Below are 56,310 nucleotides of genomic sequence, written 5' to 3'. Positions count from 1 at the left end.
GCGGCCAGGATCGTCGCGGTCGCCGACGTGTTCGACGCGCTGGCAACCGCCCGCCCATATAAAGAGGCGATGCCGCTGCCGGTGGCGCGGCAGCACCTCGAAAACGGCCGCGGCCAGCACTTCGACCCGGCCTGCGTCGACGTCTTCCTGACGCGCTGGGACGAGGTGGTGGCAATCGCAACTAAGCGGCTGAAGCTCCATCCAAGAGACGGCGCTTCGCTGCAGCCGTCACTCACCCCCGACGCGCAGGAGCCGACCATCACATTGCCGACGCCGGAAGTGACCTACACCGTAGCAACCTGACTGTTGTCCGGCGCCGTGACGTCGGACACATCTCTCTTTTTATAGGCAGGGCGTCGCCACAAGAATCACGACCCCAGTCCAGACCGTTGCGCCGATGGCCGCCGCGGCCGATCCGATCGCGGCCTGCCGCAAGAATCTGGACGTCCGAGCGTTCGCGTCCGATCGCAGTCGCACGCAATAGATCAGCAGCCCGGCCAGTGCCGCCAGATGGACGAGCCAGATCGCGAGCAGCGTCAGCCGCAACGGCGTGACGCCGCCGATCGCATCGCTTTGCCAGCCGAACGCACAGCCAAGCGCCAGCGCCGCATACAGCAGCGTGAAGGCCGACGCCCAGATCACGAAGCCGGCGGGGATCAGCAGCAGCGCAAGCCGCGGCTTCATGAACTTGTCCGCATCAGCAGCGGCAAGCCGAACACCGTCAGCACCACCGTGACGGCAATGGCGGCGGTGAAGCCAGCCCAGATCGCACCGAGCCTGAGATCGAGGCTGCGAGCCGGCGATATGAAACCGGCACGGCTCCGCCACAGACCGAAGCCTGAAAACACCAGCCCGACCGCCGCGTGCAGGCCGGCATACAGCAGCATCACCAGGGTGACGGCCGCATAGGCGTGCCGCGTCGGATCCGGCGCGGCGGATATAATGACAGCACAGCCGACCAATCCGCCGATCTGCCCGAGGCCGGCGAACACAAGCGCGGCCTCGCGTCGGTTGGCGCGCGCAAGGATCCGCCGCGTCGTCGCCAAATAGCTGGCGACCAGTGCGACCGCGAGCCCGGCGATGACCAGCGCCGTACCCCATTGTGACCAGGGCAATAGCTCCGGCGGCGGCCAGTTGGGGGCGACCACCCACAAGAACAGCAACCCGAACCCGAGGGACGCAAAAGCCGTGGCGTCCGCGGCGAGCGCCAACCAAAGCGCCCACAGCGCGGGTGGCGAGGCCGCTTCGCTATGCAGCACCGCAGTCTCGCCATTGCCGACCGGCAGCGGCCCGCGGTCGCAACGCCCACCGGACGAGGGCGCCCAAAGCAGCAGCGTCGCAATCACTCCAACCAGCGCACCGACCGCCACCAGATAGAGTTTGAACAGAACTGCCAGGAAGAAGACACCGGTCGCGACCGCGCTGACGAACGGGAGAAAGCTGCGGTTCGGCAGGCGGACAATCTGCTCGATGCGACCCGAGATCGCGTCGACCCCGAGCGTCTCCAGCGCCTGGTCACGCACGAAGCCGAGATAACCAGCACCAGCCGCCAACCTGGCGCCAAGATCAGGCTGCTCAGCAAGCGGAAGGCGCGACGCCACCAGCGGAAGAGACGCAAAATTGTAGCTTGGCGGCGGAGTCGCGGTCGCCCATTCCAGTGTGCCGGCGCCCCACGGGTTACGATTGCAGCGTTTGCCATGCCGCCAATGCATCAGCACGTCGACCGTGAACAGCGCAAAGCCGATCGCCATGATGAAGCCGCCGATCGACGACAGCAGGTTCGGCCACTCCCATCCGGTCTCCGCACCATAGCTGGTGATCCGGCGTGGCATGCCGAGCAGGCCAGTCCAGTGCATCACCAGAAAGGTCAGGTTGAAACCGATCAGGATCAGCCAGAACGCAGGCGTGCCGAGGCTATGGCGCGGCACTCGCCCGGTGAGGTGCGGCAGCCAATAATAGGTCGCCGCCAGGATCGGAAACACGAAGCCGCCGACCAGCACGTAGTGCAGATGCGCGACCACGAAATGGGTGTCGTGCGCCTGCCAGTTGAACGGCACGATCGCCAGCATCACGCCGGTGAGGCCGCCGATCACGAATACCGAAAAGAAGCCGAGCAGATACAGCATCGGCAGTTTGAGCTGCGGCCGCCCGGCTGCCAGCGTGCCGAGCCAGGCGAAGATCTGCACCGCGGTCGGCACCGCCACCGCGGTGCTGGCCGAGGAGAAGAACGCCAGCGCGAGATGCGGAATCCCGACCGTGAACATGTGGTGGACCCACAGCCCGAAGCTGAGGAACGCCAGCGCCACCACGCTGACCACGATCCAGCCGTAGCCGATGATTTCCCGTCGGGCAAAGGTCGGCAGCATGGTCGACACCATGCCGGCGGCCGGCAGAAAGATGATGTAGACCTCGGGATGGCCGAACAGCCAGAACAGGTGCTGCCAGAGCAGCGCATCGCCGCCGCGGGTCGGATCGAAAAACGGCAGACCGAATGCGCGCTCCAGCTCCAGCAGCACGGAGCCAAGGATCAGCGGCGGAAACCCGACCAGCATCATGAAGGCGGTGACCAGCAGATACCAGGCAAGCAGCGGCATCTTGTCGATCGACATGCCGGGCGCGCGCAGCTTCAGTATCGTGGCGATGATCTCGATCGCCGCCGAGATTGCCGAGATCTCCACGAAGGTGACACCGATCAGCCAGATGTCGGCGTTGATGCCCGGGCTATAGGTCTTCGATGTCAGCGGCGTGTACATGAACCAGCCGCCATCCGGCGCCAGTCCGATCGCGAGTGCGATCACCAGGATCGAGCCGCCAAACAGGTAGCACCAATAGCCGTAGGCGCCGAGCCGGGGGAACGCCATGTCGCGGGCGCCGAGCAGCTTCGGCAGCAGGTAGATCGCAAACCCTTCGAACATCGGGATCGCGAATAGAAACATCATCACCGTGCCGTGCATGGTGAAGATCTGGTTGTAGACGTCCGGGCCGAGAAACGCGCTGCGCGGCGTCGCCAGCTGCGCCCGGATCAGCATCGCCAGCACGCCGCCGATGCCGAAGAACACGAAGGCCGTCATGATGAAGCGCCGGCCGACGATGTTGTGGTTCACTGCCGACAGGCGAGCCCAACCGGGTGGCGTGCCCCACAACGCTTCGAGCTGCTTGTGCAGCCGGATCGCAGCGATCGGAGGCCGGGGCCGATGATCGATGCCGTCCGTCATCGGCGATCCCGCGGCAGTTCGGCCAGGCGGCCTTCGTAACTGTCGTCGGCATGCGCCGTGACGCGGAAATCCATCGCGGTGTGGCCGCCGCCACAGAACTCGGCGCAGACACCGCGATAGCTGCCGGGCTGATCGGCGCTGAGCCGGATGACATTGATGTGGCCGGGGATCGCGTCGATCTTGCCGCCGAGCCGCGGGATCCAGAAGCCGTGGATCACGTCCGGGCTGGTGACGTGCAGATCGACCGGACGCCCGACCGGCAGATGCAGTTCGTTGACGGACACGCGCGCTCCTCCGGCTGTCGCCGGATAGCGGAAGGTCCACTGCCACTGCCGCGCCTCGACCTCGATCCGCGTCACCTCGGCGGCACGCGGATGCGCCAGCAGCCGTTCGCCGGTCAGCAATCCGAAGCCGAGCAACGGCATCAACACCATGACCGGCAGCACCAAGCCGCCACCCGCGAGCCACAGCTTCGGCCTGTCCGGCGCAGCGCTGCGCCGAACGAACGCCCACAGCAGCAGCACGATCACCAAGCCGAACAGCACCACCGCGCCGGCGAGCATCAGCCACCACAACTGCGCGATCGCCGCCGCCGATGGACCGGCGGGGTCCAGCGTCGACAGCGGACCGCCGCATCCGGCCAGCGGCATCGTGGCGGCGGCAACGATGCAACCGGCGGGTCCTCGCTGCATTACCGAACGAAGAGGTGAGCGATGCCCAAATCCGTCGTCGAGGAGATCAGCGAATACGACACCAGTTCGGTGGTGGCGTTCGCCGGCCATCCGGTCCACGCGATGCTGGTGGCATTTCCGATCGCGCTGGTGATCTCCACCTTGGGCTGCGACGTCTTCTATTGGTGGAGCGCCGATCCGTTCTGGGCCCGAGCCGGACTGTGGGCGAGCGGCTTCGCTTTCTGGCTCGGCGTCGCGGCCAGCATCGCCGGCACCGCCGAGCTGTTGCTGGTCAAGGGCATCCGCCAGCGAACCACGAGCTGGACCCATGCAGTCGCAGGCGTCACGCTGGTGTCGATCGCCGGGGCGAATTGGGGATGGCGGTTGATGAACGAGGACCCGGTGCTGCCGGTCGGGTTGATGATCTCGGCGCTCGGCACCGTCTTCGTCGGCCTCGCTGGATGGCACGGCGGCAAATTGGTTTTCGATCACGGCGTCGGCCTGATGGTCTCGACCAACGACTGAAGTCCGCCGGGCTGCGTCAGCCAGGTTGGCAGGCCGTTCGGCGACAACTCGGGCTTGGCAAGGACCAGCGTCAGGATGCCGGTGATCGTAGCCAGCGTCGCGGTCGTCATGATCCAGCGCCGCCAGACCGCGTAGTGCCCATGTGCGCCGAATAGATTGAGGATCAGGTAGCCGCTGCGAATGTGGATCACCACCAGCAGCCCGACCACGACCAGCTTCAGCATCATCCAGGCGGTGAACGCCTCGCGGAGGAACAGGAGCCAAGTGCCCGCCACCACGGCGACGAACGCCGCCGGCGATGTGATCTTGATGAACAGCGTTCGGGTCAGCCGATGCAGTTCGGCCGCCGCGATGTCGGAAAGCCGACTGCGGTGCACGAACAGACCGGGGAGCGCCAGCAGCCCGGCGCACCACACCATCAGCGCCAGGACATGAACGACTTTCAGCCACGCGATCATCGGGCCGGTTCATGGGCGATCATCGGGCGGTCGAGCCGACGCGCCAGCAGAACCAGCGCGACCGCAAGATAGGGCAGCGACGCCGGCACCCACATGATCAGACCGGCGAGCTGCTGATCCTGCAGCGCCGACAGCCCCCACGCCGTGGTGACGCCGAGATGCGCGTCGTATAGCGGCGTCCGCGCGAACGTGATGACCGCGCCCAGCATCCCCATCTGCACGACCGATCCTAACAGCAGCCCGAGTGTTCGTCCGATCGGCGCGACCGGCGACAGAATCACCAGCCACAGCGCCATGGCGCTGCCGAGCAGGCTCAGCTCCATCACCCAGAACACTACCGGGTCAGCTAACGCGGCCGCGTAGGGCGCCGGTGCATGCCATAGCCACAGCAACACCGTATGGAGGATGAAGACAGCAGCCGCCCGCCGCGCCAGCAGGTGCGCCAGCTTGCTCCGCCTCCACGGCAGCGCCAGCAGCGGGGCCGCCACGGCGACCAGGACAACGTGATGAGTGACGCGCGCCGAGAACAGCGCCGAAGTCAGCGCGCATAGTGGCGAGACAAAGAGCACAGCCAGGAGCGCCCATCCAAGCAGGGGCGCCACGCACGCCTTACGACCCGTAGCCTGCGACGATCGAGTCACCATCCCGAGATGAGCCGAGCTTCCGACCACCAGGGCAGCGATCAGCGCCGGATCAAGATTCCATCGGGCGATCAGCTCCGCAGGCAGCGGCGCCAATCCGCAATACGGCTCGATCATCGCGTCTTCCCCAGGATCGCGAGCACTGTCTTGCGAGCGGCGCCGACAGAATCGGCCAACGCGATCGATGGCATGCGCCGCTCGGCGGATTCGCGGGAGGCAACGTGCAGGTGCGAGCAGGGATGCTAACGGAAGCCGGCGGCAAATCGCCACGCGCCGGGCCTACCGTCACGACGCCCGGCACAGCCGGGAACGTGACGGCCTTGCTCCGATAAAGGGAAAGTGGCGCTCATCGCGCGTGAATGCGCAAGCGCCAGGGGTCGAGCGAAGCAGTTTGGGCCGCCAATGAACTCACAAGGGCAGCAGAACTGGCCGAGCGCGTTCGTCGCGTGATCCGACGATCACTCGCTCACGCTGGGCGAGCTCGCAATTCGCAGACGTCGATCTTGGGGGAGCTCAGAACAGCCGCCTCGCTGACGCATCAACGAGGCGGACCAAGTGGGAGCGTCAGGCCGCGAGGTCGGCCCGCAGCTGCGGCAACAATTTGGATTCCTCGACGAAATCCAGCGCACCGTTGATCTCGACCGCACACATCCGGGCGGCATCCCGATTCACAAAGATCGCGCGCACGACGCCGCGCCGTCCGTTATCCTTGCAGACTTCGTCACCAAGCTTGAATTGGTTCATTCACACACTCTCCGAAAAGAGCCGGTGTTACGCATCCAGCCCGATCTCCTTCCTGGCGCGGAAAAGGTTAACGACTCGTTAACCATAAAGACAGGGGCGTGAGACCAGGCTCGCGTCTGAATCCGGGGGCTGCGCGACGGACATGGCTATTCGGCTGCTGGCCCGGAGCCGCCGGACGTCGACGTTAGGCCCGCGCCTTATTGGACTGCGATGATGACGTGATCGGCTTCGAAGGTCACCGCGGCCTCGGCGTTCTCCGCGATTCCGAGATCTTCGGCATCTTGGCGCGGGACCACCGCAACGATGGTCTTGCCGCCTCCGATGTCGAGATTCACTTCCGAATGCACCTCGGCGTCGACCCTGCGCTTGACCACACCGCGAAACACGTTGCGGCGCAGCTTCGACGCCTCGTCGGGCGTGACAAGGCGCACGAACGGCGCCTTGATCAAAGCAAGCGCTTTGCGCCCAGGCGCAAGATCGAGCTGTTCGGCAGCGGCGTTGGTGATCGTCGCGTGGATGGTAAGGTCGTCCGACACTTTGAGTTCGACCTCGACGTCGACCGGCCAACGTCGGATGTTGATGACCTCAACGATGAACTTGTTGCGCGCAGAGACCTTGAAGCCGCTCGCCCACAGCAGCGCGTCGCCGATTTCCTCAAGCCCTTCCTCCGCGATCAGCGTCGAGATCTTCGTCAGATGCTCCTCGAGTCGGTGAAACACGGTGATCAATCGCCGCCCTTCCGGGGTAATGTCCGCGGCACCACCGACGCGGCCGCTGGTCCGGGTCAGGAACGCCGGCGTCGGCAGCAGATTGTTGATGGCGTCGACGGCTTCCCAGGCGGTCTTGTAACTCAGACCCATCGCCTTCGCGGCCTTGCTGATGCTGCCGTGTTCGGCGACGGCCTCGAGCAGGTGAATCCGGTCCCGACCCGCCAGAAGGCGTCCACCGCTGCGCAACACCAGATATGCGTCGATCTTATGGTCTGCCATCGCTCGTGCCGCGGGTCGCTTGCCAGCGGCTAACCTAGGCGATCTGGTGCGGACGCGAAAGCGAACGCCGGCAGAGGCGCGCGTGCGGGCAGCGCTCGCACCGTGGCTTCGCGATCAGGTGTCCGCGGATTGGCGCTCGGCCGCAAGCGCGGTGAACCAGGCGACGACGGCGTCGGCATCGGCCGGTAGCATCGTCCAGCCTTCGGCGGCGAACGCGATCCAGCCCGGCAGCATCGCCTGCTCCACGGCGACCAGCGCCGGAACGTCCTGCACGAGAGCCAGCCCGATCTCTTCGCGAATGCCGCGTCCAGCGATCTCTTCCTTGGCAAATCGGCCAAAGAACACGAGGTCGGGTCGGCCGGCAATCGCTTCGGCCAGTCGCATCCGCGCGGTCGCGAGGCCATCGGCGTTCAGAATGCACGAGGTCGAGCCCGGTCCGAGATCCAGCGACAACGCGATCGAATCGCCGCGAACGATATCATCGAGCCAAAATGAGGCCCGGCCGTTGGAATGGCGCGGTCCGAGCCCGGCGATACGAACTCTTGGAAGCCCGACAAGGCGGTCGCGTGCGGCGGCCAGGATCTCCTCCAGTGCGTCCCCGGGCTCGTAGACCATGACGGCGAGAGGAAGCGGGGCCATCGGGCGGATCTCCTGGAGCTGAGTTAGCGGGCCGGCGTCGCCGGCAGGTCGCAGCGTGTGACGACACGCCGTCCCATCGGGGTGGTCTCGATCGCGAGGTCGAGACCGTAAAGCGCGCGCAACCGTTCGGCAGTGAGTATCCGATCGACCGGCCCGACTGCGACCGGATGGCCGCGCCCCAGGATCACGACGTGATCGGCGATCGCAAACGCGTGCTCGGGTTCGTGGGTCGACACCAGCAGCGACAGGCCGCGCGCCGACAGCGCGCGGATCTGGTCGAGCAGGCCGAAGCGGTTGCCGAGATCCAGACTGGCGGTGGGCTCGTCCATGATGATCAGTTCGGTATCCTGCGTCAGGGCGCGTGCGATCAGCATCAATTGCCGCTGACCGCCGGAGATGCGGTCGGCGGATCGGTCGGCGATGTCAGCGATACCAAGCGCCTCCAGCGCTCGCCAGGCCGCCGCATAATCGTCGCGGCCGGGCGACGCGAACAGACCGAGCCGCGCGGTTCGGCCCATCACCACGATATCAAGCACGGTATGGGTCGGATCGCCCTGGTAGGCTTGCGGAACATGCGCGATGCGGCGCGCGATCTCCTCCGGGCGAAGTGTCGAAATATCGTGACCGCCGATTACGATCCGGCCGCGCAGCGGTGGCAGAATCCCCAGCACGGTCTTGAACAGCGTGGTCTTGCCGACACCGTTTGGTCCCATCAGGCAAGTCGTGCTGCTGCCCGACAGCACAAGGTCAATTCCCTCGGCGAGCGGCTGCCCGTCATACCCGATCGCAACGTGGTCGAGGACGAGGCGCCTAGTCACTCCCGCCTCCAGATCGAACGAGATCCCCGCCGCGTCATCAGCCAGACGAACAGACCGCCACCCACCAGGGCGGTCAGCACGCCGATCGGAATTTCGATCGTTGCGGCGGTGCGGGCGATGGTGTCGACCACGACCATGAAGGCCGCGCCGATCAGAATCGACACCGGCAGCAGCCGGTCGAAGCGCGGCCCGACCAGGAGCCGGGCGAGATGCGGCACCATCAGGCCGACCCAGCCGATGATGCCGGAGATCGCGACCACGCTGGCGGTGATCAACGTCGCCGCGACGATGACGATCTGCCGGGTGCGGCGGACATCGACGCCGAGCGCACGCGCGTCGTCGTCGCCGCAGGACAGCACGCTGATGCGCCAGCGCAGCAGGAAAAGCGGGATCATGCCGACCGCGACCGTCGGCGCGACGACTGCGATGTCGTCGGGCCGGATGCTGGCCAGGCTGCCGAGCAGCCAATAGGTGATCATCGGCAGTTGCGCGTAAGGGTCGGCGACGATCTTCACCAGCGAAATCGCCGCTGCCGCGAGCGCGCCGACGACGATACCGGACAGCACCAGCATCAGGATATCGCCGCGCTGGCGCAGCGACCACGCCAGCGTCACGACCAGGATCACCGTCAGCGATCCGCTCACGAAGCCGAGCGCTTCGATCATCACGACCGGCAGCCCGAACAGAATGCCGATGACGGCGCCGAAGCCCGCGCCTTGCGAAACGCCGAGGATGTCCGGAGACACCAGCGGATTACGAAACAGGCTTTGATAAGCCGCGCCGGCGGCCGACAACGCTGCGCCGACGCAGATCGCCGCGGCGATGCGCGGCAGCCGCACCTGAAAAAGCACCGCCGCGATCTGCTGGTCGATGTGGCCACCCCCGATCCACGCCATGATCGCCGCAACAACGTCGCCCGGCGCAATGCGATATGGTCCGATCCCGGCGGCGACCACCGCGACGATCAGCAACAACACTGCAAAGCCGGCGACGACCGGCGTGATGCGCAGGATAGGCACCTCAGCGACGAAGCCCTTCGAGGAGCCTGTCGAGATCGGCGTCCTGCACATTGACCTGATAGAACAGGCGATAGAAGTCGCGCAGTTCGGTCTTCAGATCGGACGTTGCCTGCGCCGGATAGAGCGCGTGCAGCAGCAGCGGCAGACCGATCAGCCGGTTGAGCGAAGGCGGCAGGTCGATCGTGCCGAACGGCTGGTTCGGCAACAGAAGCACCCGCTTGTTCTGCACCGCCGGGACCGGCTGCCACTCGGGACGGCTCATGATCAGATCCCGCACGGCGGGATCGATGGTGATGATCGTATCCGGTGCCCAGCCGATCACATGCTCGGGCGACACGCGCGCGAGCCCGCCAGCCTCGCGGATGCCTTCGACGACATTGACGGCGCCGACCCGCTCGATGATCTCGGTATTGATCGAGCCACGCGATCCCGTTTCGAAGCCGTCATTGCCGCGCGCGAGATAAATGCGCGGACGCGACGCTTCGGGCACGGTCGCAACCACACGGTCGACTTCGGCGAAGATCGCCTCGCTGGCTTTGGCTAACTCCTCACCGCGCGCGCTCACCCCGAGGATCTGCGCGAGCAGCCGGATCGCAGCGGGCGTGTTTTCGAAGCGACCGTCGATCAGGACGTAGGGAATCCCGGTCTGCGCCTGAATGCGGTCGGCAATCGAGCGATAGGTCTCGTTGACCGACCCGAGATCGATGATGAGATCCGGCTTCGCTGCCATCAATCGCTCGGCGCTGATGGTATCGCCGCGCCCGGTCAGCCGGCCGAGTTCGGGAAGATCGCGGACCATCGGCAGCAGGAACGGCTTGTCGATGTCGCGTGGCGCGCGGCCCCAGCCGATCATCTTTTCCGGTGCGACCACATAGAGAAAGATCCCGGCTGGCGGCCCCGCCGCGAACACGCGCGTAATGGTGTCGGGAACCTCGACGCGGCGGCCCACGGAGTCCGTCACGGTGCGCGCATACGCGTCAGGCGTGCATGCGGCAAAGATCAACATCGTCAGCGCAAGCAGGACCACCAGACGCCGGGCTGGTCCGATCATCGCCGCGGCTCGCCGACCTGGAAGTCGCCCGGCTTCGGCGGCGCGAGCGGCATGAATTCGGCGCGGTCCGGCTTCAGATCGACCAGCGGCGTGCCGTCCAGACAATCGAGTCCGCGCACGAACAGATTGGCACCGTCGCGGCGGTCGACACGGGCGATCGAGGTGCCGATCGGATTCGGCCGCAGCGGCGAGCGGATCGAAAACGTGCCGCGCGCGTCACCGTCGTTGCGCGGACATTGCAGCAGCAGATCGCGCCGCGACCGATGCAGCCAATAGAACACTTCGAGCAATGTGCCGTCGTCGATGCCGGCGAGAGCCGGCAGCCAGGTCTCGAACACCTCGATTCGGCAAACCGGACCATCGGCACGGCCGTGGCGGGGGCAATCCTCCAGCCTGTTCCACGGCGTGTGAATGCGGCCGATGAAGACCACGCCGGCGTCGGGGCTTCCCGACCAATCTGAGGCGAGTTCGCCAGCTCGGATGTCGTCGGTCGCGCCCATGTTTCGGCTCACATGCCCTTTGCTGCCCATCGAGAGGTCTCGACGCAGGTAAGGGCATAGTCAGATATATGTACATAAAAGAAACAAGCTCGACCTTCGACTACCGGGGCGGCCGAAGTTTGCACGCCCAGCCTTCGCTAGCGATGCGAGGTCGCGATCAAGGATCGCTTCCTACAGAGTTGCATAGATGCAACGCATGGTACCGAAAATACCCACCTCTGGCTGACTTAGCATATTCAGATACCGAATTGCTCAACGTTGAGGCACTTACGCTCGAAGTGACCGATTTTGCCCATTGTGGTCCGTAAAGCGGACAGTGCAGATATTATATGTAATTGGATTATACGATTGTGACGTCGTGATGGCTTTCCCAGAATTTCTGCCGGCCAAGGGAGCGACCTGTCGCTCGGCGTGCGGGGACCCGGCGACGCTACAGATCGGTATCTCCGTCCGGACAACCCAGCACGACGACGCGCTTACCGCAGGACCGTCGCGTCTCGGTCGCGTGACGCTCGATCGGATCGGCGGGAGCACCGACCTCACGACACCATTATCGCCGGCGGCCGACCGAGGCCCGCGGCGCTTCTCGTTTTCCGACGCAAAGGGGCGTCGTTCACAGGGGGCAAAAATGAAACGAGTGAGCCAGTTGAGCATCCTGCTCGCGAGCGCAGCGACCATGACTTCAGTCGACGCTGCACGAGCGGGCAACGAAGGCGTCTATGAATTGGGGACGATTCATGTGACCGCGGCAGGCGCCAACTCATCGGAGTTCAACAACTTCGGCGGCAGCACGATCTCCAACCAGCAGACCGAGCGCTTCGATAAGCACACGCTCGACAGGGCGATCGACCTCGTGCCGGGCGTGGCCGCCGGGACCACCGGCAGCCAGCGCAACGAGACCAACATCTATGTTCACGGTTTCGACCGGCTGCAAGTGCCGTTGTCGATCGACGGCGTGCGCATCTATCTTCCCGCCGACAACCGGATCGACTTCTCCCGCTTCCTCACCGACGACATCTCCGAGATTCAGATCGCCAAGGGTTACGTCTCCGTGCTCGACGGTCCAGGGGGCCTCGGCGGCGCCATCAACCTCGTGACGAAAAAGCCGGTACGGCCGATCGAAGGCGAGTGGCGCTCGCAGGCCGAGTTCGGCAACGGCGGCCGGTTCGACGGATTCCGCAATTACGGGCGGGTCGGCGGCAAGCAGAACGACTATTACTTCCAAGCAAGCGCGAGCTGGCAGAAGATCGACGGTTGGGAGCTGCCGTCGAGCTTTACGCCGACCTCGATCGAGAACGGCGGACGCCGCGACTTCTCGTCGTCGAACGATTGGAGCGTCAACCTGAAAGCCGGATGGACGCCGAATCCGGAGGACGAGTACTCGATCAACTTCATCCGCCAGAACGGCCAGAAGGGTGCGCCCTACAATGTCGAGCCGACGGCGTCGCAGAAATACTGGTCGTGGCCGTATTGGAACGTGCAGATCCTGTCGGCGGCGACCAAAACCGCGATCGGCGATGACGCCTACGTCAAGACGCGAACCTTCTGGGAAACGTTCGACAACGCGATAGACATGTGGGACGACGCAGCGCAGACGCTGCGCTATTCGAGCAGCGCGTCGCGCTCGATCTATCAGGATTGGGCAATCGGCAATTCGATCGAGGTCGGCAAGGATTTCGGCCGATTCGATACGCTGAAATTCGCCACTCACGTGCGGCGCGACAACCACTCCGAGTGGAACGAGCTTTACACCGACCGCTACGGCCTGAACGGCACGACAACGCCGAAGAGCAAGACCTGCGCCACCACCAAGACGGCCAACATCAATTGCTTCGATGAACCGGCCCAGACCTCGACTGAAGACACCTATTCGGTCGCGACCGAGAACACCGTGCATTTCGGTCCAGATATCGACTGGGTGCAGGGCGTCAGCTACGACTGGCGCCACCTCGGCAAGGCCGAGGAATACGTGCTGGGACAGGTCAACAAGTCGGTCTATTATGAACCGTACTGGATCAACTACAGGCTGACCGATTCTTCGGCGCTGAACTGGCAAACCGCGGCGGTCTGGCGCTATTCAGAAACCGCCAAGCTGTTTGCGAACATCTCTGACCGCACTCGCTTCCCGACGTTGTTCGAGCGGTTCAGCTCACGGTTCGGCACCGGCGCCTCCAATCCCGATCTGGCGCCGGAGCGTGCCATCAATTACCAGATCGGCTGGACCAACGCGTTCGCCCCGAAAAGCCAGGTCTCGATCCTCGGCTACTACGCCACGGTCGAGAACATGATGCAGTCGGTCGCGACCGGCAAAAGCTACACCGACCCGATCACCGGCAAGGTCTCCGCGATCACGCAATATCAGAATGTCGGTGACGGCCACCGCTACGGCGTCGATTTCGCGATCGACTATGCTTTCACTCCGACGCTGATCGCGGGCGGCAACATCTCCTACATCCACAATCTGCTCACCAATCCGATCGACCCGACGATCGAACAGACCGGCATTCCGACCGTGAAGGGCATGGTCTACGCGACCTACAGTCCGATCGAGGGGCTGACGCTGACGCCGAACGTGACCTACGCAGACGAACGATGGTCGCAGAAGACGGAGGTGATCAACAACAAGACGGTCTCCAGCTACGTGAAGACTGGCGCCTATGTGCTGGCCAACTTCGCGACGGAGTACAAGGTGCGTGAGAATTTCACCGTGTCTGGCGGCGTGAAGAACATCTTCGACAGAAACTACCAGCTTGCTTGGGGCTATCCGGAGCCCGGCCGCACGTTTTACGTCGGCTTCAAGGGCACCTTCTGACCGAATGGCGGACGGAAGCAGGCCCCGTCGAGACGGGGCCTGCGACGGAGAATTCGATGCACGACATCTCGCTCACCCCCGCCGCCGTGTTCGCCCAGGCCGGGCCGGTCGTCAAAACCGTGCTGGTCCTGTTGCTCGCGGCATCGATCCTGAGCTGGGTCTGGATCGCGGAAGCGGTGGTGGCATTCATGCGGCTGTCGGCAGCGCTCCGCCGCAGCCGCGACGGCGACGAAGCAACGATCCTCGCCACGGTCTCCGCCGCGGGCGCAGCAGCGCGCGATGCATCGCCGCGAGGCACCAGCGAAGCCGATCGTCGGGCGAAGGTCGTCGATGCCATGACGCGGGCCGCGCGCGACCTGATCCTTAAGGCCGAAGCGGGGCTACCCAATCTGGCCATCGTGTCCTCGGTGGCGCCTTTCGTCGGCCTGTTTGGGACGGTGTGGGGAATCATGACCAGCTTTGCCGGCATCGCCGAAGCGCGCGACACCAGCCTTGCCGTGGTCGCACCAGGCATCGCCGAGGCACTTGCGGCCACCGCCTGGGGGCTCGCGGCCGCGATCCCGGCGTCGATCGGTTACAACCGCATCGGCGCATTGTTCAACAGGACGGCGATCGCGCTCGACGATTTCGTGCAGGCAGAGGCCGAGCGCCTGATCGGCGCGGACCTCGAGCGCGCCACCGCGAGATCGCGATAGGAGTGCCGCGCCATGAGCGTTCTTGAAGCGATACGCTCGCGGGGCAATGAACTCCGCCCGCAGGCGGAGATCAACGTCACGCCGCTCGTCGACGTGATGCTCGTCCTCCTCATCGTCTTCATGGTGACCGCGCCGATGCTCACCGCCGGCCTGCCGGTCGATCTGCCGAAAGCGACGACCGCGCAACCGGTCGAGCAATCCGAGCCGATCGTCGTCACGCTCGATCGCGACGGCAACGCCCAACTCGGCGACAAGGGCGTCGCGGTGGACGGGCTCGGCGATGCCATCCTGACGCTGGCCGCCGGCGACAGAACGCGTGCCATCCATGTCCGCGCCGATCGCGAATGCCGGCACGGGGCGTTGGTGACCGTGCTCGACCAACTCGGTGCCCACGGCCTGTCCCGCATCGCGATCTTGACCGAGCGCGACCCTCGTGGCCGCGCACCGCGCCCGGACTACAAACCACGCGATCAGAGATGAAGAGGCCGACTCTGGCACTTTCGCCGGGCGGTCGACTTCTGCTGGTCGGCGCGGTCGCCGCTTGTCACGCGATGGTCTTCCTGCACTGGACAGAGAGGTCGTCGCCGCTGGCAATCGACACGCCGATGGAAGTGACGATCATCGCGGCCGGCGAGGCAGCCATCGATATCCCCGAAGCCGTCGCGGCGCCGGCGGAGCGTTCGGAACCTGAACCGCCCGAGAGCTCGCCAGCGGCCAACGAACCGGCGCACGCCAACGATCAGCCACCCTCCCCCGAACCTTCCCCGGAAGTTGTCGAGACGCCAAAATCCCCAATCCGCGTCGAGACCTCAGCGAAGCCGAACCGGCCGCAGCTATCGCGATCGGACAAGCGTCACAGCAAGAGAGACCACAAGCACCCCGCCGCACCGGCCCGCCCCTCGCGCCACGCAGCCGCGACCTCCGACGACGCCGGGGATTCCGAGATATCACGCGTCCGGGCACGCATGGGTGCGGACACAGGACAGCAGACATCGACCGCCACGTCCCGGGCGAGCTACGCAGCGCTGGTGGTCGCCGAATTCAATCGCCGCAAGGTGTATCCGGATTCCGCGCGCCAGACCCGCCAGGAGGGGACGGCTTCACTGTCGTTCGCGATCGGCGCATCCGGTCAAGTGATCAACTACAGAATCACCCGTTCGACCGGCAGCGATGCACTGGACCGCGCGATCGATTCGATGATGAGAACCGCCCGACCGCCGCCCCCGCCCGACGGCCTATTCCGCGGTCATTTCGTCGTGCGCTTTTCAATGGACGATTGAGCTGGGCTAGAGTCGCCGACGTCATCCGGCGTGGCCGCAGCTTGCTCACCTGCGACGCGAAAGGCGCAGCGGAGCTCAGAGGCACTCGAACAGAACACCAGTTTGCAGGCTAATGGCGGAGAGGGAGGGATTCGAACCCCCGATAGGCTTGCACCTATGCCGCATTTCGAGTGCGGTGCATTCAACCACTCTGCCACCTCTCCTTGGTGCCAAAGCGGGCGATTCACGCCCGGTGGTCGGGGCGTGTTCTAGGCGAGGAGCGACAGATAGACAAGGCGGGGTGCGGCGGATTTTCTCGCCCGAATTGATCCGAAGGCCCCAGATCGCCGGCCGCGCAGGGCCGGCAGCCAAAGCGGCTCAGGCCTTCTCCTTGCTATCCTTGTCTTTTTTGCCCTTCTCCTTGTCCTTCTCTTTGTCTTTTTCCTTGTCCTTCTCGCGATCCTTCTTGGCCTTGTCCTTGTCGCGGCGGTTGGTGAAGCGGGCGTTGCCGAGGCCGGTACCGATCGTCAGCACGCCCCAGCGCTCGAATTCCTGCATAAAGGGCACTTCGCTGAGGCCCTGGGCGACGCCGTCATTGTGCATCAGGATCGCGGTGTCGTGGCTGCCGATCATAGGGATGCCTTCGAGCAGGCTGCGCGGCAGATGGAACTTGCTGCTCTCCCAGTTGCCCGGCAGGTTCTGGGCGCCCTTCTCGATCGAGCCATCGGGGTTGATCACGCCGGGACACGAGATCCCGATGAACGGAGCCAGCTTGAAGCCCTCGTCCTCGGCCTCCGAGATCAGGTCCTTCAGCATGCGGGTCAGCCGCTTCACGGCGCCCTCGCGGGTCGGCTCGTCGTCGGCGTGACGCCACAGATCGGACTTCCACACCGAGGCTTTGGACAGGTCGGGCGCCTTTTTCCAGGCGGTCTCGACCACGCCGCAGCGGATGTTGGAGCCGCCGATATCGACCGCCAGGATGCTGTCGTGGCCTTCGAAGATCCAGGACGGTGCCAGATGCAGGCACCCGAGCAGCCCCGCCTCGTCGGGGTGAAACCGGATCGGCACCAGATCGACCGCGTGGCCTTCCGCCTTGAGCAGAATGTCGGTGCGGGCGATCGCGAGCTCGCCGACTCGGCTCTGGCGAAAGCCGCCGCCGACCACGATGCACTCGGTTTCGGCCCAGGCCTTGGTGCGCAGGAAACGCTTGGTGACGTGAGCGAGCTCCTGGGCGAAATCCTCGATCGCGCTGTGAACCACCGCGGCGGCGGCGACGTCGTCGCCGGCCAGCGCTTCGTCGAGCGCGCTTTTGGCGATCTTCTTGGTGTCGCGCCGCCCGAACGGATCGTCGCCGGTCTCGCGCAGCGCCTTGCGCCAATCGTCAAGCAGGCGCTGAAACGCCCCCTTGGAGGCGCGGTCGCCGAGAAAGCCGTCCTCATCCTTGATTTCGATATTGTAGCTGTCGATCTCGACTGAAGGCAGCCGGGTGGCGCCGTGCGCGGCGATGCCGGCGTTGGTGGTGGTCAGACTGTCCTCAGCCATCGAGAGTACCCCCGTTCAAAACCGAACGACAACGATCCGGGAACCGGTTGGTTGCATCGCGTTCGCAACGGCTGGTTTAGCGGCCGGCCCCGCACGCGGCCGCATTTTGCCGGCTTCCGCCTTGACGGACGCGGCGCGGCGGGTATAAGTTACGCACCGGCGCGGGCAGGTCTCGCGCCGATTTGTTTTGTGCGGCCAGAGGCGAGGCTTTCGCCCGGCTCAAGTCCATCCGCACCAAAGCCGCGGCGCTTCGTCGTCGCACCCCGTCATCGACTGACCAAAAAGCCGGCCCGGGTTAACCGAGGCCGGGATCGAACACGAAGGAAGAAAAAGATGTTCGCAGTCATCAAAACCGGCGGCCGGCAATACCGCGTCGTTCCGGAAGATGTGCTCGAAGTAGGCAAGCTCGACGGCGACGTCGGCAGCATTATCCAGCTCGGCGAAGTGCTCGTGCTGGGCGGCGACACCCCGGTTCTCGGCGCGCCCACCGTGGCCGGCGCTACCGTGGCGGCCGAAGTGCTGGACCACAAGCGCGGCCCGAAGGTGATCGCGTTCAAGAAGCGTCGTCGCAAGCACTCCAAGCGCAAGCGCGGCTACCGCGATGAAATCACCGTGCTGCGGATCACCGAGATCCTCGCCGACGGCAAGAAGCCTTCGGTCGGCCCCCGCGCCAAGCGCGCAAAGGCTGCCCCGGCTGCGGAAGCCGCCGAATAAGGCGCCGCGCGCAGCAGACGTGACAAAAAAGCGGGATGATTCCGTAACGGGATTCATCTAAAAGGTATTTCGGATTTTGGAGACGAGCCATGGCTCATAAAAAGGCGGGCGGTTCCTCGCGCAACGGACGTGATTCCGCAGGCAAGCGCCTCGGCGTGAAGGCGTTTGGCGGCGAGCACGTGATTCCCGGCAACATCATTGCGCGTCAGCGCGGCACTCAGTGGCATCCCGGCCTCAACGTCGGCATGGGCACTGATCACACCTTGTTCGCCAAGGTGGAAGGCCGTGTCGAATTCCGCGCCAAAGCCAACGGCCGCACCTACGTATCGGTACTCCCGATTGCGATGCAGGCGGCCGAATAGACGGTGGACAAAAATATGTGTCCGCCGGGTCCTGTCAAACCGGCGGAGCACAACTAAGGGCTCCAGGGGAGGCGGGAAAACCGGCCTCCCCTTTTTCTTTGCGTACCTTTCACGGCGCACCTTCAGGAGCCCGCCATGTTGCAGGAGATCCCGACCACCACGCCCTCGTTGCGCGAGGCGAGACCTTGCGTCCTCGAGACCGAGCGGCTGACGCTGCGTAAACCGGTTCTCGCGGACATCCAGGCCATCGCTTCGCTCGCCAACGATCGCCGCGTCGTCGAGATGACCCGGCGGATGCCGTTTCCCTACACGCGCGACGACGCCGCGCGCTTCGTGACCGCGCTCCCCAAGAGCAGCGACAGCGTGTTTCTGATCGAAGCCGAGGATCTCGAGCCGATCGGACTGGTCGGCGTCGACTGGAGCGACCGCGACGCCCCGGAGCTCGGTTACTGGCTCGGCGTGCAGCATTGGGGCAACGGCTACGCCACCGAAGCCGCGCGGGCGGTGATCGACTTCGCCTTCGAGGTGCACGGCGCCAAGCAGATGATCTCGGCCGCCCGTGTGATCAATCCGGCGTCGCGCAACGTGCTGGAGAAGTGCGGCTTCCAATGGACCGGTGTCGAGCTGCACCGCTTCGAGTCGATCGGATCGTCGACCCCGGTCGACTGCTTCCGCCTCACCCGCGGGGTGTGGTCGTCGCTGAAGAAGTGGGGCACCACCAAGCGGCGCTGCTAATCAGCACCTCGCCACACCATCATTGAAGCGAACGGATCGGCCGGGTTGTGACCCGGCCGATGTTGTTTCGGGACAGACGTATCAAGCCGTACCCTCGCCGTTACCCACCGCTTAACCACGGCCGGAGGACGAGCCGTCAGCCTCGGTGGGAACCGAGTTCAGCGCGCGGCCCAGGCTGCGTAGGACGGACTTCCAAACAGGGAGTTCCGACATGTCCGCTCATCGCTACATCCAGGCCGTCCTCGCCCGCGACCTCGCCGAAGAAATCAAGCCGCTCGCGCCCGCGACGATCGAGCAGGTCGAACTCACCGCCGACCGCGCAGCCGAAGCCGAGCAGCACCGCGAGCGGACCGAGCAGCTCAGCTTCCGCTTCGTCGATCTCGACCGCCGTTTCGGCATCTGATGTGCGAGCAGGCGCGTTCAATCGGCGCTTAACCATCGCCGGCTGATCGCGCCGCCTGCAACTTCGTGCATACGCGATCTTCATCAACCACGTGTAGTTAGGCGTCAGTTCGACCAGGGAGGTCCCGATGTCCGATTCGCCCGACCAAACCGTCGCCGTCCGCGACGTGCGTGATGAGTTCCGTGCCGACCTCGACGCGTTCGAGGCGACCGAGCGCAAGCTTCTGATCGAGGAACGCCGCGAACGCGCGCGCGTGCTCAGCGAACGTTTCAGCGGACTGGCGCTGCGGGTCGGCGAGTAGTCAACCGCCCTCGGAAGGCCGCGGCGCGCTGCGTTCGCGCCAGCCGAGATACAGCCCGGCCGCGATAATGATCGCGACACCGGCCACCGTCGCCCGCGACGGCACATCGCCGAACAGCAGCCAGCCGAACGCGGCGGCGAAAATGATCATCGTGTACTGATACGGCACCACGACGCTGGCCGGCGCGAGCCGCAGCGAACGGTTGACGCACAGCAGACCGACCGCCGACACCGCGCCCGAGATCGCAAACCACACCAGATCGGTTGCGGACGGCGTGATCCAGCCGGACGGGGTCAGAACGAGGCCGAGCAGCAGCGTGCCGGCGAATTGCTGCGAGGCCAGCACCATGTCGGGCGTCTGGCGCAGAAACCGCGTCAGCAGCAGCAGGCCGGCGAACAGCACGCTGGCGAGGATCGCGATCAGCGCCGGCCAGCTCATCGTCTGGGTCGACGGCTGCAGCGCGATCAGCACGCCGACAAAGCCGACGACGATCGCGATTCCGCGCGCCCGATCGATGGTCTCACCCAGAAACAACGCAGCGCCGACCGAAACGAACAGCGACGAGGCAAGATAGAAGGTGATGACGTCGGCGAGCGGCAGATAGGCCGCCGCCAGATAGAACACCGCGACTTCGCAGGCCGCGATCACCATCCGCGCCAGTTGCACCCCCGGCCGCTCCAACCCCAGAAACGCCTTCCGCTGGCGCCAGATCAGCGGCGACAGCACGAACAAGCCGGCTAGCGCCCGCAGCAACAGCAATTGCCCGACCGAATAGGTCGCCACCACCGTCTTGCCGGCCGCATCGGAGAACGAAAACGCCAGCATCGCCAGCAGCATCAGCAAAATGCCGGCGATCCGGGCGGTGCGCGGGTCGGACGCGGTGGTGATTTTGGCGAACAGCCCCATATTTGGCCCGGACGGTTGTGACCGCCGCTTATCGCCCCGGGACTCGGGCTGGTGCAAGGCGGCGGAGGGTCGCTTCGACTTTCAGACCGCGGCAGCGGCGGACGGTGATCGAAGTGTTGCCGCGCCCCCCGACCTTACGATACGGATGACCCATGAAATTCCTCGATGAAGCTAAGGTTTACATCCGCTCCGGCGATGGCGGGAACGGCTGCGTGGCGTTCCGCCGCGAGAAGTTCATCGAGTTCGGCGGCCCCAATGGCGGCAATGGCGGCCGCGGAGGCGACATCATCGTTGAAGCCGCCGACGGCCTGAACACGCTGATCGATTACCGCTACCAGCAGCACTTCAAGGCGCAAAAGGGCGGCAACGGCATGGGCAGCGACCGCCACGGCGCGGGCGGCAAAGACATCGTGATGAAGGTGCCGGTCGGCACCCAGATCTTCGATGAGGACAAGGAAACGCTGATCCACGACTTCACCAAAGTCGGCGAGCGTTTCGTGCTGGCCAAGGGCGGCAATGGCGGCTTCGGCAACGCCCATTTCAAATCTTCGACCAACCGGGCGCCGCGCCACGCCAACCCTGGCCTGCCAGGCGAAGAGCGCTGGATCTGGCTGCGGCTGAAACTGATCGCCGACGCAGGCTTGGTCGGGCTGCCGAACGCCGGCAAGTCGACCTTCCTGTCCAAGGTCAGCGCCGCCAAGCCGAAGATCGCGGACTATCCGTTCACGACGCTGCATCCGCAGCTCGGGGTGGTGAACAGCGACGGCCGCGAATTCGTTCTCGCCGATATTCCCGGTCTGATCGAAGGCGCCCATGAAGGCGCCGGCCTCGGTGACCGCTTCCTCGGCCATATCGAGCGCTGCCGGGTGCTGCTGCACCTGATCGACGCCACCTGCGAACATGCCGGCAAGGCGTACAAAACGGTGCGCGGCGAACTCGAAGCTTATGCCGAGACGCTGGTCGACAAGATCGAAATCGTCGCGCTGAACAAAATCGACGCGGTCGAACCGGACGAACTCAAGAAGCAGAAGGACCGGCTGAAGCGCGCTGCCAAGAAGACGCCGCTACTGCTGTCCGGCGTAACCGGTCAGGGCGTGCCGGAGGCGCTGCGGGCTTTGGTTGCGGTGATCGGCGAAGCGCCGGTCTCGGACAAGGCGATCGGCACCGCGGACAATCCCGCAGAAGCCAAGCCCTGGGCGCCGCAGGACGCCTGAATCCTCGCGTCCGGCCTCGATCGCGGCAGGTCTGCTGATCCGTTCGCACAGCTTGCGCGGCCCGTCCTGGTGCTGCAAAACGAGCCTCTTCCTGCCAGTCGCACTGCTTTGCGCACCGCGACGTTGTGATCGATATCTTCCATGGCCAGCCCCAAGCTTCACGATTTCCGCCACATCGTCGTCAAGGTCGGCTCGTCGCTGCTGATCGACTCGGTCGCCGGCGAGGTACGAGCCGGGTGGCTGACGGCGCTCGCCGCCGACATTGCCGAACTGCATCGTGGCGGCCGTGACGTGATGGTGGTGTCATCCGGCTCGATCGCGCTCGGGCGCAGCCGGCTGAAGCTGCCGCGCGGCCCGCTCAAGCTTGAGGAAAGCCAGGCGGCAGCAGCAGTCGGCCAAATCGAATTGGCCCGGACCTGGTCCGAAGTGCTTGGCGCCCACGGCATCGGCGCCGGCCAAATCCTGGTGACGTTTCAGGACACCGAAGAACGGCGGCGTTATCTCAACGCCCGCTCGACCATCGCCAAACTGCTGGAATGGCGCGCGGTGCCGGTGATCAACGAGAACGACACCGTCGCCACCACCGAGATCCGCTACGGCGATAACGACCGGCTCGCGGCACGGGTCGCCACCATGGCGAGCGCCGATCTGCTGATCCTGCTGTCCGACATCGACGGGCTGTACACCGCACCGCCCGGCAGCAATCCGGACGCCACGCTGATTCCCGTGGTCGAAGCGATCACCGCCGAAATCGAAGGCATGGCAGGCGCTGCCGGCTCGGAGCTGTCGCGCGGCGGCATGCGCACCAAGATCGAAGCGGCCAAGATCGCGACCTCCGCCGGCACCCATATGCTGATCGCCTCCGGCAAGATCGATCATCCGCTCAAGGCGATCGCCGAAGGTGGCAAGTGCACCTGGTTCCTGACGCCGGCCAATCCCGTGACGGCGCGAAAGCGTTGGATTGCCGGTACGCTGGAGCCGAAGGGCACACTGACGATCGACGCCGGCGCCGTCAGCGCGCTGCGCGCCGGCAAGAGCCTGCTGCCGGCCGGCGTGATCCGGGTCGACGGCCAGTTCTCCCGCGGCGACGCGGTGATCGTGCGCGGACCGGACACCCACGAGATCGGCCGTGGCCTCGTCGCTTACGATGCCGAGGATGCCGACAAGATCAAGGGCCGGTCGTCGCCGGACGTGATGATGATCCTCGGGATCACCGGCCGGGCCGAGATGATCCATCGCGACGATCTGGTCGTCGGCACGGCGCCGGCCTGACGCGCAGTCCTCCAGTGCCCCTGCCGTGTGTTAGCAAGCAGGGGTTTCGTGGACGCCAGTTAGCAATGAACCGCCAAATCGCGGCAATCTCGTCGATTGCCGAAAGGACCGGGATCACCCGGTTTCCCAGCAACCGGCTTGGCGTAGCGGCCTTTTCCCCCTATTTACATGACCTGCCACGGATTTTTCAGGCTCAACCGCTATGACCGCCTCGCTCAAAGCCATCGACGGCAGCGCCGAACTGACGACGCTGATGACCGACCTGGGTCGACAGGCCCGCGCAGCCGCGCGGACCCTGGCGCTGGCGCCACCGGAGCAGAAGAACCGCGCGCTGGAAGCGATGGAGCGGGCTATCCGCGCCGGTGCCGATAAGATCCTGGCGGCGAACGCCGAGGATGTCGCCGATGCGAAAGCGGCCGGTACCACGTCGGCATTCTTGGACCGTTTGACGCTGACACCTGCGCGCGTTGAAGCGATGGCCGAAGGCATCGCGGTGGTGCGCGGCATCGCCGACCCGGTCGGCACGGTGACCGAAAGCTGGCAGCGGCCGAATGGAATGACCATCGAGCGCGTCCGCGTGCCGCTCGGAGTCGTGGCGGTGATCTTCGAAAGCCGCCCCAACGTGGCGGCTGACGCCGGCGTGCTGTGCCTGAAGTCCGGCAATGCCGTGATCCTGCGCGGCGGCTCGGAGAGCTTCCGCTCCTGCCGCGCAATCCATGACTGCCTGGTGCAGGGTCTGCGCGAGGCCGGGCTGCCGGATGCGGCGATTACTTTGGTGCCGACCCGCGACAGGGCGGCGGTGGGCTTGTTGCTTTCGGGCCTTGATGGAACGGTCGACGTTATCGTGCCGCGCGGCGGCAAGAGCCTGGTGGCTCGCGTCGAAAGCGAAGCGCGGGTGCCGGTGTTCGCGCATCTGGAAGGCGTCAATCACGTCTATGTCGATCGCAGCGCTGATCTGGCGATGGCCAAGTCGATCGTGCTGAACGCCAAGATGCGCCGCACGGGCGTCTGCGGCGCAGCCGAAACGCTGCTGATCGATCGCGCGGCCGCTGCGACGCATCTTGCACCGCTGGTGACGATGCTGATCGACTCGGGGTGCGAAGTGCGCGGCGATCAGGCCGTGCAACAGGTCGATCCCCGGGTAAAGCCGGCGAGTGATGAGGACTGGGATACTGAGTATCTCGATGCAGTCATCGCCGCCAAGCTGGTCGACGGTGTCGACGCTGCGATCGCACATATTCACGACCACGGATCGCATCACACCGATGCGATCGTCGCCGAGGATGCGCAGGCGGCAGCGAAGTTTCTCAGCGAAGTCGACTCCGCGATCGTGCTGCATAACGCATCGACGCAGTTTGCAGACGGCGGTGAGTTCGGCTTTGGCGCCGAGATTGGAATCGCCACCGGGAAATTCCACGCCCGCGGACCGGTCGGTGCCGAACAGCTGACGACGTTCAAGTATCGCATCCATGGCAGCGGACAGACCCGGCCGTGATGCTGCCGTGCCGCCGAGGCTGAGGTGACGACGGACCTCGCCGCAGCCCGCCGAGCGATTCCGCCGTTTACGCCGGGGATGCGGATCGGCCTGCTCGGCGGCTCGTTCAATCCGCCGCATCTGGCACATCGCGCGATCAGTCAGTTCGCGCTCAAACGGCTGAAGCTCGATCGGGTGTGGTGGCTGGTATCACCGGGCAATCCGCTGAAGGATATCTCCAGCCTGCGCGAGATCGACGCCCGGGTTGCCGCGGCGCAAGCGATCGCGGACGATCCGCGCATCCAGGTCAGTCGTCTCGAAGCCGTCATCGGCACCCGCTACACTGCAGACACTCTCCGCTATCTGCGCCGGCATTGTCCTGGCGCTCGCTTCGTCTGGATCATGGGCGCGGACAATCTGGCTCAGTTCCATCGCTGGCAGCAGTGGCAGCAGATCGCGGCCGAGGTCCCGATCGCGGTGATCGACCGTCCCCCCACGAGCCTCCGCGCGCTCGCGGCTCCCGCCGCGCAGCGTCTGATGCGAATGCGAATTCCTACTAATGAAGCAGCGACCCTGGCGGATCGCCACCCACCCGCCTGGGTGTTTCTCACCGGGCTGAAATCGCCGGTGTCGTCGACCGCTTTGCGGAACCCCGACGGAAGCTGGAAGACATGATGGTGGCGTTCGCTGGACTCTCGGCGCGGCGCTCCCCACATCGGATGTGTGACTTTTGCGAGACGGCGCGGCGGCGTTTACGGCTCCTGCAAGGCGCCCTGGATTCCACTTTGCTGGAAATTGCTTTAGAATGGCCTGTGGGCGCCGGGAGTCGGCACCCACGATACAGTGAAAGGAAAGGTCCCTGACCACTTCTGTATTGTCTACGTCGGCTTTGCCGAAATCGGTCGCGGCAAAGGCTTCGCGGTCCGCGTCAACCAGGACTGCGCCAGTACCGACCCCTGAGGCGATCGCGCCGGATGCATCGCAGTTCAAGGCTGCGCCGGATGCGGAAGCGACGCTGCAACTGATCCTCTCCCGCCTCGACGACATGAAGGCGGAGGAGACGGTGACCATCGACCTCCGCGGCAAATCAGCGATGTTCGACTACGTGGTCGTCACCACTGGACGGGTGAACCGTCATGTTGGCGCGATCGCCGAGAATGTCGTCAAGGCCCTGAAGCAGGCCGGCATCGCCGCGCCGCACGTCGAAGGCTTGCCGAACTGCGATTGGGTGCTGATCGACGCCGGCGACGTCGTGTTGCACGTCTTCCGTCCCGAGGTCCGCGAGTTCTACAACCTCGAACGGTTGTGGACGCAAGGTCCGGCGCCGGCGAAGACGCTGTAGTCATCGTAGTGCGTGTGGCGTCGGCGCGGCTGAAGACGCGTGTCTGACGGATGGGTAGCGCGGCTCTCGCGCAAAGGGCGCGTGAGCTGATGCGACTATTGATTCTGGCTGTCGGGAAGCTGAAACAGGGGCCGGAGCGCGAGCTTGCCGAGCGCTATCGTGCGCGGTTCGATGACCTCGGCCGTAAGCTCGGCTTCCGCGGCCTCGATGTCCATGAAATTGCCGAAAGCCGCGCCCGTGAGGCACCCGCCCGGATGGCGGAAGAAGCCGCAGCGATCATCGCTCAGGTGCCGGATGGCGCCGTGTTGGTCACGCTCGACGAGCGCGGACAGAGCCTCGGCAGCACCGCCTTCGCCGCTCAGCTCGGCCGATGGCGGGACGAGCAGGTGCCCGGTACTATTTTCGTGATCGGCGGGGCAGACGGACTTTTGCCTGAATTGCGGCGCAAGGCAAAGCTGAGCATGTCGTTCGGGGGGGCGACATGGCCGCACCAAATGGTTCGCGTGATGCTGCTGGAGCAGATCTATCGGGCCGCGACGATTTTGGCGGGACATCCTTACCATCGTGCGTAACCAACGCCGTAGCGAACCGATGCATGCACCGCGCAACACGGCTGCGAGGCACATTGCGGCTGCCGGCTCCTGGCGGCCCGCGGTTCTATTGTCCGCCGGGCTCGCTGCGGGCTTGTGGGCGGGCGACTTGGCGCGTCCGGACGGGGCGCTGATCTCCTCTGCGAAGGCCCAGACCGCTCCGGCCGCCACGACGGCGGCGCCGTCGATGGCGGACCTGATCAAGCAGCATGAGCAGGAGCTGGAAGCGGCGCGGGCGCAGCAGAAAAGCGCCGCCGAGCAGCAGGACAAGCTCAAGGCCGATCTGGCGGCGATCGGCGCCGACCGCACCAAGCTCAACCAGGAACTGATCGACGTCGCCGCCAAGGTGCGGGCGGTCGAAACCCGCATCAGCGACGCCGAAGCGCGCCTCCGCCCGCTCGACGCGCGCGAGACTGAAATCCGCACCTCGCTGGACGCCCGCCGCGGCGAGATCGGCGAGGTGCTGGCCGCCCTTCAGCGCGCCGGGCGCCGCGCCCCGCCCGCACTGCTGGTGCGCCCCGAAGACGCACTGGAGTCGCTGCGCACCGCGATCCTGCTCGGCGCAGTGGTGCCGGAGCTGCGGACCCGCGCGGAGCGTCTCGCCATCGATCTCGGCGAACTGATCGCGGTGCGCCAGAAGATCGCCGCCGAGCGCGACCAGCTCGCCGCCGACCGCAATAACCTGACCACCGACCAGACACGGCTCGCCGCCTTGATCGAAGAGCGGCAGCGGCAACAGAGTGCGGTCGAGAAGGACATCGAGGCCGAGCGCGGCCGGGCGCTGACGCTGTCGCGCCAAGTCGACAGCCTCCAGGGCCTGATTGCCAAGATGGAGCAGGACCTCAAGAGCGCCGCGAAGGCTGCGGCCGCCGCCGATCAGAAGGGCGCTCCGGCTGCCGGCAAGGCCAACCTGGCGGCGCTGAAGGACCCCGGCCGGCTGAGCCCGGCGATCGCGTTCGCTTCCGCCAAGGGCATGCTGCCGCTGCCGGTCAACGGCACCAAGATCCGCGAATTCGGGCGCCCCGACGGGGTTGGCGGCGTCGAGCGCGGCATCTCACTGGCGACGCGCGCTGGCGCCCAGATTACAACACCTTGCGATGGCTGGGTGGTCTATGCCGGCCCGTTCCGCTCCTATGGACAACTCTTGATCCTCAATGCCGGTGGCGGGTATCATGTCCTGATCGCCGGGATGGAGCGCATTTCAGTCAATATCGGGCAGTTCGTGCTCACGGGAGAGCCGGTCGCGACCATGGGTTCGACCTCGCGGGTCGCCTCGATCCTCGCGGCCAACGCCAGTCAGCCCGTGCTCTACGTCGAGTTCCGTAAAGACGGCACTCCCATCGATCCAGGCCCATGGTGGGCCGCAAATGAAGGCGAGAAGGTTCGCGGATGATGCGCAAGACTTCGGTAATCCTCCTCAGCGCCGTCACCGGTGCCGCGCTGACACTTTTCGTCACCCAACCTCGCACGATGCTGATGGGCGCCACCGCTAGCGCCGCCACCTCCGACACCTACCGCCAGCTCAATCTGTTCGGCGACGTGTTCGAGCGGGTGCGCAGCGACTACGTGGAGAAGCCCGACGATTCCAAGCTGATCGAATCCGCCATCAGCGGCATGCTGGCCGGTCTCGATCCGCACTCCAGCTACATGGATGCCAAGAGCTTCCGTGACATGCAGGTGCAGACCCGCGGCGAATTCGGCGGCCTCGGCATCGAAGTCACCATGGAAGACGGTCTGATCAAGGTGGTGTCGCCGATCGACGACACCCCGGCGTCGAAGGCCGGCATTCTGGCCAACGACATCATCACCAATCTCGACGACGAGGCGGTGCAGGGCCTGACCCTGAACCAGGCGGTCGAGAAGATGCGCGGCCCGGTCAATACCAAGATCCGGCTGAAGATCGTCCGCAAGGGCCAGGACAACCCGATCGAAGTCACGCTGGTGCGCGACAACATCCGCGTCCGTTCGGTGCGCGCGCGCGTCGAAGACAGCGACATCGGCTACATCCGCATCACCACCTTCAACGAGCAGACCACCGAAGGGCTCAAGAAGGAGATCGCGAACCTCACCAACCAGATCGGCGCCGACAAGCTGAAGGGCTTCATCCTCGATCTGCGCAACAACCCGGGCGGCCTGCTCGAGGAAGCCGTGACGGTGTCGGACGCGTTCCTGGATCGCGGCGAGATTGTCTCGACCCGCGGCCGCAATGCCGAAGAGACCCAGCGCCGCTCCGCCCATGCGGGCGACCTCACCAAGGGCAAGCCGGTGATCGTTCTGGTAAACGGCGGCTCGGCCTCCGCTTCGGAAATCGTCGCCGGTGCGCTGCAGGATCACAAGCGCGCCACCGTGGTCGGCACCCGTTCGTTCGGTAAGGGCTCGGTGCAGACCATCATTCCCCTCGGCTCCGGCAACGGCGCCCTGCGGCTGACCACGGCGCGCTACTACACGCCGTCGGGCAAGTCGATTCAGGCCAAGGGCATCACTCCGGATATCGAAGTGATGCAGGACGTGCCGGCCGACCTCAAGGCCCGGACCGACACCAAGGGCGAAGCCTCGCTGCGCGGCCATCTGAAGGGCGCCGACGGCGACGAGAAGACCGGCTCGCAGTCCTACGTGCCGCCGGAAGCCAAGGACGACAAGGCGCTGAAGGCCGCCGCCGATCTGCTGCACGGCATCAAGGTCAACGCTTCGGCTCCGGCCGACAAGCAGACCACCGGCGACAAGGCTGCGATCGACAAGCCGGCCGGCAACAAGGCAGCGAACTGATCGTTCGTATCAAGGTTGATGTATCTGCTGAAAGGACGGCCTGCGGGCCGCCCTTTTTGCTGCGCGGCCCGTCCTGACGCGGCGTCCCTCGGCGGTCTCCGGCTGTGTCGTGCTATCGTCGCCTGCGACTGATTCGGGAGATCGTTGGCAGTGGCGGCGGACGAACTAAGCACCCCGCTGGGTCAGAAGCGGAACCGGTGGCAGCGGCTGCGCCATTACCGGCTGCCGTTCAACGCCACCCAAGGGGTGGCGGCGCTGCTCGGCCTGTTCGTGCTGGTGTTCCTCGGCTTCGCGCTGTTCGGCAATGATCCATTTGGCGGCGAACCAGTGGTGCGGGTCGAGATCAAACCAAGCCCCGAAGAGGCCAAGCAGGCCTCGGCCGAAGCCGGGAAGGATCAGAGCGGCAAGCCGGAGAATGCTCCGGCGGCTGCCGCCGAGAAGAAGGATGCCGCTGAGCCGAAAGACGCGGCTGCCGGTCAGAAGACCATCACCATTATCGACGGCTCCAAGGGCACGCGTCAGGACGTCGTGGTCGGGACCGACGGCTCCGACAAGGGCGAGCCTCCGGCAGGACCAGCGACTTCAGACGGCATCAATCCGAAGCTGCTGGAGCAGTCGCGCTATGGCATGATCCCGGTGATGGCCGGCGGGCTGAAGCCGTTCTCGGCCTATGCGATGACAACCGATGCCGATCGCGCCAAGGCTGAGCGGATGCCGACCGTGACGATCGTGGTCGGAGGGCTCGGCATCGGCGCGGCCCGCACCAACGATGCAGTGATGAAGCTGCCGGCCGCGGTGGCGCTGGCGTTCACGCCCTACGGATCGGACCCGGGCAAGCTTGCGACCGAAGCGCGGACCAAGCGCCACGAAGTCATTCTGCAGATTCCGATGGAGCCGTTCGATTATCCGGACAACGACCCCGGACCGCAGACGCTGCTGACCTCCAGCGCACCGGAGCAGAATCTCGACCGCCTGAATTGGCATCTCAGCCGGATCCAAGGCTATGTCGGCCTGTCGAACTTCATGGGCGCGCGGTTCGTCGCCACCGAGCCCGCGATGCAGGCGGTGATCCGCGACGCCGCCAAGCGCGGTCTCGGCTATCTGGATGACGGCACCGCGCCGCGCAGCGTCGCCGGAACACTGGCGAAATCGCTGGCGATCCCATTCGTGCGGGCCGATCTCACGATCGATCAGGTGCCGGCCGGAGCCGATATCGACAAGGCGCTGGCGCGGCTGGAGAGCATTGCCAAGGAGCGGGGCAGCGCTGTCGGCATGGCTTCTGCGCTTCCGGTGACGATTGAACGAATTGTCAACTGGAGCAAGAGCTTGGAGAGTCGCGGGATCCTCCTGGCGCCATTGACAACGGCGATGCTGAAATCAAAATCAAGTTGAGTCACCCCAACCTCGGGGATGCGGAAGGCACTGACGGAATGGCCCGCTACGAAGACCTGCCCTATCGAACCTGCGTCGGCGTGATGCTGATCAACCGGGAGGGTCTCGTCTTCATCGGGCGCCGCACCGGCGGCATCGAACACGTCGACGACACCCACGTCTGGCAAATGCCGCAAGGTGGCGTCGATCCCGGCGAAGACACCTGGGAAGCCGCCAAGCGCGAGCTTTATGAAGAGACCAGCGTCCACTCGGTCGAGAAGCTCGCCGAGGTCCCGGACTGGCTGATCTACGATATCCCCCGCACCGTGGCCGGCCGCGCCTGGAAGGGTCGCTATCGCGGCCAGCGCCAGAAATGGTTCGCGGCCCGCTTCACCGGCGCGGACTCCGAGATCAACGTCGTCCACCCCGGCGGCGGCCACAAGGCGGAGTTCACCAGCTGGCGCTGGGAGCCGATGCACAATCTTCCGGAGCTGATCGTGCCGTTCAAGCGGCCGGTCTACGAGCGCGTCGTCAAGGAATTCTCGCAGCTCGCCGCGGCGGTGTGAGGCGACCAATCCTTTCATCGTTGCAAGCGCAGCGAAGCAGTCCAGGGGCTCGGTGAACTGAGCCCTGCATTGCTCCATGGCTACGCTCCGCGCAACGACGCGAGAACTCCGTGACCAATCGTGCCGCCTCGTCGCGCGGTGACAAGGGACCGCGAGACCATCATCCCGCTGCCATCGCGGTCTGCAGGATATGATCGCAGTGCGCCTTCACGGTGTGGTGGGCGAAGACGTGGTCGCGCGCAGCCAGCGCCATGCGGCGCAGCTTGTCCTTGTCCGCCAGCGCTGACATGACGGCGCGCTCCAGCCCGCCGGGTTCGATGTCGTAGTACACGCCGTGCTGACCGGACAGCAGCGGTGCATAGCGCAGGATGGTCGGGTTGTTCATCAGCGGCACCGACTGCACGATCGGCGCTTCGTAATGCCGGTAGCAGTCCCAGCCCATGCCCTCCGGCGACCACGCCAGCCAGGAATGCGACATCCGCTCCATGAAGACGTCGTAAGGCAGTCGCTCGGTCGGCTGATCGATCCGCACGCCCGCCGCCCGCAGCCGCTCCAGCTCCGGCAGACCGTCGCGCCGTACCGTGGAATTGCCGTCGACCGAGCCGATGAAGAAAATGTCGTGTGTCTTCTCCGGAAACGGCGCGTCCCGCCAGCGTGGGTCGAACCGGAATTGCGGCAGTGAGATCGGCTGCAGCTTGTCGATCCGGCGCTGCCACTTCTCGCTGCGCCGATAGCGCAGCGTCGGCAGATGCGGATGCACGGTGCCGGCCAACGCCTGCCATTTGTCGCAAGGCAGCTCGCGTTTGAAATACGCCTTCGCCTTGTCGAGCAGGAAGACGCTGCTCTTCGAGATCGCGAAGTGATCGTCCATCTCGACCGCGACCACCGGCACGGGCGACTTCACCCAGCGGAACAGGCTGGGGCCGAATTGGCGGGTCAGCGCGGCCCATGGATTGGTCGGGGTGTAGAAGATGCCGCGCGCCCAATAACGCGGATGCCAGGGCGAATAGCGCAGGCTGTTGACCACCACGACGTCGTATTCGCCGCGGCCGGCAGCGCGCAGCTCGCGCAGCACGCGGTCCGGCGTCGAGAAGCCGTCGAGCTTGCCGAAATCATCGGTCAGCTTGGTCCAGGTCCACAGGCAGGTGGTGCGCTCTGGATACTGCAGTTTGAAATAGCCGCCGCCAATTTCGAGAATGCGGAGCTTGGAGGTATCGACGGGCGTGGTCATGAATTGAATTCGCCTGGCGCAAGTCGCAGCAGGCGACGCGCCGCCCGCGTGGATCGGCGACACCGCCGGGACGGTTGCCGCCGCAGCCGGTGGCAGCCGCTCGCAACAGCGAGCCACGGTTTCGACGCTTGCCTAGCATGGGGTTTCTTGCCATTCAATGCGGCGGAAAACGGCCGACGCGACCGCGTCCGGCCGGGCGTTTCGAGCCAAATGGGCACCCGTTCCCGCGACTGAGGCGCGTCCGAACCCGCCCCTGTCCAGGACCCAGCGATGCGATTGTCCCGACGAATTCTCGTGAGCGGCGGTGCCGGCTTCATCGGCTCGCACCTGTGCGACAAGCTGTTGGCCGAAGGCCATGAAGTTCTGTGCGTCGACAATTATTTCACCGGCTGGCGGCGCAACATCGAACATCTGGTCGGTACGCCCCGATTCGAGGTGATGCGCCACGACGTCACCTTCCCGCTCTATGTCGAGGTCGACGACATCTACAATCTCGCGTGTCCGGCTTCGCCCGTGCACTACCAGCACGATCCGGTGCAGACGTTGAAGACGTCGGTGCACGGCGCCATCAACATGCTGGGCCTCGCCAAGCGTACCCGCGCCAAGATTTTCCAGGCCTCGACCAGCGAGGTTTACGGCGACCCCAACGTGCACCCCCAGCCCGAGAGCTATTGGGGCCACGTCAATCCGCTCGGCATCCGCGCCTGTTACGACGAGGGCAAGCGCGCGGCCGAGACGCTGTTCTTCGACTATCACCGCCAGCACAAGGTGAAGATCAAGGTCGCGCGGATCTTCAATACCTACGGGCCGCGGATGCATCCCAACGACGGTCGCGTGGTGTCGAACTTCATCGTCCAGGCGCTGTCCGGCAACGACATCACCATCTATGGCGACGGCAGCCAAACGCGGTCGTTCTGCTACGTCACCGACCTGCTCGACGGCTTCGCCAAGCTGATGGCAAGCGGCGATGAGTTCATCGGACCGGTCAATCTCGGCAATCCCGTCGAGTTCACCATTCGGCAGCTCGCCGAGATGGTGATCGAAATGACCGACTCGAAGTCGAATCTGGTGATGATGCCGCTGCCGTCGGACGATCCGCGCCAGCGCCAGCCCGACATCTCGCTGGCCCGCCGCGAGCTGGGATGGGAGCCGAAGGTGCCTCTCGCCGACGGTCTGAAGGAGACCATCGGCTACTTCCGGACCCTGATGGCGTCGTGACCCCGCGCCCGCCCGTCGAGTCTCTCCCGTATCGCCGCAATGTCGGCATCGCGCTGTTTGGCGGCGACGGCCGGGTTCTGATTGGGCGACGGTTTCGCGACGACGGCCCGGAGATCATTCTGCCGGGCCTCGAATGGCAGATGCCGCAAGGTGGCATCGACGAAGGCGAAGAGCCGCGGATCGCGGTAATGCGCGAACTTTGGGAAGAGACTGGCGTGACCAACGCCGAGATTCTCGGCGAAACCGACTGGGTCAGCTACGACTTCCCGCCTTACGACGGCCCAGCCCACCGCCTCGCCGTGTTTCGCGGTCAGCGCCAGAAGTGGTTCGCGCTGCGCTTCACCGGCAGCGAGGCGGAGATCGATCCGCTCGCCGTCCGCAACGACATGCCGCCGGAATTCGATGCCTGGCGCTGGGAGCGCCTCGACCGCGTTGCCGATCTCGTCGTACCGTTCCGCCGAGAAGTCTATCGTGAAGTTGCGCGGAGTTTTTCGCGGTTTGCCGCCGCTCGAGCTTAGCTGCGGCGCCTTCTTCACTACCGTACGTCATGCGCGGGCTTGACCCGCGCATCCATCATTCTTGGGAAAACAGATGGATTGCCGGGTCAAGCCCGGCAATGACCACTGTGTAGAGCGCCGCCTCAAAAGCAAATGGCCGGGACGATGCCCGGCCATTCGAAACTTCAGAACACTCGATCGCGACGTCAGTGCATCGCAGTGGTGTTGAGCTCGTGCTGGATGCTCTTGAAGTGATCCAGGCGCTCGATCGCGCGGTCGAGCTCGTCGCCGACCTTGCCGGGAATCTGCTGCTCCATCGTCTGGATGGTCGCGGCGAAGTCCTGCAGGTCCAAGTCAGGTGCCGCGGTCGCGACGTCGGCCAGAACGGTGAGGCCCTTCTCAGACACTTCGGCGATGCCTCCGAGCACTACGATCTTCTGCTTGTTGGCGCCCGCCGTCACGGTGAGGATGCCGGGACGGATCACCGCCACCACCGGCGCATGACCGGCGAGCACACCGAAGTCACCCTCGGCGCCCGGAATATCGACCTGATCAACTTGGCCGGAGAAGGCGACTTGTTCGGGCGAAACCAGATCGAAGTGGAAGGTGGACATGCTCGCTGCTCTCTCTGCGGTCACCCGCGGGCTCGACCCGCGGGTCCATCAGTGAAACGATTTGAGGCGATGGATGGCCGGGTCACGCCCGGCCATGACGTGCTCTCTCGGCTCAGGCCGCCTCGGCGGCGAGCTTCTTGCCCTTCTCGACCGCCTCTTCGATGGTGCCGACCATGTAGAACGCCGCTTCCGGCAGGTGGTCGTACTTGCCTTCGCAGATGGCGCGGAAGCCCTTGATGGTGTCGACGAGGTCGACGAACTTGCCCGGCGAGCCGGTGAACACTTCGGCGACGAAGAACGGCTGCGACAGGAAGCGCTCGATCTTACGGGCGCGAGCCACGGTCAGCTTGTCCTCTTCGGACAGTTCGTCCATGCCCAGGATGGCGATGATGTCCTGCAGCGACTTATACTTCTGCAGGATCTGCTGAACCATGCGCGCGGTGGTGTAGTGCTCTTCGCCGACGATCGAGGCGGACAGCATGCGCGAGGTCGAGTCGAGCGGGTCCACCGCCGGGTAGATGCCCTTTTCCGAGATCGCACGGTTGAGCACGGTGGTGGCGTCCAAGTGGGCGAACGAGGTCGCCGGCGCCGGGTCGGTCAAGTCGTCGGCCGGAACGTAGATGGCCTGCACCGAAGTGATCGAACCCTTGGTGGTGGTGGTGATGCGCTCCTGCAGCGCGCCCATGTCGGTCGCCAGCGTCGGCTGATAACCCACCGCCGACGGGATACGACCGAGCAGCGCCGACACTTCCGAGCCGGCCTGGGTGAAGCGGAAGATGTTGTCGACGAAGAACAGCACGTCCTGGCCCTGGTCGCGGAAGTGCTCGGCGACGGTCAGACCGGTCAGGCCGACGCGGGCGCGGGCGCCGGGCGGTTCGTTCATCTGGCCGTACACCAGGGCGCACTTGGAGCCTTCGCCGCCGCCCTTCTTGTTGACGCCGGATTCGATGAACTCGTGATAGAGGTCGTTGCCTTCGCGGGTGCGCTCGCCGACGCCGGCGAACACCGAGTAACCGCCGTGGGCGCGGGCGACGTTGTTGATCAGTTCTTGGATCAGCACGGTCTTGCCGACGCCGGCGCCGCCGAACAGGCCGATCTTGCCGCCCTTGGCGTAGGGCGCGAGCAGATCGACGACCTTGATGCCGGTGACGAGGATTTCTGCTTCGGTCGACTGGTCGGTGTAGGCCGGGGCTTCCTGGTGGATGGCGCGAAGACCTTCCGACTTGATCGGGCCCTGCTCGTCGACCGGCTCACCGATCACGTTCATGATGCGGCCGAGCGTGCCGTCGCCGACCGGCACCGAGATCGGCGCGCCGGTGTCGGTGACTTCCTGGCCGCGAACCAGACCTTCGGTGGTGTCCATCGCGATGGTGCGGACGGTCGATTCACCGAGGTGCTGCGCAACTTCGAGCACCAGGCGGTTGTCGCCGTTCTTGGTTTCGATGGCGTTCAGAATGGCCGGCAGATGCCCTTCGAACTGAACGTCGACGACGGCGCCGATCACCTGCGTGATGCGTCCGGTCTGATTGGCGGGTGTAGCCATTTCAACTGTCTCCCTGAAGTCCGAAAACCCGTCCACGGTCGATCGACCGGACGTAAAACCTTGTGAAGTCGCGTCAGATCGCCTCGGCGCCCGAGATGATCTCGATCAGTTCCTTGGTGATCATCGCCTGCCGGGTGCGGTTGTAGACCAGCGTCTGCTTGCGGATCATTTCACCGGCGTTGCGGGTAGCGTTGTCCATCGCGCTCATCTGCGCGCCGTAGAACGACGCGTTGTTCTCGAGCAGAGCGCGGAAGATTTGCACCGCGAGGTTGCGCGGCAGGAGGCCCGAGAGGATCTCGTCCTCTTCCGGCTCGTATTCGTATGAGGTCGCCACCGCGCCTGCGGCGGGCGCCGCCACTTCCAGCGGGATCAACCGCTGGGCGGTCGGGATCTGCGAGATCACCGACTTGAAGCGCGAGTAGAACAGCGTGCAGACGTCGAACTCGCCGGCGTTGAAGCGGGCGATCACCTTCTTGGCGATGTCCTCAGCGTTGACGAAGCCGATCTGACGCACCGAGCGCAGCTCGACATTGTCGATGATCTGCTTCTCGAAGTTACGGCGCAGCTGCTCGTAACCCTTGCGGCCAACGCAGAAGAACTTGACGGTCTTGCCCTGGCTCATCAGCTCGAGCGCGCGCTCGCGAGCGAGGCGGACGATCGAGGAGTTGAACGCACCGGACAGGCCGCGTTCACCCGTGCACACCAGCAGCAAATGAACCTGGTCCTTGCCGTTGCCGGCCAGAAGCACCGGCGCGCCGGGCGAGCCCGCTGCGGCACCGGCGATATTCGAGATCACCGCTTCCATCTTCTCGGCGTAGGGCCGCGCTGCTTCCGCCGCCATCTGGGCGCGGCGCAGCTTCGAGGCGGCCACCATCTGCATCGCCTTGGTGATCTTCTGCGTCGCCTTCGTCGAGGCGATGCGGACGCGCATGTCTTTAAGTGAAGCCATTCTCAGTCCACCCCGGCGATCTGACCTGTGATCCGACCGCGAACCTCACATTCGTCATGCCCGGGCTCGCCCCGGGCATCCACGATGTCGAATAGCCACGTCGAGGACGTGGATGGCCGGGGAAGACCCCGGCCATGACAGCATCAAGCGAACGTCTTGGCGTAGCTCTCGACAACCGCCTTGAGCTTCGCAGCGGAGTCGTCGCTGAGATCGCGGCTGGTGCGGATCGCTTCCAAGATGCTCGACTCCTTGCCGCGCAGCAGCGCCAGCAGGCCGTCTTCGAACGCGCGCACCTTGTTGAGCGGCAGCGCATCGAGATAGCCGTTGGTGCCGGCCCAGATCACGCAGACCTGCTCTTCCATCTTCAGCGGCGAGAACTGCGGCTGCTTCAGGAGTTCGGTCAGACGCGAACCGCGGTTCAGCAGGCGCTGGGTCGCGGCGTCGAGGTCGGAGCCGAACTGTGCGAACGCCGCCATTTCGCGGTACTGCGCAAGCTCGCCCTTGATCTTGCCGGCGACCTTCTTCATCGCCTTGGTCTGAGCCGACGAACCGACGCGCGACACCGACAGACCGACGTTCACGGCCGGGCGGATGCCCTGGAAGAACAGGTCGGTTTCCAGGAAGATCTGGCCGTCGGTGATCGAGATCACGTTGGTCGGAATGTAGGCCGACACGTCGTTGGCCTGGGTTTCGATCACCGGCAGAGCGGTGAGCGAACCGGCGCCCTTCTCGTCGTTCAGCTTCGCGGCGCGTTCCAGCAAGCGGGAGTGCAGATAGAACACGTCGCCCGGATACGCTTCGCGGCCCGGCGGACGGCGCAGCAGCAGCGACATCTGGCGGTAAGCGACGGCCTGCTTGGACAAGTCGTCGTAGATGATTACGGCGTGCATGCCGTTGTCGCGGAAGTACTCGCCGATGGTGCAGCCGGTGAACGGCGCGATGTACTGCATCGGAGCCGGGTCCGACGCGGTGGCGGCGACGACGACCGAGTATTCCAGCGCGCCCTGCTCTTCCAGAACCTTCACGAACTGGGCAACGGTGGAGCGCTTCTGACCGACCGCGACGTAAACGCAGTACAGCTTCTGGCTCTCCGGCGCGCCTTCGACGTTCAACGACTTCTGGTTCAGAATGGCGTCGAGCGCGATCGCGGTCTTGCCGGTCTGACGGTCGCCGATGATCAGCTCGCGCTGGCCACGGCCGATCGGGATCAGCGCGTCGATCGACTTCAGGCCGGTCGCCATCGGCTCGTGCACCGACTTGCGCGGAATGATGCCGGGCGCCTTGACGTCGACGCGCTTGCGCTCGACCGCCTGGATCGGCCCCTTGCCGTCGATCGGATTGCCCAGAGCGTCGACGACGCGGCCGAGCAGACCCTTGCCGACCGGCGCGTCCACGATCGAACGGGTGCGCTTGACGGTCTGGCCTTCCTTAATCTCGCGGTCGGCACCGAAGATCACGACGCCGACGTTGTCGGTTTCGAGATTGAGCGCCATGCCGCGCGTGCCGTTCTCGAACTCGACCATTTCACCGGCGAGCACGTTATCCAGGCCATAAACGCGGGCGATACCGTCGCCGACGGACAACACCTGTCCGACCTCGGAGACTTCGGCTTCCTGGCCGAAATTCTTGATCTGGTCCTTGAGGATCGCGGAAATTTCCGCGGCGCGGATGTCCATCAGCCTGCCTCTTTCATCGCGTGCTTGATCGAATTGAGTTTGGTGCGGAGCGAACTGTCGACCATGCGGCTACCGAGCTTGACGACAAGCCCGCCGATGATCGCCGGATCGACGTTGATATTGAGGGCGACGTCCTTGCCGGTCACCGACTTCAGCGCCGCCTTCAGCGCTTCGAGATTCTTGTCGCTGAGCTTCTCGGCCACGGTCACATCGGCGGTCGCCTCGCCCTTGAACTTGGCGACCAACGCGCGATAGGCGCGGATCACGTCGGCGACGACGAACAGCCGACGGTTGGCAGCGAGCACTTTCAGAAAATTGGCGCTGATGCCGGTGATGCCCGCCTTGTCGAGCACCGCGGCCAGCGCCTTGCCCTGCACCTCGGAGGCGAACACCGGGCTACGGACGAGACGGACGAGATCCGGGCTACCCGCCAGCATGGCACTGAACTTGTCCAGATCGGCCAACACCGCATCGATGGATTTTTCGTCGCGGGCCAGTTCAAACAAAGCGGTCGCGTAACGACCGGAGACTCCGGAAACCGATGGATCTTCAGATGCCACGAGCGCGCTCTTCTTGCTGTCAAATGGCCAAGGAAAAAACCGTCGCCACGAAGCGGCGCCCCCGATTTAAGCCCTTGGAATTCAAGCTGGACTTCGATTTCTGACCGGCACGATGGTCCGGCGGCCTTTAAAATCGCGGCTTTGCTAACATAGCGCGCGCGCAGGTGCAACACGATGGCACGAGCCCGCGGCGCCTTGTTGCAGATCAATCGTCGAGGCGGCGGAGAGAACGCGTCACGTCAGTCGTGAGCGCACTGCTTGGCGCCAGATGGACCCAGGCCAGGATCTGCCGCGAAGCCGAAAAGACCTGCCCGCTAAGCCTGCCCACTAAGCCGGAGAAGAGCCTCGCAGGCGCGAAGCGCGGGCTGGGAGCCCCTTCGCGCCACGCATGGGGCTAATCCCGCTGGTCGCAACTTCTCTATTTGGGGTTGCAGAACCGCTGTCGACGCACGCACTCAGCCTTAACAATCGATTACTTGTGTGATTCGCCATCGGCGTTCATGAAAACTTCGTAATTCAGTATCCGACAAGCATTCGAAGTATTCGAAAAGTAAAATAGTTGTTAATATCAGAGTACCGCGTTGTACTGCGAAAGATCACCAAATATTGCAGCGCGAAATATGGAGGATTGACCGCCTATATTCAGCCTCATTACAAGGCCACTCGTTCGACCACGAACATAGGGACGGGGGTTCCACTTGCCGCATATGGGGCAATACTCGACTTAAGGATAGGATATGGTTCGAAAGAAAACACCGGCGCTGCTCACCACCGGGCCGGCTGCGGCCGCGGCGATGATCGTCGCCTCTGTCTTCCTTGGCGGATCGGTAGGCGAAGCCTCGGCGAAGAGCCGGCATCACCGCCACCACCACCATAGCCACCACAGCGACTGGCGCTCGGCCAATGCGGCGGTGGAGAGCGGCGGTGGCCGCAGCTTCTCCGGTATGGCTTCGTACTACGGCAATGAGTCCGGCAGCCGCACCGCGTCGGGCCAGCGCATGAACGCCAACGCGATGACCGCCGCGCACCGCACGCTGCCGTTCGGCACAAAGCTGCGCGTCACCCATGGCGGCCGTAGCGTGGTCGTCACCATCAACGATCGCGGGCCGTTCATTCGCGGCCGTGTTCTCGACCTGTCGACCGGCGCTGCGCGCGCGATCGGCCTGACCAGCCGTGGAGTTGGCCGGGTCGTTGCGGAAGTGATGTAACCGCGAAGCGGTTCTGCTTCCTCTGCAGATACAACACCTGACGTCCGGATTGGTTCGGCAACAAGCCGCACGCCGCGCTGACGTCACGTGACAAAAGCCTGCCGTCGACAATGACGGCAGGCTTTTCTTTTGTCGTCCAGGCGACGCTGAAGATCACAGAAAGCTTTGCGGATCGACGTCGACTTCTAGCTTCAGATTACCCTTGGTCTTGGGTCCTTTGGCGAGCCAAGAGCGCAAGTAGTTCGACAGATCGAAGCCGCGTACCGATTTCACCAGCAGCCGGAATCGATAGCGCCCCTTGATCACAGCGAGCGGCGCTTCGGCAGGGCCCAGTACCTGCACCCGCTCATCGAGCGGCGCAGCGCTGGCGAGCTGACGGCCGAAGCCTTCCGCGGTCGGCCGGTCGCCGGCCGAGATGATCAAGCTCGCGAGCCGGCCGAACGGCGGGTACAGCGTGCGCTCCCGGATATCGATTTCGCTGGCGTAGAAGGCCTCGCGGTCGCAGGCGACCAGCGCTTTCATCACCGGATGCTCGGGCTGGTGCGTCTGCAGGAAACCGACGCCGCGGCCCTGCTCACGCCCCGCACGCCCGATCACCTGGTTGAGCAGCTGGAAGGTGCGCTCGGCGGCGCGCGGATCGCCGTTGGACAGGCCGAGGTCGGCATCGACGACGCCGACCAGATTGAGCCGCGGGAAGTTGTGGCCCTTGGCGACGAGCTGGGTGCCGATGATGATGTCGACACGGCCCTCCGCGATCTCGTTCAGCTCGGCCCGCATCGTTTCGATCGAGGTGATCAGATCGCTCGACAGCACCATGGTGCGGGCATTGGGAAACAGGCTCGCCGCCTCTTCCTGCAACCGCTCCACGCCGGGCCCGACCGCGACCAGCGAGCCCTCGGCGCCGCAATGCGGACAGGCCGGCGGCCGCGGCATCGAGAACCCGCAATGGTGACACACCAGGCGCTGCCGGAAACGGTGATCGACCAGCCAGGCGTCGCAGATCGTGCAGGCAAAGCGATGCCCGCAGGCGCGGCACAGCGTCAGCGGCGCATAGCCGCGGCGATTGAGAAACAGCAGCGCCTGTTCGCGCCGCTCGATCGCGAAGCCGATCTGCTCGGCGAGCCGCGGCGAAATGAAGCGGCCGCGCATCGGCGGCTCGCGCCGCAGATCGATCGCCTCGATCTGCGGCATGTGCTGTCCGCCGAACCGTGACGGCAGCGGAATCCGCATGTAGCGGCCCTTGCGGGCATTGACCTCGGTCTCGACCGACGGCGTCGCCGACGCCAGCACGATCGGAATTTTGGCGATCGACGCCCGCACCACCGCCATGTCGCGGGCGTGATAATGCACGCCGTCTTCCTGCTTGTAGGCCTGGTCGTGCTCCTCATCGACGATGATCAGCCCGAGGTCGGCGTAAGGCAGAAACAGCGCCGAACGGGCGCCGACCACGACGCGAGCCTGGCCCGCGGCGATTGCCGCCCAGTTGCGCGCGCGGGCGCGCGGGGTCAGTTCGGAGTGCCACTCCAGCGGCCGCACGCCGAATCGCAGGGAGAAGCGCTCGAGAAACTGCCCGGTGAGCGCGATCTCCGGCATCAGGATAAGGCTTTGCCGGCCCTGCCGGATCACCTCGGCGACGGCCTCGAAATACACTTCGGTCTTGCCGGAGCCGGTGACGCCGTCGATCAGCGCCGCCTGAAAGCCGCCAGCGGTCACCAGGCCGCGCATGGTTTCGGCAGCGCGGGCCTGCTCGGGTGAAAAGTCAGCCGGCGCAAAATCCGGATCGGGCTCCGGTGCAGAGTTCTCACGCGGCATCGGCTCGACCTGCAGGGTGCCCTCGTCGACCAGTCCGTCGATCACGCCGGGGCTGACGCCGGCTTCCTTGGCGAGGTCGGATTTACCGTGCAGCAGCCCGTCCGACAGGATCTCCAACAGGCGCCGGCGTGCCGGCGTCATCCGCTGCGGCGGCGAGCCGACCAGCCGTACGCCCAGGCGCTGCCGCTCCGGGCCGAGATGCTCGCCCATCCGCAAGCACATCCGCAGCACCATACCGCGCGCCGACAGCGTGTAGGTCGAAACCCAGTCGACCATCCGCCGCAGCTCGTCGCACAGCGGTGGCACGTCGAGCTTTTCAGCCACATCCTTGAGGCGGTTGTGCAGCCGCGGGTCCGGATTCGGATTCTCCGCCCAGACCACGCCAAGGACTTCGCGGGCGCCCAGCGGCACCGCCACGACGTCGCCAGGCTTCAGCGAAAGGCCGCGCGGCACCCGGTACGAATAGGCCTGGTCGATCGCGACCGGCACCAGCACGTCGACGACGCTGGCAGACGCGTGGGAGCCCGGGCTGCTGGTCGGCAAATCATCCATCGGCCCGGTGTGCCGCCAAAGCCCGGTTTCATCAATGGGAAAGGAAATCGGCTATGATTCGGAAACGCGATCCCCGTCATTACGAGGAGGCGAAGCCGACGAAGCAATCCAAAAAGCCACGGCACTGAGCTGGATTGCTTCGCTTCGCTCGCAATGACGGAGAGGATCCGTTCTGGTCGGCAACAAGACACATGCCCAAAACCCATCCCGCGCCTCCGCCGCTCGAACTCTCCTGTGCGGCCGCCGATCTCACCGCCGAGATGGCGAAATGGCTGTCGCATCTGCGGGCCGAGCGGCGGCTGTCCGGCAAGACGCTGGAAGCCTACGCGCGCGACGTCCGGCAGTTTCTGCAATTCCTGGCCGAGCATTGGGGCGGCGAAGTCACGCTCGGCCGGTTCGCGCGGCTGGAGGCGACCGACGTCCGCGCCTTCATGGCGGCGCGACGGGCGGATGAGATCGCCGGCCGCTCGCTGATGCGCGCGCTGGCGGGGCTGCGTTCATTCGGACGTTTTCTCGAACGCGAAGGCAAGGGCCGGGTCGGGGCGCTGGCCTCGGTGCGGGCGCCGAAGATCAAGAAGAGCCTGCCGAAGCCGTTGCCGATCGCGGCCGCCAAGCGGCTTGCCGACGCCGACGAGCGCGCCGGCGAGGAGCGCGAGACCTGGGTGCTGATTCGCGACGCCGCCGTGATGGCGCTGCTGTACGGATCCGGCCTGCGTATCTCCGAAGCGCTCGGCCTGAAGCGCCGTGACGTGCCAGCGCCCGGCAAGGGCGACACCCTGATCGTGCACGGCAAAGGCAACAAGACCCGGATGGTGCCGGTGCTGCAAAACGTGCTCGAGCAGATCGCCGAGTATGCAGCGGCCTGCCCCTACAACCTGCCGCCCGATGGGCCGATGTTCGTCGGCGCCCGCGGCGGACCGCTCAGTCCGCGAATCATTCAGCTGGCGATGGAGCGGCTGCGCGGCGGACTCGGGCTGCCCGACAGCGCGACGCCCCACGCGCTGCGGCATTCGTTTGCGACGCATTTGCTTAGTCGCGGCGGAGATCTGCGCGCCATCCAGGAATTACTCGGTCATGCCTCGCTGTCGACCACGCAGGTCTATACGGGGATCGATACCGAGCGGCTGCTGGAAGTCTATAACAGCGCCCATCCCCGGGCCTGAGCGGCGGACGCGCCTCGGCTAAGCTGTTAGTCCGGTGCCGGCGGCCTTGACCCTGCCATTTATCCAACTGACAAGATCGCGGTGCTACAAGGCTTGCTCGATGCAGGCGTAATGATTGCTGTGACAGGAGATTCCGGACGATGGGGGCGCACGAAAGCATGGAGCACGCGGAGCATGCCGAGCATGCATCGGGCTCCAACAAGGGCATCGCGCTGCTGATTTCAGTGATCGCGCTGTTCCTGGCGTTCTCAGAAACGCTCGGCAAAGGTGCGCAGACCGAAGCTCTCGCCAAGAACGTCGAAGCCTCGAACTTGTGGGCGTTCTTCCAGGCCAAGAGTATCCGTCGCACCACGGTGCAGGCGGTATCCGAACACGCGCGACTCAGCCTCGGCACCGTGCCGGACGAGGCCACCAAGGCAGCGCTGCAAAAGCAAATCGACGATTGGCAGAAGACCGCGGCGCGCTATCGCTCCGAACCGGAGACCGGCGAAGGCTCTGAACAGCTCGCCGAGCGCGCCAAGCACGCCGAACATGATCGCGACCTGGCGATGGCTCGCTACCATCACTACGAAGTCGCCTCGGCGGCCTTCCAGATCGGCATCGTGCTGGCGTCGGCGACGATCATCACCGGCATGATGGTGCTGGCCTGGCTGTCCGGCCTCTTGGCGATCGGCGGCCTCGGCTTCATGGCGATCGGCCTGTTCGCGCCGCACGCCGTGCATCTGATGTGAGCCAAAACGAACATCGCGCGGACCGAGCTCGGTTCGCGCGATGAACGATTTAATCCTGAGCCTACCGTGCCGTGCGAATGCGCCGGCGGAGCGCGCCGATCCGGCGCAGCGCCTTCGATCCCCAGCCGTCGCCGTCACCCTTCAGCAGCTCGGCGAGCTTGGCGCGGATCTGGGCCATGATCGGCGCCACGATGGCATGCGCCTTGGCGCGCAGTTCGATCACCCAGCGATAGGTGGCGGCGAACCAGCGAAGCTGCAGCAGCTTCGGCTTGGTGACGTCGAAGATGAAGGCGGCAACGCCGAGGCCGAACACCTGCGCGGCCGCAAAGATGCCGAGCCCGGCGATCCAGTGGCCTTGGGCGAGCAGCGCCAGCGCGAACAGCTTCAGCGGATACAGCGGCGCCACCGGGACCAGAAACACCGGCAGCGTCATCGCAGGCGACAGATGGTCGACCCAGCGCGCCAGCCGCTCTTTGAGCTCGCGCAGCGGAATCAGCGCGACAATGCGCTCGATCAGCGGCTCGACGTGGTCCCAGAACCACGCCTCGATCAGGAACAGAACCGCCAGCAGCACCCACAGGGGCTGCCACAATCGACCTTTCATCACGCCACCATCCGTCGCGCCGGCCAACGCCGGCTCTCCGTCACATATGGATGGCGCGCTTGCCGACCGTAAGGGCGGCTTCCTTGATGGCCTCCGAGCGGGTCGGATGGGCGTGGCAGGTACGGGCCAGATCCTCGGCGGAGCCGCCGAACTCCATCAGCACGGCCGCTTCGTGGATCATCTCGCCGGCCTCGCGGCCGATGATGTGAACGCCGAGAACGCGGTCGGTCTTGGCGTCGGCCAGGATCTTCACGAAGCCGTCGGTGGTTTGGTTGACCTTGGAGCGCCCGTTGGCGGTGAACGGGAATTTGCCGACCGTATAGGCGACGCCGGCCTGCTTGAGGTCCTCTTCGGTCTTGCCGACGCTCGAGACTTCCGGCGTCGTGTAGACCACGCCCGGAATGACATCGTAGTTGACGTGGCCGGCCTTGCCGGCGATCAGCTCGGCGACCGCGACGCCTTCGTCCTCCGCCTTGTGCGCCAGCATCGGACCGCGCACCACGTCACCGATCGCGTACACGCCCTTGAGGCTGGTGGCGAAGTGATCGTCGATCACCACCCGGCCGCGCTCGTCGAGCGCAACACCGGCTTCCTTCAGGCCGAGGCCTTCGGTGTAGGGAACGCGGCCGATCGCGACCAGCACGACATCGGCTTCGAGCGTTTCCGGATTGCCGCCGGCCGCCGCCTCGACCTTCACGGCGAGCTTGGCGCCCGAGGTGTCGACGCCGGTGACCTTGGCGCCGAGCTTGAATGCAAAGCCCTGCTTTTCGAGGATACGCTGGAATTGCTTGACCACCTCGCCGTCCATGCCCGGCAGGATGCGGTCGAGGAATTCGACGACGGTGACCTCGGCGCCGAGACGGCGCCACACCGAGCCGAGCTCGAGTCCGATCACGCCGGCACCGACCACGATCAGCTTGCCAGGCACCTTGTCGAGCGACAGCGCACCGGTCGACGACACCACGCGCTTCTCGTCGATCTCGATGCCCTTGAGCTGAGCCACCGACGAGCCGGAGGCGATCACGATCGACTTGGTCTCGACGCTGGTGGCCTTGCCGTCAGCACCCGTCACCTCGACCTTGCCGGTGCCGAGGATCTTGCCCTTGCCGGCCAGCACGTCGATCTTGTTCTTCTTCATCAGGTATTCGACGCCTTTGACGTTGCCGTCGATCCCCTGCTGCTTGAAGTTCATCATCGCCGGCAGATCGAGCTTCGGGGCCGACACGCCGATGCCCATCTTGGCGAACGAATGCCCGGCTTCCTCGAACAGCTCGGAGGCGTGCAGCAGCGCCTTTGACGGCATGCAGCCGACATTGAGGCAGGTGCCGCCGAGCGTCGGGTTCTTTTCCACCACCGCCACCTTGAGGCCGAGCTGAGCCGCGCGGATCGCGCAGACGTAGCCGCCGGGGCCGGTACCGATGACGACGAGATCGTAGGTGGCCATAGATCAATCCTGTGAGTTGGCGCCGGAGCGACTATCGTCCCCCCGACACGTCGAAGATGGCGCTGGTGACATAGGAAGCCTCGTCGGACAGCAGCCAGACGACGGCGTTGGCGATTTCTTCGGCGCGGCCGACGCGCTTCATCGGCACGTTGACGCTGAGCCGGTGGGCGCGTTCCGGATCGCCGCCGGACGCGTGAATTTCGGTGTCGATGAGGCCGGGCCGGATCGCCGCGACGCGAATCCCCTCGCCGGCGACTTCGTGACCAAGACCGACCGTGAACGAGTCGACAGCGCCCTTGGAGGCTGCGTAGTCCACATAGGTGTTCGGCGAGCCGAGCTTCGCCGCGACCGACGACAGATTGATGATCACGCCGCCCTGGCCGCCGTGCCGGGTCGACATCCGCTTCACCGCCTCGCGGGCGCACAGAATGCTGCCGGTGACGTTGACCGCCATGATGCGCTGGATGCGTTCGGCCGACATTTCGTCGACCCGCGCGGTCGGGCCAACGATGCCGGCATTGTTGACCAGCGCGCCGAGCGGACCGAAGGCGTCCGCGGCAGCGAACAGCGCCAGGATGTCCTCTTCGTGCCCGACGTCGCATTTCACCGCGATCGCCTTGCCGTTGCTGGCTGCAATCTCGGTCACCACCTCGTCGGCTGCGGCGGAATTGCTGGCGTAGCCAATCACGACCTTGAAGCCACGCTTCGCACAACCCAGCGCCGTGGCGCGGCCGATGCCGCGGCTGCCTCCGGTGATGATGACGACGCGATCGTTCATGGGCGCCTCAGCTCAGCAGCCGGACCAGCATCGCGATCAGCGCCAGCAGCGACACGAACCACACAATGCTGCGGGCGAACGGGATTTCGATGATGTACAGCGGCGCATACAATGCGCGGGCGATCAGCCAGACGACCGAAGCCGTGGCGGCGTAGCCGCCAGTCTTGCCAGTGACCGCCAACGCCAGCGCCAGACCAACGAACGCCGGATAGGTTTCGAGCAGATTGCGGAAGGCGCGGTTGGCGCGGCCGGCGAAGCGGCCTTTCGGCGTTCGCGGCTCGTCCCGGGGCCCCGCCTGATAGTCGCCGCCGAGCTCCATGGTCGTCGGGATCGAAGCCAGGAACATCTGCACGATCAGCAGCACCACGCTCCAGCCCAGCACCGTGATCTCGGTCGGCATCGGCGGCATCGTTTCCCCCAAGGTCAGCGGCGGCGCGCAGGGACGCGCCGCCGGCACTTACTCCAGTCTCAGAGATCCAGCACGAGACGCGCGGGATCTTCCAGGCTCTCCTTGACGCGGACCAGGAAGGTCACCGCTTCCTTGCCGTCGATCACGCGGTGATCGTAGCTCAGCGCCAGATACATCATCGGGCGGACTTCGATCTTGCCGCCGATCACCACCGGCCGTTCCTGGATCTTGTGCATGCCGAGAATGCCGGACTGCGGCGCGTTCAGGATCGGGGTCGACATCAGCGAACCGTAAATGCCGCCATTGGTGATCGTGAAAGTGCCGCCCTGCATTTCGTCGATCTTGAGCTGACCGTCGCGGGCACGCTTGCCGTAGTCGACGATGCTCTTCTCGATGTCGGCGATCGATTTCTCGTCGCAGTCGCGCACCACCGGCACGACGAGGCCCTTGTCGGTGCCGACGGCGACGCCGATGTGGTAGTAGTTCTTGTAGATCAGGTCGGTGCCGTCCATCTCGGCGTTCACCGCCGGGATGTCCTTCAGGGCCTGAACACAGGCCTTGGTGAAGAAGCCCATGAAGCCGAGCTTGGCGCCGTGCTTCTTCTCGAACACGTCCTTGTATTGCGCGCGCAGCGCCATGACGTTGGTCATGTCGACCTCGTTGAAGGTCGTCAGCATCGCGGCTGTGTTCTGAACTTCCTTGAGACGGCGCGCGATGGTCTGGCGCAGCCGGGTCATCTTGACGCGCTCTTCACGCGCGGCATCGTCGGCCGGCGATGGCGCACGGACCTGCACGGCGGCGGCGGGCTGGCTAACCGGGGTCGGCGCGGAGGCCGCCTTCTCGATCGCCGCCAGCATATCGCCCTTGGTGACGCGGCCGTCCTTGCCGGAGCCCGGCACGGTCGAGGCATCGACGCCGCTCTCGGTCGACAGCCGGCGCACCGACGGGGCCAGCGGCGCGTCGGATGGCGGAGCCTTGGCGGCGGGAGCAGCCGCGGGAGCCTGGGCCGCCGGAGCAGGTGCAGCAGCCGGGGCCGCGGCCTTCGCCGGAGCAGCGGCAGCCGGCTTGGCCGGCGCGGCGCCATCGGTGATCTGTCCGAGCAGGGCGCCGACCGCGACAGTCTCCCCGTCCTTGGCGACGATTTCGCCGAGCGTACCGGCCGACGGGGCCGGCACTTCGATCGTCACCTTGTCGGTTTCGAGCTCGACGAGCGGCTCATCGACAGCCACCGCCTCGCCCGGCTTCTTGAACCAGCGGCCGATGGTCGCCTCGGTCACCGATTCACCGAGCGTCGGAACGCGAATTTCAGTCATCGTCTTCGTCCTTTTGCAGCGTCGCGGCTGTCGCGCCGGCGCCCGCCCCGTGATCCAAACTCAGGAAAAACCGAAGGGCCGCCGTCAGGCGGCGGCCCGATGCGTCAACGCAACGCTTCGTCGAGGAACGCCTTGAGCTGCGCCAGGTGCTTTGACATCAAGCCGGTCGCAGTGGCAGCCGAGGCGGGGCGGCCGACATAACGCGGCCGGCGATGCTTGGCTTCGATCTGGTTCTGCACCCACTCCAGATACGGCTCGATGAAGTGCCAGCCGCCCATGTTGCGCGGCTCTTCCTGACACCACACCAGCTCGGCATCCTTGAAGCGCGACAGCTCGTGCACCAGCGTCTTCACCGGCACCGGATAGAGCTGCTCGACGCGCAGCAGATAGACGTCGTCGATGCCGCGCTTCTCGCGCTCGTCGTAGAGGTCGTAGTAGACCTTGCCGGAGCACACCACGACGCGGCGGATCTTGGCGTCCGCCACCAGCTTGGTCTTGTCGTCCGACTGCGTCTGCGCGTCGTCAAGCAACACGCGGTGGAAGCTGGTATCGGGGCCGAGCTCTTCGAGCCGCGAGACCGCCCGCTTGTGGCGAAGCAGCGACTTCGGCGTCATCAGGATCAAGGGCTTGCGGATCTCGCGCTTGAGCTGACGGCGGAGCGCATGGAAGTAGTTCGCCGGCGTGGTCGGATACACCACCTGCATGTTGTCTTCGGCGCACATCTGCAGATAGCGCTCCAGACGGGCCGACGAATGTTCGGGGCCCTGCCCCTCGTAGCCGTGGGGCAGCAGGCAGACCAGACCCGACATACGCAGCCACTTGCGCTCGCCCGACGAGATGAACTGGTCGAACAACACCTGAGCGCCGTTGGCGAAGTCGCCGAACTGGGCTTCCCACAGCGTCAGCGCGTTCGGCTCGGCCAGCGAGTAGCCGTATTCGAAGCCGAGCACCGCTTCTTCGGAGAGGAGCGAGTTGATCACCTCATAGTGCCCCTGGTCGGGCGAGAGGTGATTGAACGGGGTGTAGCGGGTCTCGTCTTCCTGATCGATCAGCACCGAATGGCGCTGCGAGAACGTGCCGCGCTCGGAGTCCTGACCCGACAGCCGGATGCGATGGCCTTCCAGCAGCATGGTGCAGAACGCCAGCGCTTCGCCGGTCGCCCAGTCGAGGCCGTTGCCAGAGTCGATCGCGCGAGCGCGGTTCTCGAGGAAGCGCTGCACGGTGCGGTGCAGGCGGAAGCCCTCCGGCACCTTGGTGATCCTGCGACCGATCTCCTTCAGGGTCGGAAGATCGACGCCGGTGATGCCACGGCGCGGTTCTTCGTCCTGGTCGGCAGACTTGAAGCCGGCCCACTTGCCGTCGAGCCAGTCGGCCTTGTTCGGGCGATAGCTGGAGGCCGCTTCGAATTCGGCGTCGAGCCGGGCGCGCCAATCGGCCCGGGCCTTCTCGACCTCGCCCTCGGTGATGACGCCATCGGCGATCAGGCGCTTGGAGTAGATTTCCAGCGTCGTCGGGTGACCGGCGATCTTGCGATACATCAGCGGCTGGGTGAACGACGGCTCATCGCCTTCGTTGTGGCCGTGCCGCCGGTAGCAGAACATGTCGATGACGACCGGCTTGTGGAACTTCTGCCGGTACTCGACCGCGATCTTGGCGGCGAACACCACCGCTTCCGGATCGTCGCCGTTCACGTGGAAGATCGGCGCGTCGATCATCTTCGCCACATCCGACGGATACGGCGAGGAGCGCGAATAGCGCGGATAGGTGGTGAAGCCGATCTGGTTGTTGACGATGAAGTGGATCGAACCGCCGGTGCGGTAGCCCTTCAGGTCGGACAGCGCGAAGCACTCGGCGACCACGCCCTGGCCGGCGAACGCGGCGTCGCCGTGCATCAACAGCGGCAGCACCGAGATGCGCTCCTCGGGCAGATCGCCGTGCTGGTCCTGCTTGGCGCGCACCTTGCCGAGCACCACAGGGTCGACGATCTCGAGATGCGACGGGTTGGCGGTCAGCGACAGGTGGACCTTGTTGTGGTCGAACTCACGGTCCGACGAGGCGCCGAGGTGATATTTGACGTCGCCCGAGCCTTCGACCTCGTCCGGGTTGGCGGAGCCGCCCTTGAACTCGTGGAACAGCGCCCGGTGGGCCTTGGCCATCACCTGGGTCAGGACGTTGAGGCGGCCGCGATGCGGCATGCCGAGCACGATTTCGCGGACACCGAGGTTGCCGCCGCGCTTGATGATCTGCTCCAGCGCCGGGATCAGCGCTTCGCCGCCGTCGAGACCGAACCGCTTGGTGCCGGTGAACTTGAGGTCGCAGAACTTCTCGAAGCCTTCGGCCTCGATCAGCTTCATCAAGATCGCGCGCCGGCCCTCGCGGGTGAAGCTGATTTCCTTATCCGGACCTTCGATCCGCTCCTGGATCCAGGCCTTCTGCGCACCATTGGAGATGTGCAGAAACTCGATGCCCATGGTCTGGCAGTAGGTGCGCTCGCAGATCGCGACGATCTCGCGCAGCGAGCCGTATTCAAGGCCGAGAACGTGATCGAGGAAGATCTTGCGGTCGAGATCGGCTTCAGTGAAGCCGTACGAGCGGATGTCCAGCTCCTCGTGATCCTTCGCCGGCGATAGGCCGAGCGGATCGAGCTTGGCGTGGAAATGGCCGCGCATCCGGTAGGCGCGGATCAGCATCAGGGCCCGAACCGAGTCCCGGGTGGCCTGCAGCACGTCGGCGGAGGACAGCTCGACGCCGCGGCTCTGGGCCTTGGCCTGGATCTTCTGGCCGACGGCCTTTTCGACCTGATTCCAGTTGCCGTCGAGCGCCGAAGTCAGCTCGTCGCGCGGGGTCAGCGGCCAGTTCGCCTGCTCCCAGGACGGGCCCTCGGCGTTCTTTTGGATATCGCCGGGGGCGTCTTTGAGGCTCTGGAAGAATGCCTGCCAGTCGGCATCGACCGAGGACGGATCGCTTTCATACCGGGAGTAAAGATCGTCGATGTAGGTGGCGTTGGCGCCCTGCAGAAACGAAGATAGGGCGAAAGCGGCATTCGCGTCCTGGCGAGACATGATTGCTTCCTGATTATGAGATCGCGACTTAATCGCGATAAGCTGATCCGGTTACCGGATCAGCAACATAGTGCACCTTTTATCCTATTCTAGGGAAATGTAAGCTCGGAACGACACAAGGTTTGAATTAGGACTTCAACTTTTCGGCAAGCGTTTTGCCGAGCCGCGCGGGCGACGGCGACACCGTAATGCCAGCCGCTTCCATGGCGGCGGTCTTCGAGGCCGCATCGCCCTTGCCGCCCGAAATGATCGCACCGGCGTGGCCCATGCGGCGGCCGGGAGGGGCGGTGACGCCGGCGATGAATCCAACCATCGGCTTCTTGCGGCCGCGCTTGGCCTCGTCGATCAGGAACTGGGCGGCGTCTTCTTCGGCCGAGCCGCCAATCTCGCCGATCATGATGATCGACTCGGTCTTGTCGTCGGCCAGGAACATCTCCAGCACGTCGATGAATTCGGTGCCCTTGACCGGGTCGCCGCCGATGCCGACCGCGGTGGTCTGGCCGAGGCCTTCGGCCGAGGTCTGGAACACCGCCTCATAGGTCAGGGTGCCGGAGCGCGACACGATGCCGACCGAGCCCGGCTTGAAGATGTTGGCCGGCATGATGCCGATCTTGCACTCGCCGGCGGTCATCACGCCCGGGCAGTTCGGCCCGATCAGCCGCGACTTCGAACCGTTGAGCGACCGCTTCACCCGCACCATGTCGAGCACCGGGATGCCCTCGGTGATGCAGACGATCAGCGGGATCTCGGCGTCGATCGCCTCGCAGATCGCATCCGCGGCGCCCGGCGGCGGCACGTAGATCACCGACGCGTCCGCCCCGGTCTTGTCGCGCGCCTCACGGACGGTGTCGAACACCGGCAGGCCGAGGTGGGTCGAACCGCCTTTGCCCGGCGAGGTGCCGCCGACCATCTTGGTGCCGTAGGCGATCGCCGCCTCGGAATGGAACGTGCCGTTCTTGCCGGTGAAGCCCTGGCAGATAACGCGGGTGTTGCTGTCGATCAGAATGGACATGGTCGGTGATGCTTTCGCGGTCGAACGGAATGGTCGGAGGCAGCGGAGAGGCCGAGAAGCGGCCTCAGGCTCCCTTCACGGCGGCGACGATCTTCTGCGCGGCGTCGTCGAGGTTGTCGGCGGGCAGCACGTTGAGGCCGGAATGCTTGATGATCTTCTTGCCGGCTTCGACATTGGTGCCTTCGAGGCGGACCACCAGCGGCACGTCGAGACCGACTTCCTTGACCGCAGCGACCACACCCTCGGCGATCACGTCGCACTTCATGATGCCGCCGAAGATGTTGATCAGGATGCCCTTCACGTTGGGATCGGCGGTGATGATCTTGAACGCCGCCGTCACCTTCTCCTTGCTGGCGCCGCCGCCGACGTCGAGGAAGTTGGCCGGGGACATGCCGTACAGCTTGATGATGTCCATCGTCGCCATCGCGAGGCCGGCGCCGTTGACCATGCAGCCGATGGTGCCGTCGAGGGTGACGTAGTTGAGGTCGTACTTCGACGCTTCGATTTCCTTGGCGTCTTCCTCGGTCTCGTCACGCAGCGCCTGGATGTCGGTGTGGCGGTACAGCGCGTTGCCGTCGAACGAGATCTTGGCGTCGAGGCACTTCAGATCGCCCTGCTTGGTCAGCACCAGCGGGTTGATCTCCAGCATGTCCATGTCTTTGGCGACGAACGCGGCGTACAGCTTGGCCACCAGCGCTTCGGCCTGCTTGGCCTGATCGCCCTTGAGGTTCAGCGCCTTGGCGACGGTGCGGCCGTGATGGCCCATGATGCCGGTCGCCGGATCGACGGTGAACGACACGATCTTTTCAGGGGTCTCGTGGGCGACGTCTTCGATCGACATGCCGCCTTCGGTCGAAACCACGAACGAAATCCGCGAGGTGGCGCGATCGACCAGCAGCGACAGGTAGAACTCCTTGTCGATCTCGGAGCCTTCCTCGATATAGAGGCGGTTGACCTGCTTGCCGTCGGCGCCGGTCTGCACCGTGACCAGCGTGGCGCCGAGCATCTGCTTGGCGAATTCCTTGACTTCGTCGATCGACTTGGCGAGGCGGACGCCGCCCTTGTCGCCGGCCGAAGCTTCCTTGAACTTGCCCTTGCCGCGGCCGCCGGCGTGGATCTGGCTCTTCACCACCCAGACCGGGCCGCCGAGCTGCTTGGCAGCGGCTTCAGCCTCGGACGCCTTGAAGATCGGGAAGCCGTGCCCCACCGGCACGCCGAACTCGCGCAGCACCGCCTTGGCCTGGTATTCGTGAATATTCATGGAATTGCCCCTCGCCAGATCGCATCCAGCCGGTTGAACCGCGACGCTGCGCCGGCCCTCAAGGAGCCGGCGCAGTCAGTTTCTCTAGACGTTCCTCAGCGACCGAGCAGATCGGGCGCAATCTTCTTGCAGGCGTCGACCAGGCCCTGAACGGCAGCGACCGACTTGTCGAACGCTTCCTTGTCCTTGCCGGCCAGTTCGATCTCGACGATGCGCTCGACGCCCTTGTCGCCGATCACCACCGGAACGCCGACATACATGTCCTTGACGCCGTATTCGCCGTTGAGGTGAGCCGCAACCGGCACCACCCGCTTCTTGTCCTTCAGATAGCTCTCGGCCATCGCAATCGCCGACGACGCCGGGGCGTAGAACGCCGAGCCGGTCTTCAGCAGGTTGACGATCTCGGCGCCGCCGTTGCGGGTGCGGTCGACGATTTCGTCGAGGCGCGCCTGCGAGGTCCAGCCCATCTTGACCAGGTCGGGCAGCGGAATGCCGGCGACGGTCGAGTACTTCACCAGCGGCACCATGGTATCACCATGGCCGCCGAGCACGAAGGCGGTGACGTCTTCGACCGAGACGTTGAACTCGTCGGCCAGGAAGTAACGGAACCGCGCCGAGTCGAGCACGCCGGCCATGCCGACGACCTTCTTGGCGGGCAGGCCCGAGGCCTTCTGCAGCGCCCACACCATCGCGTCCAGCGGGTTGGTGATGCAGATCACGAACGCGTCGGGCGCGTACTTCTTGATGCCGGCGCCGACCTGCTCCATCACCTTGAGGTTGATGCTGAGCAGATCGTCACGGCTCATGCCCGGCTTGCGCGGCACGCCGGCAGTGACGATCACCACGCGGGCACCCTCGATCGCCTCGTAGGAGTTGGCGCCGGTCAGCTTGGAGTCGAAACCGTCCACCGGCGAGGACTCCGCGATGTCGAGTGCCTTGCCCTGCGGCACGCCCTCGGCGATGTCGAACAGCACCACGTCGCCGAGCTGTTTCAGCCCGATCAAATGTGCCAGCGTACCGCCGATCTGGCCGGAGCCAATCAAAGCAATCTTATCGCGCGCCATGGGAAAGCAGTCCTT

56 protein-coding genes and 1 tRNA gene (1 of these 57 only partly in view) are annotated in these 56,310 nt (G+C 65.1%); 26 read left to right on the top strand and 31 right to left on the bottom strand.

Annotated elements, in window-relative coordinates; all coding sequences use genetic code 11:
- Positions 1-303: the 3' end of an HD domain-containing phosphohydrolase gene (locus DY467_RS20020; RefSeq protein WP_164638503.1), read on the top strand. Its footprint begins 840 nt before the window's first position; 303 of the gene's 1,143 nt are visible here — the last part of the coding sequence; its start codon lies off the left edge, out of view; it ends in the stop codon at positions 301-303.
- Positions 304-342: 39 nt separating this feature from the next.
- Here DY467_RS20020 and DY467_RS20015 read toward each other — a convergent pair whose 3' ends face one another.
- The 3 genes from DY467_RS20015 to coxB are packed head-to-tail and all read right to left on the bottom strand — an operon-like array spanning position 343 to position 3,907.
- Positions 343-684, bottom strand: coding sequence for a hypothetical protein (locus DY467_RS20015; protein WP_164638501.1), 342 nt, complete (start codon positions 682-684; stop codon positions 343-345).
- Positions 681-3,215: a cytochrome c oxidase subunit I gene (gene ctaD / locus DY467_RS20010; RefSeq protein ID WP_164638499.1), complete on the bottom strand. Its 2,535-nt coding sequence runs from the start codon at positions 3,213-3,215 to the stop codon at positions 681-683. The genes DY467_RS20015 and ctaD overlap by 4 nt, the downstream gene beginning before the upstream one ends.
- Positions 3,212-3,907 carry a cytochrome c oxidase subunit II gene (gene coxB / locus DY467_RS20005; RefSeq protein WP_164638497.1) on the bottom strand — a complete coding sequence of 232 codons (696 nt, stop codon included), beginning with the start codon at positions 3,905-3,907 and terminating at the stop codon, positions 3,212-3,214. Before coxB ends, ctaD begins: the two co-directional genes overlap by 4 nt.
- A gap of 21 nt (positions 3,908-3,928) precedes the next feature.
- On the opposite strand from coxB, the gene DY467_RS20000 reads away from it, so the two are divergent.
- A complete protein-coding gene (locus DY467_RS20000; RefSeq protein WP_164638495.1) occupies positions 3,929-4,411 on the top strand; it encodes a DUF2231 domain-containing protein in 483 nt (160 codons plus the stop codon).
- On the opposite strand, the gene DY467_RS19995 is transcribed toward DY467_RS20000, so the two are convergent.
- The 9 genes from DY467_RS19995 to DY467_RS19955 form a co-directional block, all read right to left on the bottom strand.
- Positions 4,375-4,869, bottom strand: coding sequence for a CopD family protein (locus tag DY467_RS19995; protein ID WP_164638493.1), 495 nt, complete (start codon positions 4,867-4,869; stop codon positions 4,375-4,377). The genes DY467_RS20000 and DY467_RS19995 overlap by 37 nt on opposite strands.
- Complete coding sequence (locus DY467_RS19990; protein WP_164638491.1) at positions 4,866-5,627, bottom strand: cytochrome c oxidase assembly protein; 762 nt, start codon at positions 5,625-5,627, stop codon at positions 4,866-4,868. The genes DY467_RS19995 and DY467_RS19990 overlap by 4 nt, the downstream gene beginning before the upstream one ends.
- Before the next feature lie 447 nt (positions 5,628-6,074).
- Positions 6,075-6,254: a hypothetical protein gene (locus DY467_RS19985; RefSeq protein ID WP_107342404.1), complete on the bottom strand. Its 180-nt coding sequence runs from the start codon at positions 6,252-6,254 to the stop codon at positions 6,075-6,077.
- 197 nt (positions 6,255-6,451) lie between these two features.
- A complete protein-coding gene (locus DY467_RS19980; protein WP_164638489.1) occupies positions 6,452-7,243 on the bottom strand; it encodes a TOBE domain-containing protein in 792 nt (263 codons plus the stop codon).
- A 114-nt stretch (positions 7,244-7,357) separates the two neighbouring features.
- The gene (locus DY467_RS19975; protein ID WP_164638486.1) at positions 7,358-7,882 is read right to left on the bottom strand and encodes a DUF2478 domain-containing protein; all 525 of its coding nucleotides are present in this window, start codon (positions 7,880-7,882) and stop codon (positions 7,358-7,360) included.
- 23 nt (positions 7,883-7,905) lie between these two features.
- Positions 7,906-8,700 carry an ABC transporter ATP-binding protein gene (locus DY467_RS19970; protein ID WP_164638484.1) on the bottom strand — a complete coding sequence of 265 codons (795 nt, stop codon included), beginning with the start codon at positions 8,698-8,700 and terminating at the stop codon, positions 7,906-7,908.
- Positions 8,697-9,719 (bottom strand): FecCD family ABC transporter permease, encoded by a 1,023-nt coding sequence (locus DY467_RS19965; RefSeq protein WP_164638482.1) that lies wholly within the window; start codon positions 9,717-9,719, stop codon positions 8,697-8,699. The genes DY467_RS19970 and DY467_RS19965 overlap by 4 nt, the downstream gene beginning before the upstream one ends.
- A 1-nt stretch (position 9,720) precedes the next feature.
- Positions 9,721-10,770: an iron ABC transporter substrate-binding protein gene (locus DY467_RS19960; RefSeq protein ID WP_164638480.1), complete on the bottom strand. Its 1,050-nt coding sequence runs from the start codon at positions 10,768-10,770 to the stop codon at positions 9,721-9,723.
- Entirely contained in the window at positions 10,767-11,270 is a 504-nt protein-coding gene (locus DY467_RS19955) for an SAM-dependent methyltransferase (RefSeq protein WP_164638478.1), read from the bottom strand. The genes DY467_RS19960 and DY467_RS19955 overlap by 4 nt, the downstream gene beginning before the upstream one ends.
- Before the next feature lie 676 nt (positions 11,271-11,946).
- Here DY467_RS19955 and DY467_RS19950 point away from each other — a divergent pair.
- From DY467_RS19950 to DY467_RS19935, 4 genes are read left to right on the top strand one after another with little or no spacing between them, the layout of a single operon-like run.
- Positions 11,947-14,082: a TonB-dependent receptor gene (locus DY467_RS19950; protein ID WP_246701589.1), complete on the top strand. Its 2,136-nt coding sequence runs from the start codon at positions 11,947-11,949 to the stop codon at positions 14,080-14,082.
- Between the two features lie 56 nt (positions 14,083-14,138).
- Positions 14,139-14,777 (top strand): MotA/TolQ/ExbB proton channel family protein, encoded by a 639-nt coding sequence (locus tag DY467_RS19945; RefSeq protein ID WP_107342412.1) that lies wholly within the window; start codon positions 14,139-14,141, stop codon positions 14,775-14,777.
- Between the two features lie 12 nt (positions 14,778-14,789).
- The gene (locus DY467_RS19940; RefSeq protein WP_164571443.1) at positions 14,790-15,257 is read left to right on the top strand and encodes an ExbD/TolR family protein; all 468 of its coding nucleotides are present in this window, start codon (positions 14,790-14,792) and stop codon (positions 15,255-15,257) included.
- On the top strand, positions 15,254-16,057 hold the full coding sequence (locus DY467_RS19935) for an energy transducer TonB (RefSeq protein WP_164638474.1): 804 nt from the start codon (positions 15,254-15,256) through the stop codon (positions 16,055-16,057). The genes DY467_RS19940 and DY467_RS19935 overlap by 4 nt, the downstream gene beginning before the upstream one ends.
- A gap of 113 nt (positions 16,058-16,170) precedes the next feature.
- On the opposite strand, the gene DY467_RS19930 is transcribed toward DY467_RS19935, so the two are convergent.
- Positions 16,171-16,260: transfer RNA gene (locus DY467_RS19930), tRNA-Ser, on the bottom strand.
- A gap of 154 nt (positions 16,261-16,414) precedes the next feature.
- Positions 16,415-17,578 (bottom strand): ROK family protein, encoded by a 1,164-nt coding sequence (locus tag DY467_RS19925; RefSeq protein ID WP_164638472.1) that lies wholly within the window; start codon positions 17,576-17,578, stop codon positions 16,415-16,417.
- Positions 17,579-17,911: 333 nt separating this feature from the next.
- Between DY467_RS19925 and rplU the strand changes: the two genes are divergently transcribed.
- The 5 genes from rplU (at position 17,912) to DY467_RS26250 (ending at position 20,093) form a co-directional block, all read left to right on the top strand.
- Positions 17,912-18,292, top strand: coding sequence for a 50S ribosomal protein L21 (gene rplU, locus DY467_RS19920; RefSeq protein ID WP_107353781.1), 381 nt, complete (start codon positions 17,912-17,914; stop codon positions 18,290-18,292).
- Positions 18,293-18,381: 89 nt separating this feature from the next.
- Positions 18,382-18,654 carry a 50S ribosomal protein L27 gene (rpmA, locus tag DY467_RS19915; protein WP_011155727.1) on the top strand — a complete coding sequence of 91 codons (273 nt, stop codon included), beginning with the start codon at positions 18,382-18,384 and terminating at the stop codon, positions 18,652-18,654.
- Between the two features lie 135 nt (positions 18,655-18,789).
- Positions 18,790-19,389 carry a GNAT family N-acetyltransferase gene (locus DY467_RS19910; protein WP_164573359.1) on the top strand — a complete coding sequence of 200 codons (600 nt, stop codon included), beginning with the start codon at positions 18,790-18,792 and terminating at the stop codon, positions 19,387-19,389.
- A 211-nt stretch (positions 19,390-19,600) separates the two neighbouring features.
- The gene (locus tag DY467_RS19905; RefSeq protein ID WP_107342418.1) at positions 19,601-19,792 is read left to right on the top strand and encodes a hypothetical protein; all 192 of its coding nucleotides are present in this window, start codon (positions 19,601-19,603) and stop codon (positions 19,790-19,792) included.
- A gap of 127 nt (positions 19,793-19,919) precedes the next feature.
- Positions 19,920-20,093 carry a hypothetical protein gene (locus tag DY467_RS26250; RefSeq protein ID WP_199852179.1) on the top strand — a complete coding sequence of 58 codons (174 nt, stop codon included), beginning with the start codon at positions 19,920-19,922 and terminating at the stop codon, positions 20,091-20,093.
- On the opposite strand, the gene DY467_RS19900 is transcribed toward DY467_RS26250, so the two are convergent.
- On the bottom strand, positions 20,094-20,999 hold the full coding sequence (locus DY467_RS19900) for a DMT family transporter (protein WP_164638470.1): 906 nt from the start codon (positions 20,997-20,999) through the stop codon (positions 20,094-20,096).
- Positions 21,000-21,151: 152 nt separating this feature from the next.
- On the opposite strand from DY467_RS19900, the gene obgE reads away from it, so the two are divergent.
- The 10 genes from obgE to DY467_RS19850 all read left to right on the top strand — a co-directional run bounded on the left by obgE (position 21,152) and on the right by DY467_RS19850 (position 31,594).
- A complete protein-coding gene (obgE, locus tag DY467_RS19895) occupies positions 21,152-22,213 on the top strand; it encodes a GTPase ObgE (RefSeq protein ID WP_011155730.1) in 1,062 nt (353 codons plus the stop codon).
- Between the two features lie 141 nt (positions 22,214-22,354).
- Positions 22,355-23,485: a glutamate 5-kinase gene (proB, locus tag DY467_RS19890; protein WP_164638468.1), complete on the top strand. Its 1,131-nt coding sequence runs from the start codon at positions 22,355-22,357 to the stop codon at positions 23,483-23,485.
- 202 nt (positions 23,486-23,687) lie between these two features.
- Positions 23,688-24,980, top strand: coding sequence for a glutamate-5-semialdehyde dehydrogenase (locus DY467_RS19885; RefSeq protein WP_164638466.1), 1,293 nt, complete (start codon positions 23,688-23,690; stop codon positions 24,978-24,980).
- A gap of 24 nt (positions 24,981-25,004) precedes the next feature.
- A complete protein-coding gene (locus DY467_RS19880; RefSeq protein WP_164638464.1) occupies positions 25,005-25,634 on the top strand; it encodes a nicotinate-nucleotide adenylyltransferase in 630 nt (209 codons plus the stop codon).
- A gap of 289 nt (positions 25,635-25,923) precedes the next feature.
- Positions 25,924-26,301 (top strand): ribosome silencing factor, encoded by a 378-nt coding sequence (rsfS, locus tag DY467_RS19875; protein ID WP_107346369.1) that lies wholly within the window; start codon positions 25,924-25,926, stop codon positions 26,299-26,301.
- Positions 26,302-26,390: 89 nt separating this feature from the next.
- Positions 26,391-26,873, top strand: a complete 483-nt coding sequence (gene rlmH / locus DY467_RS19870; RefSeq protein ID WP_011155735.1) for a 23S rRNA (pseudouridine(1915)-N(3))-methyltransferase RlmH — start codon at positions 26,391-26,393, stop codon at positions 26,871-26,873.
- Positions 26,874-26,892: 19 nt separating this feature from the next.
- Positions 26,893-28,284 (top strand): murein hydrolase activator EnvC family protein, encoded by a 1,392-nt coding sequence (locus DY467_RS19865; protein ID WP_164638462.1) that lies wholly within the window; start codon positions 26,893-26,895, stop codon positions 28,282-28,284.
- Positions 28,281-29,657, top strand: a complete 1,377-nt coding sequence (locus DY467_RS19860; protein WP_164638460.1) for a S41 family peptidase — start codon at positions 28,281-28,283, stop codon at positions 29,655-29,657. The genes DY467_RS19865 and DY467_RS19860 overlap by 4 nt, the downstream gene beginning before the upstream one ends.
- Before the next feature lie 150 nt (positions 29,658-29,807).
- The gene (locus DY467_RS19855) at positions 29,808-31,049 is read left to right on the top strand and encodes a divergent polysaccharide deacetylase family protein (protein ID WP_164638458.1); all 1,242 of its coding nucleotides are present in this window, start codon (positions 29,808-29,810) and stop codon (positions 31,047-31,049) included.
- A gap of 38 nt (positions 31,050-31,087) precedes the next feature.
- Entirely contained in the window at positions 31,088-31,594 is a 507-nt protein-coding gene (locus DY467_RS19850; RefSeq protein WP_107342426.1) for an RNA pyrophosphohydrolase, read from the top strand.
- Positions 31,595-31,754: 160 nt separating this feature from the next.
- On the opposite strand, the gene DY467_RS19845 is transcribed toward DY467_RS19850, so the two are convergent.
- A complete protein-coding gene (locus DY467_RS19845) occupies positions 31,755-32,825 on the bottom strand; it encodes a glycosyltransferase (protein WP_164638456.1) in 1,071 nt (356 codons plus the stop codon).
- Positions 32,826-33,095: 270 nt separating this feature from the next.
- On the opposite strand from DY467_RS19845, the gene DY467_RS19840 reads away from it, so the two are divergent.
- Positions 33,096-34,043: a UDP-glucuronic acid decarboxylase family protein gene (locus tag DY467_RS19840; protein ID WP_164638454.1), complete on the top strand. Its 948-nt coding sequence runs from the start codon at positions 33,096-33,098 to the stop codon at positions 34,041-34,043.
- Entirely contained in the window at positions 34,040-34,561 is a 522-nt protein-coding gene (locus tag DY467_RS19835; protein ID WP_164638452.1) for an RNA pyrophosphohydrolase, read from the top strand. Before DY467_RS19840 ends, DY467_RS19835 begins: the two co-directional genes overlap by 4 nt.
- Before the next feature lie 185 nt (positions 34,562-34,746).
- Here the strand turns inward: DY467_RS19835 and DY467_RS19830 are convergent, their stop codons facing one another.
- The 5 genes from DY467_RS19830 to DY467_RS19810 all read right to left on the bottom strand — a co-directional run bounded on the left by DY467_RS19830 (position 34,747) and on the right by DY467_RS19810 (position 39,882).
- The gene (locus tag DY467_RS19830; RefSeq protein WP_107342430.1) at positions 34,747-35,154 is read right to left on the bottom strand and encodes a F0F1 ATP synthase subunit epsilon; all 408 of its coding nucleotides are present in this window, start codon (positions 35,152-35,154) and stop codon (positions 34,747-34,749) included.
- A gap of 112 nt (positions 35,155-35,266) precedes the next feature.
- Positions 35,267-36,697 (bottom strand): F0F1 ATP synthase subunit beta, encoded by a 1,431-nt coding sequence (atpD, locus tag DY467_RS19825; protein ID WP_107342431.1) that lies wholly within the window; start codon positions 36,695-36,697, stop codon positions 35,267-35,269.
- Positions 36,698-36,770: 73 nt separating this feature from the next.
- A complete protein-coding gene (locus tag DY467_RS19820; RefSeq protein WP_107342432.1) occupies positions 36,771-37,646 on the bottom strand; it encodes a F0F1 ATP synthase subunit gamma in 876 nt (291 codons plus the stop codon).
- A 143-nt stretch (positions 37,647-37,789) separates the two neighbouring features.
- Entirely contained in the window at positions 37,790-39,322 is a 1,533-nt protein-coding gene (gene atpA / locus DY467_RS19815) for a F0F1 ATP synthase subunit alpha (protein ID WP_164571335.1), read from the bottom strand.
- Positions 39,322-39,882, bottom strand: coding sequence for a F0F1 ATP synthase subunit delta (locus tag DY467_RS19810; RefSeq protein ID WP_107342434.1), 561 nt, complete (start codon positions 39,880-39,882; stop codon positions 39,322-39,324). The genes atpA and DY467_RS19810 overlap by 1 nt, the downstream gene beginning before the upstream one ends.
- Positions 39,883-40,619: 737 nt before the next feature.
- Here DY467_RS19810 and DY467_RS19805 point away from each other — a divergent pair.
- Positions 40,620-41,090 (top strand): septal ring lytic transglycosylase RlpA family protein, encoded by a 471-nt coding sequence (locus tag DY467_RS19805; RefSeq protein WP_164638450.1) that lies wholly within the window; start codon positions 40,620-40,622, stop codon positions 41,088-41,090.
- A 153-nt stretch (positions 41,091-41,243) separates the two neighbouring features.
- Here the strand turns inward: DY467_RS19805 and DY467_RS19800 are convergent, their stop codons facing one another.
- Positions 41,244-43,454 carry a primosomal protein N' gene (locus DY467_RS19800; RefSeq protein ID WP_164638448.1) on the bottom strand — a complete coding sequence of 737 codons (2,211 nt, stop codon included), beginning with the start codon at positions 43,452-43,454 and terminating at the stop codon, positions 41,244-41,246.
- Positions 43,455-43,645: 191 nt separating this feature from the next.
- Between DY467_RS19800 and DY467_RS19795 the strand changes: the two genes are divergently transcribed.
- Together DY467_RS19795 and DY467_RS19790 are read left to right on the top strand one after the other, a co-directional pair.
- Positions 43,646-44,617: a tyrosine recombinase XerC gene (locus DY467_RS19795; RefSeq protein WP_164638446.1), complete on the top strand. Its 972-nt coding sequence runs from the start codon at positions 43,646-43,648 to the stop codon at positions 44,615-44,617.
- Positions 44,618-44,757: 140 nt separating this feature from the next.
- The gene (locus tag DY467_RS19790) at positions 44,758-45,348 is read left to right on the top strand and encodes a DUF4337 domain-containing protein (RefSeq protein WP_107342438.1); all 591 of its coding nucleotides are present in this window, start codon (positions 44,758-44,760) and stop codon (positions 45,346-45,348) included.
- A gap of 61 nt (positions 45,349-45,409) precedes the next feature.
- On the opposite strand, the gene DY467_RS19785 is transcribed toward DY467_RS19790, so the two are convergent.
- The 9 genes from DY467_RS19785 to mdh form a co-directional block, all read right to left on the bottom strand.
- Positions 45,410-45,952 (bottom strand): hypothetical protein, encoded by a 543-nt coding sequence (locus DY467_RS19785; RefSeq protein WP_164638444.1) that lies wholly within the window; start codon positions 45,950-45,952, stop codon positions 45,410-45,412.
- Positions 45,953-45,992: 40 nt separating this feature from the next.
- Positions 45,993-47,396, bottom strand: a complete 1,404-nt coding sequence (gene lpdA / locus DY467_RS19780; protein WP_107353800.1) for a dihydrolipoyl dehydrogenase — start codon at positions 47,394-47,396, stop codon at positions 45,993-45,995.
- A 31-nt stretch (positions 47,397-47,427) separates the two neighbouring features.
- Positions 47,428-48,174, bottom strand: coding sequence for an SDR family oxidoreductase (locus tag DY467_RS19775; RefSeq protein WP_164573671.1), 747 nt, complete (start codon positions 48,172-48,174; stop codon positions 47,428-47,430).
- A gap of 7 nt (positions 48,175-48,181) precedes the next feature.
- Positions 48,182-48,583 carry an MAPEG family protein gene (locus DY467_RS19770; protein ID WP_107346371.1) on the bottom strand — a complete coding sequence of 134 codons (402 nt, stop codon included), beginning with the start codon at positions 48,581-48,583 and terminating at the stop codon, positions 48,182-48,184.
- Positions 48,584-48,642: 59 nt separating this feature from the next.
- The gene (odhB, locus tag DY467_RS19765) at positions 48,643-49,896 is read right to left on the bottom strand and encodes a 2-oxoglutarate dehydrogenase complex dihydrolipoyllysine-residue succinyltransferase (RefSeq protein ID WP_164638442.1); all 1,254 of its coding nucleotides are present in this window, start codon (positions 49,894-49,896) and stop codon (positions 48,643-48,645) included.
- Between the two features lie 104 nt (positions 49,897-50,000).
- Positions 50,001-52,958, bottom strand: coding sequence for a 2-oxoglutarate dehydrogenase E1 component (locus tag DY467_RS19760; protein ID WP_107353803.1), 2,958 nt, complete (start codon positions 52,956-52,958; stop codon positions 50,001-50,003).
- Between the two features lie 127 nt (positions 52,959-53,085).
- Positions 53,086-53,970 (bottom strand): succinate--CoA ligase subunit alpha, encoded by an 885-nt coding sequence (sucD, locus tag DY467_RS19755; protein WP_012493972.1) that lies wholly within the window; start codon positions 53,968-53,970, stop codon positions 53,086-53,088.
- A gap of 64 nt (positions 53,971-54,034) precedes the next feature.
- Positions 54,035-55,231 carry an ADP-forming succinate--CoA ligase subunit beta gene (sucC, locus tag DY467_RS19750; protein ID WP_107342443.1) on the bottom strand — a complete coding sequence of 399 codons (1,197 nt, stop codon included), beginning with the start codon at positions 55,229-55,231 and terminating at the stop codon, positions 54,035-54,037.
- A gap of 95 nt (positions 55,232-55,326) precedes the next feature.
- Positions 55,327-56,295, bottom strand: a complete 969-nt coding sequence (mdh, locus tag DY467_RS19745; protein ID WP_164638440.1) for a malate dehydrogenase — start codon at positions 56,293-56,295, stop codon at positions 55,327-55,329.
- Positions 56,296-56,310: the final 15 nt, after the last annotated feature.

Source organism: Rhodopseudomonas sp. BR0G17 (assembly GCF_010907025.1).
GTDB lineage: Bacteria > Pseudomonadota > Alphaproteobacteria > Rhizobiales > Xanthobacteraceae > Rhodopseudomonas > Rhodopseudomonas palustris_H.
Note: the sequence above shows the minus strand (reverse complement) of the source record. Positions and strands in the feature narration are given on the sequence as shown.

Excerpts from the sequence above, each read along its gene's own strand:
- DY467_RS20015 (WP_164638501.1), bottom strand. The coding sequence starts at position 684 with ATGAAGCCGCGGCTTGCGCTGCTGCTGATCCCCGCCGGCTTCGTGATC.
- ctaD (WP_164638499.1), bottom strand. The coding sequence starts at position 3,215 with ATGACGGACGGCATCGATCATCGGCCCCGGCCTCCGATCGCTGCGATC.
- coxB (WP_164638497.1), bottom strand. The coding sequence starts at position 3,907 with ATGCAGCGAGGACCCGCCGGTTGCATCGTTGCCGCCGCCACGATGCCG.
- DY467_RS20000 (WP_164638495.1), top strand. The coding sequence starts at position 3,929 with ATGCCCAAATCCGTCGTCGAGGAGATCAGCGAATACGACACCAGTTCG.
- DY467_RS19995 (WP_164638493.1), bottom strand. The coding sequence starts at position 4,869 with ATGATCGCGTGGCTGAAAGTCGTTCATGTCCTGGCGCTGATGGTGTGG.
- DY467_RS19990 (WP_164638491.1), bottom strand. The coding sequence starts at position 5,627 with ATGATCGAGCCGTATTGCGGATTGGCGCCGCTGCCTGCGGAGCTGATC.
- DY467_RS19985 (WP_107342404.1), bottom strand. The coding sequence starts at position 6,254 with ATGAACCAATTCAAGCTTGGTGACGAAGTCTGCAAGGATAACGGACGG.
- DY467_RS19980 (WP_164638489.1), bottom strand. The coding sequence starts at position 7,243 with ATGGCAGACCATAAGATCGACGCATATCTGGTGTTGCGCAGCGGTGGA.
- DY467_RS19975 (WP_164638486.1), bottom strand. The coding sequence starts at position 7,882 with ATGGCCCCGCTTCCTCTCGCCGTCATGGTCTACGAGCCCGGGGACGCA.
- DY467_RS19960 (WP_164638480.1), bottom strand. The coding sequence starts at position 10,770 with ATGATCGGACCAGCCCGGCGTCTGGTGGTCCTGCTTGCGCTGACGATG.
- DY467_RS19955 (WP_164638478.1), bottom strand. The coding sequence starts at position 11,270 with ATGGGCGCGACCGACGACATCCGAGCTGGCGAACTCGCCTCAGATTGG.
- DY467_RS19950 (WP_246701589.1), top strand. The coding sequence starts at position 11,947 with ATGACTTCAGTCGACGCTGCACGAGCGGGCAACGAAGGCGTCTATGAA.
- DY467_RS19945 (WP_107342412.1), top strand. The coding sequence starts at position 14,139 with ATGCACGACATCTCGCTCACCCCCGCCGCCGTGTTCGCCCAGGCCGGG.
- DY467_RS19940 (WP_164571443.1), top strand. The coding sequence starts at position 14,790 with ATGAGCGTTCTTGAAGCGATACGCTCGCGGGGCAATGAACTCCGCCCG.
- DY467_RS19935 (WP_164638474.1), top strand. The coding sequence starts at position 15,254 with ATGAAGAGGCCGACTCTGGCACTTTCGCCGGGCGGTCGACTTCTGCTG.
- DY467_RS19925 (WP_164638472.1), bottom strand. The coding sequence starts at position 17,578 with ATGGCTGAGGACAGTCTGACCACCACCAACGCCGGCATCGCCGCGCAC.
- rplU (WP_107353781.1), top strand. The coding sequence starts at position 17,912 with ATGTTCGCAGTCATCAAAACCGGCGGCCGGCAATACCGCGTCGTTCCG.
- rpmA (WP_011155727.1), top strand. The coding sequence starts at position 18,382 with ATGGCTCATAAAAAGGCGGGCGGTTCCTCGCGCAACGGACGTGATTCC.
- DY467_RS19910 (WP_164573359.1), top strand. The coding sequence starts at position 18,790 with ATGTTGCAGGAGATCCCGACCACCACGCCCTCGTTGCGCGAGGCGAGA.
- DY467_RS19905 (WP_107342418.1), top strand. The coding sequence starts at position 19,601 with ATGTCCGCTCATCGCTACATCCAGGCCGTCCTCGCCCGCGACCTCGCC.
- DY467_RS26250 (WP_199852179.1), top strand. The coding sequence starts at position 19,920 with ATGTCCGATTCGCCCGACCAAACCGTCGCCGTCCGCGACGTGCGTGAT.
- DY467_RS19900 (WP_164638470.1), bottom strand. The coding sequence starts at position 20,999 with ATGGGGCTGTTCGCCAAAATCACCACCGCGTCCGACCCGCGCACCGCC.
- obgE (WP_011155730.1), top strand. The coding sequence starts at position 21,152 with ATGAAATTCCTCGATGAAGCTAAGGTTTACATCCGCTCCGGCGATGGC.
- proB (WP_164638468.1), top strand. The coding sequence starts at position 22,355 with ATGGCCAGCCCCAAGCTTCACGATTTCCGCCACATCGTCGTCAAGGTC.
- DY467_RS19885 (WP_164638466.1), top strand. The coding sequence starts at position 23,688 with ATGACCGCCTCGCTCAAAGCCATCGACGGCAGCGCCGAACTGACGACG.
- rlmH (WP_011155735.1), top strand. The coding sequence starts at position 26,391 with ATGCGACTATTGATTCTGGCTGTCGGGAAGCTGAAACAGGGGCCGGAG.
- DY467_RS19865 (WP_164638462.1), top strand. The coding sequence starts at position 26,893 with ATGCATGCACCGCGCAACACGGCTGCGAGGCACATTGCGGCTGCCGGC.
- DY467_RS19860 (WP_164638460.1), top strand. The coding sequence starts at position 28,281 with ATGATGCGCAAGACTTCGGTAATCCTCCTCAGCGCCGTCACCGGTGCC.
- DY467_RS19850 (WP_107342426.1), top strand. The coding sequence starts at position 31,088 with ATGGCCCGCTACGAAGACCTGCCCTATCGAACCTGCGTCGGCGTGATG.
- DY467_RS19845 (WP_164638456.1), bottom strand. The coding sequence starts at position 32,825 with ATGACCACGCCCGTCGATACCTCCAAGCTCCGCATTCTCGAAATTGGC.
- DY467_RS19840 (WP_164638454.1), top strand. The coding sequence starts at position 33,096 with ATGCGATTGTCCCGACGAATTCTCGTGAGCGGCGGTGCCGGCTTCATC.
- DY467_RS19830 (WP_107342430.1), bottom strand. The coding sequence starts at position 35,154 with ATGTCCACCTTCCACTTCGATCTGGTTTCGCCCGAACAAGTCGCCTTC.
- atpD (WP_107342431.1), bottom strand. The coding sequence starts at position 36,697 with ATGGCTACACCCGCCAATCAGACCGGACGCATCACGCAGGTGATCGGC.
- DY467_RS19820 (WP_107342432.1), bottom strand. The coding sequence starts at position 37,646 with ATGGCTTCACTTAAAGACATGCGCGTCCGCATCGCCTCGACGAAGGCG.
- atpA (WP_164571335.1), bottom strand. The coding sequence starts at position 39,322 with ATGGACATCCGCGCCGCGGAAATTTCCGCGATCCTCAAGGACCAGATC.
- DY467_RS19805 (WP_164638450.1), top strand. The coding sequence starts at position 40,620 with ATGGTTCGAAAGAAAACACCGGCGCTGCTCACCACCGGGCCGGCTGCG.
- DY467_RS19800 (WP_164638448.1), bottom strand. The coding sequence starts at position 43,454 with ATGGATGATTTGCCGACCAGCAGCCCGGGCTCCCACGCGTCTGCCAGC.
- DY467_RS19795 (WP_164638446.1), top strand. The coding sequence starts at position 43,646 with ATGCCCAAAACCCATCCCGCGCCTCCGCCGCTCGAACTCTCCTGTGCG.
- DY467_RS19790 (WP_107342438.1), top strand. The coding sequence starts at position 44,758 with ATGGGGGCGCACGAAAGCATGGAGCACGCGGAGCATGCCGAGCATGCA.
- DY467_RS19785 (WP_164638444.1), bottom strand. The coding sequence starts at position 45,952 with ATGAAAGGTCGATTGTGGCAGCCCCTGTGGGTGCTGCTGGCGGTTCTG.
- lpdA (WP_107353800.1), bottom strand. The coding sequence starts at position 47,396 with ATGGCCACCTACGATCTCGTCGTCATCGGTACCGGCCCCGGCGGCTAC.
- DY467_RS19775 (WP_164573671.1), bottom strand. The coding sequence starts at position 48,174 with ATGAACGATCGCGTCGTCATCATCACCGGAGGCAGCCGCGGCATCGGC.
- DY467_RS19770 (WP_107346371.1), bottom strand. The coding sequence starts at position 48,583 with ATGCCGCCGATGCCGACCGAGATCACGGTGCTGGGCTGGAGCGTGGTG.
- odhB (WP_164638442.1), bottom strand. The coding sequence starts at position 49,896 with ATGACTGAAATTCGCGTTCCGACGCTCGGTGAATCGGTGACCGAGGCG.
- DY467_RS19760 (WP_107353803.1), bottom strand. The coding sequence starts at position 52,958 with ATGTCTCGCCAGGACGCGAATGCCGCTTTCGCCCTATCTTCGTTTCTG.
- sucD (WP_012493972.1), bottom strand. The coding sequence starts at position 53,970 with ATGTCCATTCTGATCGACAGCAACACCCGCGTTATCTGCCAGGGCTTC.
- sucC (WP_107342443.1), bottom strand. The coding sequence starts at position 55,231 with ATGAATATTCACGAATACCAGGCCAAGGCGGTGCTGCGCGAGTTCGGC.
- mdh (WP_164638440.1), bottom strand. The coding sequence starts at position 56,295 with ATGGCGCGCGATAAGATTGCTTTGATTGGCTCCGGCCAGATCGGCGGT.